Below are 57,671 nucleotides of genomic sequence, written 5' to 3' on the forward strand. Positions count from 1 at the left end.
ACATCCGAACCACTCAGCAATGAGTAACGAGTAGGAAGCAGTCGTCGAGTGCCGGGACCGAGATTTCGGCGCCTGGTCCGCGTCCTCGCCCTGCTGCGGTGCGACCCTGGCCGGACTCCGGTCGGTTCCGGCCCGGGCGGGCCTCTCGTGGCGGCCGCCGGTGTCGCACGGGAACCAGGCTGCCCGGCCACCCTCGAAGCGGGATCGACCGTGGCTCGACGGCGGCGGCCCGGCGGCGGACCTCGGCCCGGCCGCCCGCCCTGTTCGGCCCGGCCGCCCGCGGCCTGACCGGCGGCTCGAGCCGGCTGCTAGCCGTCCCCGACCTCGATCCGAGCCCACCCCGAGCCGGGTGGCCGACCGTGGGCGGCGTTCCCATCCGCCCGCCGCGTGCCTGACGTGAGCCGCCGGGCCTTCATCGAGCCGGACCGGGAGTAGCAGAGATGTTCCAGTGCGGAAGTGATAACCATGAGCCGTGAGGCGCTGCTGGCGCGCCTGGCCATGGTCGGGCGGGCGATGCCCCGCACCCCGGTGGTGCAGCTGCGTCACGACCGGCTGGACCTGTTCGCCAAGCTGGAGTACGTCAATCCGAACGGCAGCTCCAAGGACCGCTCGGCGTACTGGATCCTGCGGCGGGCCGTCGAGCGCGGCGACGTCACCGAGCGGACCACCATCGTGGAGTCCTCGTCGGGCAACTTCGCCATTTCGCTCGCGTCGTTCTGCCGCTGGATCGGGTTGACCTTCGTCCCGGTGATCGATCCGAACGTCAACGCCAGCACGGAGGCGTACCTGCGCCGGCTGTGCGACCGGGTCGAGAAGGTCACCGAGCCGGACGGGACGGGCGGTTACCTGTCCACCCGGCTGCGGCGGGTGGAGGAGCTGCGGGCGGAGCTGCCCTCGGTCTACTGGCCCAACCAGTACGCGAACCTGGACGCCGTCGAGGCGCACGACCGGCTCACCGGCGCGGAACTGTGCGCGGATCTGCCCCGCATCGACTACCTGTTCGTCGGGGTGAGCACCGGCGGCACCATCGGCGGGCTGTCCACCCGGCTCAAGCGGCTGCACCCGGACGCCTGGGTGGTCGCCGTCGACGCCGAGGGGTCGGTCATCTTCGGTGGCCCGCCGGCCAAGCGGCGCCTGCCCGGGCTCGGCTCCAGCATCGTGCCGCCGCTGGTGGGCAAGGCCAGCATCGACGACGTGGTGATCGTGCCCGAGGTGGACGCGGTGCGCGGCTGCCACGAGCTGTTTGAGCGGCACGGGCTGTACACCGGCGGGTCGACCGGCAGCGTCTACAGCGCGATCGAGCGGTACTTCGCCGACCACCGGGGGCCGCGCCCGACCGTCGCCTTCCTGTGTGCCGACCGAGGCACCGGTTACGCCGACACCGTGTACGACCCGGAATGGGTCGACCGGTTCGTCGCCCAACGCGACCGCGGCCAGTCCGTGGCCCTGGTGTGAGAGGACCTGGAAGAGCATGACCGAGACGCACCGACCGACCGTCCGGCCGTTCACGGTGGTGACCGCGGCCGAGGTGGCCGCGGCCGTCGAGGCGGACCGGGCGGCCTGCCTGGACGCGGTACGCCGCTGCTACCTCACCCACGACGAGGCGGCCACCGCGCTGCCGCACAGCAGCTTCCTGCGCTTCCCGCAGCTGCCCCGGGACCGGATCATCGCGCTGCCCGCCTACCTCGGCGGCGAGTTCGAGGTGGCCGGCATCAAGTGGATCGCCAGCTTCCCCGGCAACACTGGGCACGGCATCCCCCGGGCGTCGGCCGTGCTGCTGCTCAACGACCTGGCCACCGGCTACCCGTACGCCTGCCTGGAGTCCTCGCTGATCTCCGCGACCCGGACCGCGGCGTCCGCGGTGCTCGGGGCGGAGGAGCTGGTGGGCGGCCGGCGGGTCGGCAGCGTCGGCTTCATCGGCACCGGCCTGATCGCCGAGCACGTCCGCCGGTTCCTGCGCGACCTGGACTGGGAGATCGGCGAGTACCGGCTGTTCGACCTGGACCCGGCGGCGGCCGAGCGGTTCGCCGCCACCGTGCAGGCCGACGGGGTGGGCGCGGTCAAGGTCGTGCCCGAGGCCGCCGACGCCTGCGCCGCCGACCTCGTGGTGCTCGCCACCGTGGCCGGCGAGCCGCACCTGCACGACCCGGCCCTGTTCGCCCACCGCCCGGTGGTGCTGCACCTGTCCCTGCGCGACCTGTCGCCGGAGATCGTGCTCGCCGCCCAGAACGTCACCGACGACGTCGACCACGCGGTCCGCGAACGGACCTCGCTGCACCTGGCCGAGCAGCGGGTCGGGCACCGCGACTTCGTCGCCGGCACCATCGCCGACGTGCTGCGCGGCCGGGTCCGCCGGGACCCCGACCGGGCCGCGATCTTCGCGCCCTTCGGCCTCGGGGTGCTGGACCTCGCCGTCGGGGCGTGGGCCTTCGACCGGGTACGCGCCGCCGGCGGCGGCCAGCCGATCGCCGACTTCTTCCCGCCGGCGAACTGATCGAGGGGGTGGCAGGTGGACCTGACGATCGAAGCCGAAGGGCTGCGCAAGACCTACGGCAACCACACCGCGCTGGCCGGGGTGGACCTCGCCGTGCCGGCGGGCACCGTGCTCGGCATGCTCGGCCCGAACGGCGCCGGCAAGACCACCATGGTGCGGATCCTGTCGACGCTGCTGACGCCGGACGGGGGCACCGCCCGGGTCTGTGGGCACGACGTGGTCCGACAACCGCGTGAGGTACGCCGGCGGGTCGGCCTCACCGGCCAGTACGCGGCCGTGGACGAGCTGCTGACCGGCCGGGAGAACCTCGTGCTGATCGGCGTGCTGCACCACCTCGGCCGGCGGGCGGCCCGCGCCCGGGCCGAGGAACTGCTCGACCGGTTCCAGCTCACCGACGCCGCCGGCCGGGCCGCCCGGACCTACTCCGGTGGCATGCGGCGCCGGCTCGACCTGGCCGCGAGCCTGGTCGCCGACCCGCCGGTGCTGATGCTCGACGAGCCCACCACCGGGTTGGACCTGACCAACCGGCGCACCCTGTGGACGATGGTCCGGGAGCAGGTGGCCCGCGGCACCACGGTGCTGCTCACCACGCAGTACCTGGAGGAGGCCGACCAGCTCGCCGACCGGATCCTGGTCCTCGACGGCGGGAAGGTGATCGCCGAAGGCACCCCCGACGAGCTGAAGCGCAAGGTCGGCGACGAGCAGCTGCAGATCCGGCTGCGCGACGGCGGGCAGCGGCCCGCCGCGGTCGCCGCCCTCGCCGCCGTCACCGCCCAGCAACCGGTGACCGACGAGGACCCGGCGAGCCTGCGGCTGCCGTCGAGCGACGGGCTGGCCGGCATCGCGGCCGTGGCGGCGGCACTGGACGCCGCCGGGATCGACGTCGAGTCGTTCGCCAGCTGCGCGCCGACCCTGGACGACGTCTTCCTCTCCCTCACCGGGCGGAGCACCGCCGAGAAGCCGGAGGCAGCGGCATGACCACCCTCGCCGTCGAGACCTCGGCCCTGGTGGGCCGCCACCTGCGACACCTGGCCCGGGTGCCGATGCGGCTGCTCGGCGTGACCGTCATGCCGGTCGCGTACGTGGTGATCTTCGGTTACCTCTTCGGCAGCGTCATCGAGGTGCAGGGCGGCGGCTACCGGGAGTTCCTGATGGCCGGCATCTTCGCCCAGATGATGCTCACCAACCTGCAGCACACCGCGCTCGGCGTGGTCGACGACCTGGGCAACGGCATCGACGACCGGTTCCGGTCACTGCCGATCGCCGGGCTCGCCGTACCGCTGGCCCGGACCATGGCCGACCTCACCCGGGTGGTGGTCGCCTGCGTCGCCATGGCCGTGGTGGGCTTCGCGATGGGCTGGCGGACGCACGCCGGGGCGCCGCAGGTGCTCGCCGGCTTCGGCCTGCTGCTCCTGCTCGGCTTCGCCGCCTCCTGGCTCGGGGTCCTCCTCGGGCTGCGGCTGCGCTCCGCCGAGGCGGTCAGCGCGGTGGCCTTCCTCGTCGTCATGCCGATGACGTTCCTGTCCAACGCGTTCATCCCGCTGCACGGGCTGCCCGGCTGGCTGCGCGCGGTGTGCGAGTGGAACCCGCTGTCCGCCGTGGTCGCCGCCTGCCGGGACCTGTTCGGCAACCCGGGCTCGGCCGGCGACGCCCTGCCGATGCGGCACCCGGTCGCCGCCTCCCTGCTGCTGATCGGCGCGCTGCTGGTGGTCAGCGCGGCGCTGGCCACCCACACCTACCGGGCCGCCGCCCGGGGCCGCTGACCCCGGGCCGCCGCCGCCCGGCCGGTCCGCGTACGCCGACCGGCCGGGTGGCCACCCGCTCGCCACCCGCCATCCGTGAACACACCGCGTCCGTAGCTCCGGAGGACAGCTGTGCCCGACCACGAGGATGTTCCCTGCCCGCTGACCACCGCGCAGTTCGGGGTCTGGCTGGCCCAGCGGCTCGACCCGGACAACCCGATCTACCTCCTCGCCGAGTACGCCGACCTGACCGGCCCGCTCGACCACGCGGTGTTCGAGGCGGCGCTGCGCCGGACCGTCGCCGACACCGAGGCGCTGCGGATCCGGGTCGAGGAGCCGGTCGAGGGCCGGCCCGTGCTGGCGGTGGCGCCGGTGGTCGACTGGACGCTGCCGGTGCTCGACCTGCGCGGGGAGGCCGATCCGTTCGGGGCCGCCCTGGACTGGATGCGCGCCGACGCGACCCGGCCGCTCGACCCGGGACAGGCGCCGCTGTTCCGGTACGCGCTGCTGCGCCTGACCGACGACCGGACCCTGTGGTACCAGTGCTACCACCACCTGGCCCTGGACGGGTACGGCATGGTGCTGGTGGCCCGGCGGGCCGCCGAGGTCTACACCGCACTCAGCGGCGGCGCCGAGCCCGAGCCGGCGTCGTTCGGGCCGCTGCGGGCGCTGGCCGAGACGGAGGCCGCCTACCGCGGCGGCGAGCGGTTCGACCGCGACCGCGGCTACTGGACCGGGCGGTTCGCCGACCGGCCCACCCCGGCCAGCCTCGCCGACCGGCAGCCGGCCACCCCGCGCCGACTCACCCGGCGTACCGCCCCGGTGGCACCGGCCACGATGGACCGGCTGCGGGTGGCGGCCCGCGAGCTGGGCGTCGCGGTGCCGGCGGTGGTGGTGGCCGCGGTCACCGCCTACCTGCACGGGCTGATCGGCAACGAGGACGTGGTGCTCGCCCTGCCGTTGACCGCCCGGCAGGACGCCGCGGCGCGGCGTACCCCCGGCATGGTCTCCGCGATCGCGCCCCTGCGCGTCGCGGTACGCGCCGACGCCACCGTCGGGGCGCTCGTCGCCGGCGCCTCGCGGGAACTGCACGACGCGCTGCGCCACCAGCGCTACCGCTTCGAGGACCTGCACCGCGACCTGGGCCTGACCGGCGGCGCCACGCTGCTCGGCCCGCACGTGAACATCCTGCTCGACGCCGGCGGCGCGGCCGGGACCCGGTTCGGCGCCGCCACCGGCACCGACCACAACTTGGCCGGCGGCCCGGTCGACGACCTGGCCGTCGTGCTCGACGCCCGGCGCGGCGACACCGACGCCCGGCTGGACCTGGACGCCAACCCTGACCTCTACTCGGACGAGCAGGTCAGCGGGCACGTCCAGCGCCTCGCCGCCTTCCTGGACACCTTCGCCGGGGCCGCGGCGGACGCCCCGGTCGGCCGGCTCGACCTGGCCGGCGCCGCCGAGCGGCGGCTGGTGCTGCGCGAGTGGAACGACACCGCCCGGCCGGTGCCGGACGTGCGGCTGCCGGCGCTGATCGAGCAGCAGGTGGCGCGCACCCCCGACGCCCCGGCCGTCACCTGCGGCCCGACCACCCTGACCTACGCCCAGCTCAACGCCGCCGCCAACCGGCTGGCCCGGCTGCTGGTCGCCCGCGGCGCCGGCCCGGAGCGGCTGGTCGCGCTGGCACTGCCCCGGTCGGCGGAGATGATGGTCGCCCTGCTCGCCGTCCTCAAGGCCGGCGCCGGCTACCTGCCGGTCGACCTGCGCTACCCGCCGGACCGGGTCGAGTTCATGCTGACCGACGCGGACCCCCGGCTGGTGCTCACCGTCGGCGGCGCCGGCGACGGGCTGCCGGTCGGTGACCCGGACCGGCTGCTGCGGCTCGACGAGCCCGCGGTCCGCGCGCTGCTCGCCGCGCAGGACGACGGCGACCTGACCGACGCCGACCGGCGGCGCCCGCTGCGCGGCGCCCACCCGGCGTACGTCATCTACACCTCCGGCTCCACCGGCCGGCCCAAGGGCGTGGTGGTCAGCCACGACAACGCGGTCGACCTGGCCTGCTGGGCGGTCGCGGAGATCGGCCCGGCCGCCCTGTCCCGGGTGCTCGCCAGCACCTCGCTGAACTTCGACGTCTCGGTCTTCGAGATGTTCGGCCCGCTCGCCTGCGGCGGCGAGATCGAGGTGGTCGACGACCTGCTCGCCCTCGCCGAGCGGGCCGACGGCTGGACCGGCAGCCTGATCAGCGCGGTCCCGTCGGCCTTCGCGCAGCTGCTGGCCGGCGGCACGGTCGACGCCCGGGCCGACCTGGTGGTGCTCGCCGGTGAGGCGCTGTCGGCCCAGGCGGTGCGGGACATCGACGCGGCGCTGCCCGGCGCCCGGGTGGCGAACATCTACGGCCCGACCGAGGCCACCGTCTACTCCACCGCCTGGTACGGCGGGGACCTCGCCGACGGGGCCACCCCGCCGATCGGCCGGCCCACCACCAACACCCGGGTGTACGTGCTGGACAGCGCGCTGCGTCCGGTGCCGCCCGGCACCGTCGGGGAGCTGTACCTGGCCGGCGCCGGGCTGGCCCGCGGCTACCTCAACCGGCCCCGGCTGTCCGCCGAGCGGTTCGTCGCCGACCCGTTCGGCCCGCCCGGCGCGCGCATGTACCGCACCGGCGACCTGGTCCGCTGGCGGGCGGACGGTCACCTCGACTATCTCGGCCGGATCGACCACCAGGTCAAGGTGCGCGGCTACCGGATCGAGCTGGGCGAGATCGAGTCCGTGCTGCTGGCCCACCCGGATGTGGCCCAGACCGCGGTGGTCGCCCGCGCCGACACCGGGGTCACCGCCCAGCTCGTCGGCTACGTGGTGCCGGCCGACCCGGCGGCCGCGCCGGCCCCCGCCCAGCTGCGCGAGCACGTCGCCGCGGCGCTGCCGGAGTACATGGTGCCGGCGGCCTTCGTGCTGCTGGAGGCGCTGCCGCTGAACCCCACCGGCAAGCTGGACCGCCGCGCCCTGCCCGCCCCGGACTTCGCCGCGGCGGCCGGCGCAGGCCGGGCCGCGACCGGCCCGCGCGAGGAGCTGCTGGCCGGGCTCTTCGCCGAGGTGCTGGGCCTGCCCGGGGTCGGTGCCGAGGACAGCTTCTTCGACCTCGGCGGGGACAGCATCGTCTCCATCCAGCTGGTCAGCCGGGCCCGGCAGGCCGGGCTGCGCCTCACCCCGCGCGACGTGTTCACCCACCGGACGGTGGCGGCCCTGGCCCGGGTGGCCGGCGAGCTCAGGTCGGCCGAGGCCGAGGACCCGGACGCGGCGCTCGGGGAGGTGCCGCTGCCGCCGATCGTCGACTGGCTGCGCGGCCGGGCGGGCGAGGCGTACCCGGTCGACGGGGTGGCGCAGAGCGTCGTCGTGCGTACCCCCGCCGGGCTGCGCGCCGCGGACCTGGCGGCCGGGCTGCGGGCGCTGCTCGACCACCACGACGCCCTGCGGATCACCCTGTACCGCGACGGCACGGCGTGGCGGCTGGAGGTGCCGCCCCGGGGCACGGTGTCCGCCGCCGACTGCCTGCGCCGGGTCGCCGCCGATGCCGAGGTCGGCGCCGCCCGGGCGGACGCCGTGGCGGGGCTGCGCCCGGGCGACGGGCAGCTGCTGCGGGCGGTGTGGGGCGACGCCGGGGCGGACCGCCCCGGCTGGCTGGTGCTCGCCGTCCACCACCTCGCCGTGGACGGCGTGTCCTGGCGGATCCTCCTCGACGACCTGGCCACCGCCGTGGCGGCGAGCGCGGCGGGTGAGCCACCCCGGCTGGCGCCGGTCCCCACCTCCTACCGCACCTGGGCGCGGCGGGTGACGGCCGCAACGCCCGCCCCGCCGACGGCGGCCGCGCGGGCCGGCGGATCCGGCGACGCGGCGACCGAGCCCGCCGAGTCCATCGTGGACCCGCCGCTCGGGCGCCGCCCGGTCGGCCCGACCGACACCGAGGCGGCGGCCCGCCGCCGGACCGTCGGGCTGCCGGTGGCCCGCACCGAGGCGCTGCTGCGCACCGCCGCCCCCCGGTGGTACGCCGGCGTCGACGACCTGCTGCTGGCCGCCCTGGCGGTCAGCGTGGCCGACTGGCGGCGCCGGCACCGGCCCGGCACCGGACCGGGCCTGCTGGTGGACGTCGAGGGACACGGCCGGGACGGTGTCGACGGCCTGGACCTGTCCCGCACGGTCGGCTGGTTCACCCGGCTGGCCCCGGCCCGGCTCGACCTCGGCGACCTCGACCCGACCGAGGCGCTGGCCGGCGGTCCGGCCACCGGCCGGGCGGTGAAGCGGATCAAGGAACAGCTGCGGACGCCCGGCCGCGGGGGCGGCGAGCCGCAGATCGGGTTCAACTACCTCGGCCGGCTGACCGTCGACGAGGGCGCCGACTGGTCGCTGCTGGCGGTCGACGGTGAGGTGGCCGCCGGCGGGGCGAGCGGGCTGCCGATGGCCCACCCGCTGGAGATCAACGCGGTGGTGGTCGACGGACCGGACGGGTCCCGGCTCAGCGCCGAGTGGAGCTGGCCCGACGGGGTGCTGACCGACGGCGACGTCCGCGAACTCGCCGACGGCTGGCTCGCCGCGCTCGAGGCGATCACCGAACACGCCGCCCGGCCCGGTGCCGGCGGTCGCAGCCCGTCCGACCTGCCCCTGGTCGAGCTGGACCAGGCCGAGGTGGAACGGCTGGAGCACAGCTACCCGGCGCTGGCCGACGTGCTGCCGCTCGCCCCGTTACAGGAGGGGCTGCTGTTCCTGGCCGCCTACGACGAGCAGGCCCCGGACATCTACACCGTGCAGTTCGTCTTCGACCTCGACGGCCAACTGGACCCGGCGCGGCTGCGCACCGCAGCCCAGGCGCTGCTCGACCGGCACCCCGGACTGCGCGCCGGCTTCACCCACCGGGACCTGCGCCGCCCCGTGCAGGTGGTGCTGGACCGCGTCGAGGTGGACTGGCGCGAGCCGGACCTGACCGGGATCGCGCCGGCCGAGGTGGACGCCCGGCTCGCCGACCTGCTCGCCGCCGACCAGGCCGAACGCTTCGACCTGACCCGGCCGCCGCTGCTGCGCTTCACCCTGGCCCGGCTGCCCGGCGGGCGGCACCGGCTGGTGCTGACCAACCACCACATCCTGCTCGACGGCTGGTCGATGCCGGTGCTCGCCGGGGAACTGTTCGCGCTGTACCGGGCGGCCGGGCGTACCGACGCGCTGCCGCCGGTCACCGACGCGCGGGCGTACCCCGCCTGGCGGGCCCGGCAGGACCGGCCCGCGGCCGAGGCGGCCTGGCGGGCGGCCCTCGCCGGCCTGGCCGAGCCGACCCTGGTGGCGCCGGCCGCCGCCGAGCGGGGCCCGGTGCCGCCGGCCAAGCTGCTGCGCGAGGTGCCGGCCCCGCTCACCGAGGCCCTCACCGCCGCGGCCCGGGCCGCGGGCGTCACCCTCAACACCGTCGTGCAGGGCGCCTGGGCCGTGCTCGTCGGCAGCCTCACCGGCCGCGACGACGTGGTCTTCGGCGCCACCGTGGCCGGCCGGCCGGCCGAACTGCCCGGCGTGGAGACCATGGTCGGTCTCTTTATCAACACCGTGCCGGTGCGGGTACGCCTCGACCCGGCCGAGCCGGTGGCCGCCGCGCTCGCCGGCTTGCAGGAACGGCAGTCGGCGCTGCAACCGCACCAGCACCTTGGGCTGCCCGACATCCAGCGGCTGGCCGGGCACGGCGAACTCTTCGACACCCTCGTGGTGTTCGAGAACTACCCGGTCGACCCGTCCGTGCTCGACCTCGCCGGCACCGGCCTGGCCGTGCGCGGGGTGCACGGGCACGACGCCACGCACTACCCGCTCACCCTGGTGCTGGTGCCCGGTGACCGGCTCGGGCTGCGGCTGGAGTACCGGCCCGACCTGATCGACGCGGACACCGCCGCGGCGCTGCTGGAGCGGATGTGCCGGCTGCTGGCCGGCATCGCCGCCGACCCGTCCGTCCCGGTGGGCCGGCTCGACCCGGTCACCCCGGCGGAACGCCGGCAGGTCCTCATCGAGTGGAACCGCACCCGGCAGCCGGTCGACCCGGCCACCCTGCCGCAGCTGCTGGCCCGGCAGGTGGCCGCCACCCCGGATGCGACCGCGGTGGTCTTCGAGGGGACGAGCCTCACCTTCCGCGAGCTGGACGAGGCGAGCAACCGGCTGGCCCGGCTGCTGACCGGGTACGGCGTCGGGCCGGAGCGGTTCGTCGCCGTGGCGGTGCCCCGCTCGCTGGAGCTGGTGCTGGCGCTCTGGGCCGTGCTGAAGACTGGTGCGGCGTACCTGCCGGTCGACCCGGACTACCCGGCGGACCGGATCGCCTACCTGCTCGACGACGCGCAGCCCGCCCTGCTGCTCACCACCCGGGCGACCGCCGCGCTGGCCGCTGGCAGCCTGGTTCTCGACACCGACGAGGTACGCCAGGCCGTGGCGCAACACTCCCCGGCCGCGCTGACCGACGCCGACCGGGCCGGGCCGCTGCGCCCGACCAACCCGGCGTACCTGATCTACACCTCCGGATCCACCGGCCGGCCGAAGGGCGTGGTGGTGCCGCACCAGGGCATCGTCAACCGGCTGCGCTGGATGCAGCACGAGTACCGGCTCACTCCGGCCGACCGGGTGCTGCAGAAGACCCCGTCCGGGTTCGACGTCTCGGTGTGGGAGTTCTTCTGGGCCACCATCGTCGGCGCGACCCTGGTGGTGGCCCGACCCGAGGGGCACAAGGACCCGGCATACCTGGCCGGGCTGATCCGCGCCGAGCGGGTCACCACCCTCCACTTCGTCCCGTCGATGCTGCAGGCGTTCCTGGCCGAACCGGCCGCCGCCGGCTGCACCGGGCTGCGCCGGGTGATCTGCAGCGGCGAGGCGCTCCCCGCCGACCTGGCCGAGCGGTTCCACACCACCCTCGACCCGGCCGGCGCGCACGGCATCGAGCTGCACAACCTGTACGGACCCACCGAGGCGTCGGTCGACGTGACGTACTGGGCCTGCCGGCCGGGGGAGCGGACCGTGCCGATCGGGGCGCCGGTCTGGAACACCCGGCTGTACGTGCTGGACGCCTTCCTCCGGCCGGTGCCCCCCGGGGTGGCCGGCGAGCTGTACCTGGCCGGCGTGCAACTGGCCCGCGGCTACCAGGGCCGGCCCGGGCTCACCGCGCAGCGGTTCGTCGCCGACCCGTTCGCCGCCGCGCTGGCCGCCACGGACCCGTCCGTCACGCCGGGGGAGCGGATGTACCGGACCGGGGACGTGGTGCGCTGGCGCGCCGACGGGGTGCTGGAGTACGTGGGCCGGACCGACCACCAGGTGAAGATCCGCGGCTTCCGGATCGAACTGGGCGAGATCGAGGCGACCCTCGCCGAGCACCCGTCGGTCGGGCAGTGCGTGGTCCTCGCCCGCGAGGACCAGCCGGGGGTCAAACGGCTCGTCGCGTACGCCGTACCGGCCGCCGGGCAGCAGGTCGACGCGGCCGTCCTGCGCGAACACGTCGCCGGGCGGCTGCCGGAGTACATGGTGCCGGCGGCGGTGGTGGCCCTGGACGGCCTACCGGTGACCGCCAACGGCAAGCTCGACCGGGCGGCCCTGCCGGCCCCCGACTTCGCCGGGGTCAGCGGGGACGGGCGGGCGCCGTCGACGCCGCGCGAGGAACTGCTCGCCGGGCTGGTCGCCGAGGTGCTCGGGCTGCCCCGGGTCAGCGTCGACGACAGCTTCTTCGACCTGGGCGGCGACAGCATCGTCTCCATCCAGCTGGTCAGCCGGGCCCGGCAGGCCGGGCTGGAGCTGACCCCGCGCGAGGTGTTCACCCACAAGACCGTGGCGGCGCTGGCCACGGTGGCCCGGGAAGCGGCCGGCAGCGCCGCGACGGATCCGGACGCCGGCATCGGCGAGCTGCCGCTGACCCCGATCGTGCGCTGGTGGCTGGACCGGGCCGGCCCGCTGGGCGGGTTCCACCAGTCGGTGGTGGTGCCCGCGCCGGCCGGACTGACCGCCGACCGGCTGCGCGGCGCGGTGCAGGCGCTGCTCGACCACCACGACGCGCTGCGGATGCGGCTGACCGGCCCGGCCGGGCAGCGCCGGCTGGTGATCGGCCCGCGCGGCAGCGTGGCCGCCGGCGACCTGATCACGCACGTGCCGGCCACCGGCGATGCCGGGGGCGTGGAGGCGCCGGCCACCGGCGATGCCGGGGGAGCGGAGGTGCCGGCCACCGATGGTGCCGCGGGCGGGCAGGTGCCCGCCACCGGTGACGCCGCGGCCGTTGACCTCGCCGCGCTGGCCGAGGCGGCCCGGGCCGACCTCGACCCGCTGGCCGGCCGGATGCTGCGGGTGGTCTGGTGCGACGCCGGTGCCGGGCGGCCGGGACAGCTGCTCGTCCTGGCCCATCACCTGGTCGTCGACGGCGTCTCGTGGCGGATCCTGCTGCCCGACCTGACCGCCGCCCTCGACGCCGCGCCCGGCACGCAGCCCCGGCTCACCCCGGTCGGCACCTCGCTGCGGGAGTGGGCGGAGCACCTGGTACGGGACGCGCACAGCCGGGCCCGGCTAGCCGAGCTGCCACTGTGGACCAAGCTGCTCGACCAGCCGGAGCCGGCCCTGGCCGGGCGCCCGCTCGACCCGGCCCGGGACACCGTCGCCACCCTCGCGCAGCTGCGCGTGGAGTTGCCCGCCGCGCTGACCGAGCCGCTGCTGATCGCCGTACCGGCGCTGTTCCACGCCCGGGTCGACGACGCGCTGCTGACGGCGCTGGCCCTCGCGGTGGCGCGCTGGCGGCAGCGGCGTGGCCGGGGAGCCGACCCGGCGGTGCTGGTGGACCTGGAGCGACACGGCCGCGCCGACCACGTACCGGGCGTCGACCTGTCCCGCACCGTCGGCTGGTTCACGAGCCTGGCTCCAGTCCGGCTCGATCCCGGGGCGGTGGAGTGGGACCAGGTGCGCGACGGCGGTGCGCCCGTCGGAACCGCACTGAAGCGGGTCAAGGAACAACTGCGGGCCGCGCCCGACGACGGTCTCGGCTACGGCCTGCTTCGACACCTGAACAGCGAGACCGCCGGAGTGCTGGCGGAACTGGCCGAGCCGCAGATCATGTTCAACCACCTCGGCCGGCTGGGCGGCTCCGGCGGCCAGATCGGCGGCGGTGCGGACCCAGAGCAGCCGGTGGCGTACCCGATCGAGGTCACGAGCTGGACCGTCGACACCGCCGACGGGCCGCGGCTGACCGCGGTGTGGCGCTGGCCCGGCGGGCTGGTCGACGAGGCCGACGTCCGCCAGCTCGCCGACGACTGGCGGACCGCCCTGGACGGCATCGTGGCGTACGCGGCGGGCGGCGGGAGCGGCGGGCACACCCCGTCCGACCTGACGCTGGCCTCGCTGTCCCAGGACGAGATCGACGAGTTCGAGGACGAACTGGAAGCGGAGTGGGAGTAGCAATGGCGAAGCAGTCACGCGTCGAGGACATCCTGCCGCTGTCACCGTTGCAGCAGGGACTGCTCTTCCACGCGCTGTACGACGGCTCGGCATCGGACCTCTACACCGTCCAGTTCGCGCTGGACCTGGAAGGTCCGGTCGACGGCGACCGGATGTGCCGCGCCCTCAGCGCGATCCTGGCCCGGCACGCCAACCTGCGGATCGGCATCCGGCAGCGCAAGACCGGGGAGTCGGTCGCGGTGGTGCCGCGCGAGATCGCCCCGGCCTGGCAGGAGCACGACCTGACCGGCCTCGCCGCGGCGGACCGCGACGACGAGGTGGTCCGGCTGCTCGCCGCCGACCGCTCCGCCGGCTTCGACCTGGCCCGCCCGCCGCTGCTGCGGGGCGCGCTCATCCGGACCGGACCGGAGCGGGCGAAGCTGGTGCTCACCAACCACCATGTGCTGCTCGACGGCTGGTCGATGCCGCTGCTGGCGAAGGAGCTGTTCGCCCACTACGTCGCCGGCGGGCACGACCGCGGCCTGCCACCGGTCACCCCCTACCGGGACTACCTGGGCTGGCTCGACCGGCAGGACCGGGCCGGCGCCGAGCGGGCCTGGCGGGACGCGCTGCACGGGCTGGCCGGGCCGACCCTGCTCGCGCCGGCCGACCCGGCGCGGCCGCCGGCCACCCCCGAACAGCTCACCGTGGCGCTGCCCGCCGACCTCACCGCCCGGCTCACCGCCGCGGCCCGCCGGCTCGGCGTCACCCTCAACACCGTGGTCCAGGGCGCCTGGGCGCTGCTGCTCGGCACCCTCACCGGCGACGACGACCTGGTCTTCGGTGCCACCGTCGCCGGGCGGCCGCCGGAGCTGCCCGGTGTCGAGTCGATGCTCGGCCTGTTCATCAACACCGTCCCGGTGCGGATCCGGCTCGACCCGGCCGAGTCCCTGGCCGCCCTGCTGGCCCGGGTGCAGGACGAGCAGTCGGCGCTCATGGCGCACCAGCACCTCGGCCTCGCCGAGATCCGCCGGCTGGCCGGCACCGGCGACGGCGACCTGTTCGACACGCTGACCGTCTTCGAGAACTACCCCCTCGATCCGGCCGCGCTGGACCTGCCCGGCACCGGCCTGCGGGTCACCGACGTCACCGGCCACGACGCCACCCACTACCCGCTGACCCTGGCCGTGCTGCCCGGGGAACGGCTCACCCTGCGCCTGGACCACCGCCCGGACCTGCTGGACGCGGCGGCCGCCCGGCGCGTCGCCGACCGCCTGGTCCGCCTGCTCACCCAGGTCGTCGACGCGCCGCGGACCCCGGTCGCCGCGCTCGACCTGCTCGACGACGCCGAGCGCGCGGCCGTCCTCGGCGCCTGGGCGGCCGGGCCGCCGCCCGTGGCGCCGCGCACCTTCCCCGAGCTGTTCGCCGCCCAGGTCACGGCCCGACCGCAGGCGCCGGCCCTGATCGGCGTCGACAGCACCATGTCGTACGCCGAACTGGACGCCGCCGCCGACCGGCTGGCCCGGCTGCTCATCGACCGGGGCGTCGGCCCCGAGCGGGTGGTCGCGCTCGCCCTGCCACGCAGCCCGGAACTGGTCACCGCCGCGCTCGCGGTGAGCAAGGCCGGCGGCGCCTGGCTGCCGGTCGACCCGGACTACCCGGCGGACCGCATCGCGTTCATGCTCACCGACGCCCGACCGGTGCTGCTGGCCACGCTGACCGGGCTCGACCTGCCCGACACCGACGTGCCCCGGCTGCTGCTCGACGAGCCGGCCACGGTGGCGGACTGGGCGGCCCGCCCCACCGGCCCGGTCACCGATGCCGAGCGGGCCGCCCGGTTGCGGCCCGAGCACCCCGCGTACCTCATCTACACCTCCGGATCCACCGGGCGGCCGAAGGGGGTGGTGGTCACCCACGCCGGCCTGCCCAGCTTCACCGCCGCCATCGTGGCCGGCTTCGACGTCGACCCCACCAGCCGGGTACTGCAGTTCTCCTCACCCAGCTTCGACGCGTCCGTCCTGGAACTCTGCGCCGCCTTCGGCGCCGGGGCGGCGCTGGTCGTACCGCCGCCGGGGCCGCTGGTCGGCGACGACCTGGCCGCCGTGCTCACCGGCCAGCAGGTGACCCACGCGCTCATCCCGCCGGCCGCGCTCGCCGGCCTGCCCGCCGTGACGCCCCCGGTGCTGCGCACCCTGGTGGTCGGCGGCGACGCCTGCGGGGAGGACCTGGTCGCCCGGTTCGCCCCCGGCCGGCGCATGGTCAACGCGTACGGGCCGACCGAGATCACCGTGGCGGCGACGCTCAGCGCGCCGCTGGTCCCCGGCGGCGGCGCCCCACCGATCGGCGCCCCGGTCGCCGGTGCCCGCGCCTACGTCCTCGACCGGTTCCTGCGCCCGGTGCCCCCGGGCGTGCCCGGGGAGCTGTACATCGCCGGGGCCGGGCTGGCCCGCGGCTACCTGGACCGGCCGACGCTGACCGCCGAGCGGTTCGTCGCGGACCCGTTCGCCGCCGAGCCCGGCGGGCGGATGTACCGCACCGGCGACCTGGTGCGCTGGCGCGCCGACGGGACGCTGGAGTTCGTCGGCCGGGCCGACGCCCAGGTGAAGATCCGCGGCTTCCGGGTCGAGCCGGGCGAGATCGAGGCGGTGCTGTCCCGCCACCCGGCCGTCGCGCAGGTCGCGGTCGTCGCCCGCGAGGACCAGCCGGGCGTGAAGCGCCTGGTCGGGTACGTGGTGCCGGCCACCGGCGCGCTGGTCGACCCGGCCGCGCTGCGGGCGCACGTCGGCGCCAGCCTGCCCGACTACATGGTGCCGGCGGCCGTGGTCGGCCTCCCGGCGCTGCCGCTGACCCCGAGCGGGAAGCTGGACCGGCGGGCGCTGCCGGCCCCCGGGTTCACCGGCACCGGTGGCGGCCGGGCCCCGGCCAACGCCCGCGAGACCCTGCTCGCCGGCCTGTTCGCCGAGGTGCTCGGGCTGGACGCGGTGGGCGTCGACGAGAGCTTCTTCGACCTCGGCGGCGACAGCATCGTGTCGATCCAGCTGGTCAGCCGGGCCCGCAAGGCGGGGCTCGCGTTCAGCCCCCGGGACGTCTTCGTGCACCGGACGGTGGCTGGTCTCGCCGCCGCCGCCGCGGACGACGCCGTGCCGGTGCCCACCGACGACGGTACGGGTGAGGTGCCGCTGACCCCGATCGTGCACTGGCTGCGGGAGCGGGGCGGCCCGATCGACGGCTTTTATCAGTCGATGCTGGTGACCAGCCCGGCCGGGCTGCGCCCGGAGCACCTGGTCGGCGCGGTGCAGGCGCTGGTCGACCACCATGACGCGCTGCGGCTGCGGCTGGTCCGCGACGCGGCGGGCGGCTGGCGGCAGGTGATCGGCGAGCGCGGCAGCGTGGCCGCCGCCGGCCTGGTGACCCGGATCGACGCGGCCGGGCTGGACGCCGACGAGCTGCGCGGCCTGGTGGAGGAGCAGGCCAAGGCGGTCCAGGCCCGGCTGGCCCCGGGCGAGGGGCGGGTCCTGCAGGCGCTGTGGTTCGACGCCGGCGCGGACCGGCCCGGCCGGCTGCTGCTGGCCCTGCACCACCTGGTCGTCGACGGGGTGTCGTGGCGGATCCTGCTGCCCGACCTGGCCGCCGCCGCGCAGGCGGTCGCCGCCGGGCGTACCCCCGAGCTGGAACCGGTGCGGACGTCGCTGCGCCGCTTCGCGGAGCACCTGGTCGCCGAGGCCGCGCGTCCGGAGCGGACCGCCGAGCTGGCCGGCTGGCTGGACCGGCTCGGCGCCGCCGAGGCCCCGCTCGCCGGGCGGCCGCTCGACCCGGTCCGGGACATCGTGGACGCCGGCCGGCTGCTGACCGTCACCCTGCCCGCCGAGCGCACCGTGCCGCTGCTGACCCGGGTGCCGGCGGCGTTCCACGGCCGGGTCAACGACGTGCTGCTCACCGCGCTCGCCCTCGCCGTCACCCGGTGGCGGCACCGGCGCGGCGCGGCGGACGCCACCGGCCTGCTGGTCGACCTGGAGGGGCACGGTCGGGAGGAACTGGCCGCGGGCCTGGACCTGTCCCGGACCGTCGGCTGGTTCACCACCATGTACCCGGTCCGGCTCGACCTCGGCCGGCTCGACCTGGGCGAGGCGTTCGCTGGGGGCGCCGCCGCCGGGCGCGCGATCAAGCGGGTGAAGGAACAGCTCCGCGCGGTGCCCGACAACGGCATCGGGTACGGCCTGCTCCGCTACCTCAACCCCGACACCGCCCGCCAGTTGGCCGACCGGCCGGCCGCGCAGATCGGCTTCAACTACCTCGGCCGGTTCGCCACCGCCGACGGCGGCGACGCCGACTGGACGGTCGCCGCCGACACCCGGGCCCTCGGCGGCGGCGCGGACGGCGCCCTGCCGGTGCCGCACGCCATCGAGGTCAACGCGGTCACCCGGGACCACGCCGACGGTCCCCGGTTGTCGGCGACCTTCTCCTGGCCGCAGACCCTGCTCGGCGAGGCGGACGTCCGCGAGCTGGCCGACGACTGGCTGGCCGCGCTGGACGCCCTGGACACGCACGCCGCCACCCCCGGCGCCGGCGGGCACACCCCGTCCGACCTGCTGCTGCCCCTGTCGCAGGAGGAGATCGAGGCGATCGAGGCGGCCCAACCGGCCGCCAGCGACCTGCTGCCGCTGTCCACCCTGCAGGAGGGGCTGCTCTTCCACGCCCTGTACGACGGGCCGGACCGCGACGTCTACACCGTGCAGCTCTGCTTCGACCTGGCCGGTGCGCTGGACCCGGCCGCCCTGCGGGACGCCGCCGACGCCCTGCTGGCCCGGCACGCCAACCTGCGGGCCGCGTTCCGCCAGCGCTCCTCCGGCGAGTCGGTGCAGGTGGTGGTGGACGGGATCCGGGCCGGCTGGCGGGAGCACGACCTGCGGGAGCTGTCCGGCGCGGCGCAGGCCGACCGGGTCCGCGACCTGCTCGCCGCCGACCGGGCCGAGGGCTTCGACCTGACCCGCCCGCCGCTGCTGCGATTCACCCTGCTGCGCCTGGCCGACACCGCACACCGGCTGGTGCTCACCAACCACCACATCCTGCTCGACGGCTGGTCGGTGCCGACGCTGATGCGGGAGCTGCTCGCCCTGTACGCCGCCGGCGGCGACGACCGGCAACTGCCCCGGGTGGCGCCCTACCGCGACTACCTGGCCTGGCTGGGCGCGCAGGACCGGGCGGCCGCGGAGCGGGCCTGGGCCGAGGCGCTGGCCGGTTTGGCCGAGCCGACCCTGCTCGCCCCGGCCGACCCGGGCCGGGCCCCCGAGCTGCCCGACCGGCTTGTCATCGACCTGCCGGCCGAACTGACCGCCGACCTGCAGGCGCAGGCCCGCCGGCACGGCGTCACCCTCAACACCGTCCTCCAGGGCGCGTGGGGGGTGCTGCTCGGCGCACTGACCGGCCGCGGCGACGTGGTGTTCGGCGGCACCGTCTCCGGCCGCCCGCCGGAGATCGCCGGCGTGGAGACCATGGTCGGGCTCTTCATCAACACCCTGCCGGTCCGGCTGCGGCTGGACCCGGCCGAGCCGGTCGCCCGGCTGCTGCTGCGCCTGCAGGACCAGCAGTCCGCGCTGATGGCCCACCAGCACCTGCCGCTGACCGAGGTGCAGCGGCTGGCCGGGCACGGGGAGCTCTTCGACACCCTGGTGGTCTTCGAGAACTACCCGCTCGACCCGAAGCTGCTGACCCTGCCCGGCACCGGGCTGCGGCTGACCGGCGTGTCCGGGCGCGACGCCACCCACTACCCGGTCACCGTCACCGCGATCCCCGGCGAGCGGCTGCGGCTGCAGCTCGACCATCGCACCGACCTGTTCCCGGCCGACGCGGCCCAGCGCCTCGCCGACCGGCTGCTGCGGCTGCTCACCGCCGTCGCCGCCGACCCGGACACCCCGGTCGGGCGGCTGGACGTCCTCGACCCGGCCGAGCGGCGGCTGGTGTTGGCCGACTGGAACGACACCGCCCAGCCCGAGCCGGCGCTGGCCGGCGGGGTGGCCGCCCGGTTCGCCGCGCAGGCCGCCCGCACCCCGGACCAGGTCGCCGTGCGGGCCGCCGACGGCGCCACGCTGACCTACCGGGAACTCGACGCGCGGGCCAACCGGCTGGCCCAGCACCTGGTGGCGCTCGGCGTGGCCGCCGAGGACCGGGTCGCGCTGCTCCAGGAACGCTCGGTCGACCAGGTGGTGTCGGTGCTGGCCATCCTCAAGGCCGGCGCGGCGTACGTGCCGCTGGACCCGCGTTACCCGGCCCACCGGTTGACCCACATCGCCGCCGACACGGCCAGTTCGGTGCTGCTCACCGATGCCATGGCCGGCGTGCGGTTCGACCGCGACCTGACCGTGGTGACGGTCGACGGCGACGCCGCCGCCGAGATCGCCGCCCGGCCCGACGTCGACCCGGGCCGCCCCGCCCATCCCCGGCAGCTCGCGTACGTCATGTACACCTCCGGCTCCACCGGCACCCCCAAGGGCGTCGCGGTCACCCAGTACGACGTGCTCAGCCTCGCCGCCGACCGGTGCTGGCGCACCGACCGGCAGCGCCGGGTGCTGCTGCACTCGCCGCTGGCCTTCGACGCCTCGACGTACGAGCTGTGGGTGCCGCTGCTGAACGGCGGCGAACTGGTCGTGGCACCGCCCGGCGAGCTGAGCATGGACGACCTGCGCGCCGTCCTCACCGGCGGCGCGGTCACCGCGCTCTGGCTGACCGCCGGCCTGTTCCGGCTGCTGGCCGAGGAGACCCCGGACGCGTTCGCCCGGGTCCGGGAGGTCTGGACCGGCGGTGACGTGGTGCCCGCGCCGATGGTGCGCCGAGTGCTGGCCGCCTGCCCCAGCCTCGTGGTCGGCGACGGCTACGGCCCGACCGAGACCACCACCTTCGCCTCGCACCACCTGATGCACGCCGTGGCCGAGGTGCCCGACTCGGTGCCGATCGGCCGGCCGCTGGACAACATGCGGCTGTACGTGCTGGACGACTACCTGCGCCCCACCCCGCCCGGGGCGGCCGGTGAGCTGTACATCGCCGGCGCCGGGCTGGCCCGCGGCTACCTGAACCGGCCGCGGCTGACCGCCGAGCGGTTCGTGGCCGACCCGTTCGGCCCCGCCGGCTCCCGCATGTACCGCACCGGGGACGTGGTCCGCTGGCGACCCGACGGCACCCTGGAGTTCGTCGGCCGCGCCGACGAGCAGGTGAAGATCCGGGGCTTCCGGATCGAACTCGGCGAAATCGAGGCGGTGCTGGCCCGCGACCCCGGCCTGGGCCAGGTGGCCGTGGTGGTCCGCGAGGACCGGCCCGGCGACAAACGGCTCGTCGGCTACGTCGTACCGGCCGCCGACGCGGCGGCGCCGGACCCGGCCGCGCTGCGCGCGTACGCCGCCACGGTGCTGCCGGAGTACATGGTCCCGGCCGCGGTGGTGGTGCTGGACACCCTGCCGCTGACCGGCAACGGCAAGGTGGACCGGCGGGCCCTGCCCGCGCCCGACTACGCGGCCGGCTCCACCCGCCGCGCGCCGCGCACCCCGCAGGAGGAGGTGCTCTGCGACCTCTTCGCCGACGTGCTCGGCCTGCCCGAGATCGGCATCGAGGACAGCTTCTTCGCCCTCGGCGGGCACTCCCTGCTGGCCACCCGCCTGGTCAGCCGGATCCGCACCGCACTCGGCGCGGAACTGGCCATCCGGGACCTGTTCGAGTCGCCCACCGTGGCGGGTCTGGCCGCCCGGCTCGGCGGGGCGAGGCAGGCCCGCCGGGCGCTGGAGCCGATGCCCCGCCCCGAGCGGATCCCGCTGTCGTACGCGCAGAACCGGCTCTGGTTCATCAACCGGCTCTCCGGCGCCGACTCGCCGTACAAGATCCCGATCCTGCTGCGGCTGACCGGCGACCTGGACGTGGCCGCGCTGCGCGCCGCGCTGCGCGACGTGCTCGCGCGCCACGAGAGCCTGCGCACGATCTACCCGGACGCCGACGGCGACCCGTACCAGGTGATCCTGGACGCCGACGCGGCCTGCCCGTCGATCACCGTGGAGGCTGTCGACCCGGCCGAGGTGCGCGAGCTGATGCTCGCCGAGACCCGGCGCGGCTTCGACCTGGCCGTCGACCCGCCGCTGCGGGCCCGGCTGTTCGCCCTCGGCGACGACGAGTACTTCCTGCTGCTCGTGCTGCACCACATCGCCGGTGACGGCTGGTCGATGGCCCCGCTGGGCCGGGACTTCTCCGCCGCGTACGCCGCCCGGGTCGCCGGGCGGGCGCCGGAGTTCACCCCGCTGCCCGTCCAGTACGCCGACTACGCCCTCTGGCAGCGCGCGGTGCTCGGCGACGAGTCCGACCCGGACAGCGCGATCGCGCAGCAGGTGCGCTTCTGGCGGGACGCGCTGGCCGGCGCGCCGGACGAGCTGACCCTGCCGGCCGACCGGCCCCGCCCGCCGGTCGCCAGCCACCAGGGCGGGATGCTCGCCTTCGCCATCGAACCGGCACTGCACGAGCGGCTCACCGCGCTGGTGCACGCCACCGGGGCCAGCCTGTTCATGGTGTTCCAGGCGGCCCTGGCCGCGCTGCTCACCCGGCTGGGCGCCGGCACCGACGTGCCGATCGGCAGCCCGATCGCCGGCCGCACCGACGACGCCGTCGACGACCTGGTCGGCATGTTCGTCAACACGCTGGTGCTGCGCACCGACACCGCCGGCAACCCGACGTTCCGGCAGCTGCTGGACCGGGTCCGGGAGGCCGACCTGGCCGCGTACTCCCACCAGGACACCCCGTTCGAGCGGCTGGTCGAGGTGCTCAACCCGCCCCGGTCGATGGCCCGCAACCCGCTGTTCCAGGTCATGCTGGTGCTGCAGAACAACGCCACGGTGGACCTGGACCTGCCCGGCCTGCGGGCCGTGGTCGACAACGTCGGGGCGCACGCGGCCCAGTTCGACCTGTCCATCGACCTCACCGAACGGCCGGCGGCCGCCGGCGGGATCGACGGCCGGCTGGACTACAGCCGGGACCTGTTCGACGAGGACACCGCCGAGCGGATCCTCGCCGGGTTCCTCCGGATGCTGGAGGCCGTCGTCGCCACCCCGGACGCGCCGATCGGCGCCGTCGACGTGGTCGGCCCCGCCGAACGGCAGCGGACGCTGGTGGACTGGAACGCCACCGGCCGGCCGCTGCCCGCCGACGACCCGGTGACCCTGATCCGGGCGGTGGCCGCCGAACGGCCCGACGCGGTCGCGGTGACCGACCCGCGGCAGACCCTCACCTACGCCGCGCTGATCGCCCGCGCCGACGAACTGGCCGCCCGGCTGCGGGCCGCCGGCGCCGGGCGGGGCTCCCTGGTCGCGCTGCTGACCGACCGGGGCGCCGACGCGATCACCGGGGTGCTGGCCGCGCTCACCGCCGACGGCGCCTACCTGCCACTGGACCCGCGCTCGCCGGTGGCCCGCAACGCCGACCTGCTGGTCGACAGCGGCACCCGCTGGCTGCTGGTCGACGCGGCCCACGAGGCGGCGGCCGCCGAGGTGGTCGCCGCCGCCGGGGTCCCGATCACCGTGCTGCCGCTGGCCCAGGCCGGCCCGCCGGTCGGGTCCGCGCCGCTGGCCGCCGGCCTGGCCGACCTCGCGTACGTCATCTTCACCTCCGGCTCCACCGGCCGGCCCAAGGGCGCCATGGTGCACCGGCGGGGGATGCTCAACCACCTGCTGGCCAAGGTAGAGGACCTGGACCTCACCGACGCCGACGTGGTGGTGCAGAACGCGGCGCTCACCTTCGACGTCTCGGTCTGGCAGATGCTCTCCTCGCTGCTCACCGGCGGCAGCGTCGACGTGGTCGACGACGACACCGCGCTGGACCCGGGCGCCCTGTTCGGCCGGGTGGAGCGGCACGGGGTGACCATCCTCGAGGTGGTGCCGTCGCTGCTGCGTACCGCGCTGGACGCCTGGGACGCCGGCGCCCCGGTGCCCGACCTGCCGAAGCTGCGCTGGCTGCTGGTCACCGGCGAGGCGCTGCCGCCGCAGCTGTGCCACCGCTGGCTGGCCCGGTTCCCGCAGATCCCGCTGCTCAACGCGTACGGCCCGACCGAGTGCTCCGACGACGTCACCCACGCGGTCGTCGCCACCCCGGCCGATGCCGACGCGGACCGGGTGCCGATCGGCCGGGCCATCCGCAACACCCAGCTGTACGTGCTCGACGCCAACCTGCAGCCGGTGCCGCCCGGCGTGCCAGGTGAGCTCTGCGTCGGCGGCGTCGGGGTGGGCTTCGGCTACCTGGGCGACCCGCGCCGCACCGCCACCGTCTTCGTCGCCGACCCGTTCGCCGACCGGCCCGGCGCCCGCCTCTACCGCACCGGCGACCGGGTCCGCTATCGCCCCGACGGGCAGCTGGAGTTCCTCGGCCGCAACGACGACCAGGTCAAGATCCGTGGCCAGCGGATCGAGCTGGGCGAGGTCGAGGCGGCGCTGCGCGCGGCGGCCGGGGTGACCGCCGCCGCCGTGGCGGTGAACACCGACCCGGCCGGCACCAACCGGCTCGTCGGGTACGTCGTCGGGGACACCGACCCGGAGGCGGTACGCGACCACGTCGCCGCCCGGCTGCCGGACGCCATGGTGCCGTCGGTGGTGGTCCGGCTGGACGCGCTGCCGCTGAGCGCCAACGGCAAGGTGGACCGCAAGGCGCTGCCCGCGGTGGACTTCGGCTCCGCCGGCGGCCGGGCCGCCCGCACCCCCCAGGAGGAGCTGCTCTGCGGCGTCTTCGCCGACGTGCTCGGGGTGGCCCGGGTCGGCGTGGACGACGACTTCTTCGCCCTCGGCGGCCACTCGCTGCTGGCCACCCGGATCGTCAACCGGGTCCGCGCGGTCTTCGACGTGGAGCTGCCGATCCGGGCGGTCTTCGAGACCCCGACCGTGGCCGGCCTCGCCGCGCGGCTGCTGGCCGGTGAGGAGAGCCGCCCGCCGCTGCGCCCCGGGCCGCGCCCCGAGCTGGTGCCGGTGTCGTACGCCCAGCGCCGGCTGTGGTTCCTCAACCGGTTCGACGACTCCGACGTCAGCTACAACGTGCCGCTGGCCCTGCGGCTGCACGGCGAGCTGGACCAGGCCGCCCTGCACGCCGCGCTGGCCGACGTGACGGCCCGGCACGAGACCCTGCGGACCGTCTTCGTCGAGGTCGACGGCGAGCCGTACCAGCGGGTCCTCGAACCGGCGACGGCGGTGCCCGGGATGGCCGAGCACGACGTCACCGAGGCGGAGCTGCCCGCCGCGCTGGCCGCCGCGATCGGGCACCGGTTCGACCTGGCCGGCGAGCCGCCGCTGCGCGCCGACCTGTTCCGGCTCGCCGACGACGAGCACGTCCTGCTGCTGCTGATGCACCACATCGCCAGCGACGGGCAGTCGGCCGGGCCGCTCTCGGCCGACCTGGCCGCCGCGTACACCGCCCGGCGCGCCGGCCGGGCGCCGGACCTGCCCACCCTGCCGGTCCAGTACGCGGACTTCGCGCTCTGGCAGCGCGCCGTGCTGGGGGCGGAGACCGACCCGCAGAGCCTGGTCAGCCGGCAGACCGGCTACTGGGCGCGGACCCTCGCCGGGCTGCCCGAGCAGCTGGAGCTGCCGGTGGACCGGCCCCGCCCGGCGGTGTCCAGCCGGCGCGGCGGCAGCGTCACCTTCGACGTGCCGGCCGACCTGCACGCCCGGCTGACCGGTCTGGCCCGGGAACGGCAGGCGAGCCTGTTCATGGTGGCCCAGGCCGCCCTGGCGGCGCTGCTCACCCGGCTCGGCGCCGGGGAGGACGTGCCGCTGGGCACCCCGATCGCCGGCCGGGTCGACGAGGCCGTCGACGGGCTGATCGGCTTCTTCGTCAACACCCTGGTGCTGCGCACCGACACCTCCGGTGACCCGACCTTCGGTGAGCTGCTGGACCGCGTCCGGGCCACCGACCTGGCCGCGTACGCCCACGCGGACGTGCCGTTCGAGCGGCTGGTCGAGGTGCTGAACCCGGCCCGGTCGGTGGCCCGCCACCCGCTGTTCCAGGTCGTGCTGGCGGTGCACAACCACGCCCGGCTCGACGTCGAGCTGCCCGGCCTGCGGGTGTCCGGGCTGCCGGCGGGCACCGGCGGGGCCAAGTTCGACCTGAACGTCAGCCTCGCCGAGCAGGTGGACGACGCGGGCGCCCCGGCCGGGCTGGCCGGCCGGATCGAGTACAGCGCCGACCTGTTCGACCACGGCACCGTCGAGCGGATCGCCGACCGGCTGCTCACGATGCTCGCCGCGCTGGCGGCCGACCCGGACCAGCCGATCGGCGCGGTGGACCTGCTCACCGGGGCGGAACGCGAGCAGGTGCTGGTGACCTGGAACGACACCGCCGCGCCGGTGCCGGCGGCGACCCTGCCCGAGCTGTTCGCCGCGCAGGTCGCCCGCACCCCGGACGCGCCGGCCCTGGTCGACGCGGAGACCGAGCTGACCTACGCCCAGCTGGACGCGTACAGCAGCCGGCTCGCCCGGCTGCTCATCGCGCGGGGCGTCGGTCCGGAGCGGTTCGTCGCGGTGGCGCTGCCCCGCTCCGCCCGGCTGGTGTGCTGGCTGCTCGCGGTGCTCAAGGCCGGCGGCGCCTACGTGCCGGTCGACCCGGGCTACCCGGCGGACCGGATCGCCTTCATGCTCGCCGACACCACGCCGGCGCTGCTGCTCACCGACGCGGCCACAGCCGCCGACCTGCCGGCGGACGGGGTGCCGCGCCTGCTGGTGGACGAGTGCAACCCGGACGACTTCGCCACCGACCCGCTCACCGACGCCGACCGGGCCGCCCCGCTGCGGCTGACCAACCCGGCGTACGTCATCTACACCTCCGGCTCCACCGGCCGGCCCAAGGGGGTGGTGATCGAGCACCGCTCGCTCACCGACTACCTCACCTTCGCCGGCGGCGACTACCAGGGGGTACGCGGCAGCGCGCTGCTGCACTCGTCGGTCTCGTTCGACCTGAGCGTCACCGGCATGTGGGTGCCGCTGACCGTCGGCGGCACCGTGCACGTCGCCGGCCTGGACGACGACCCCGCCACCCGGGAGCGGCTGCGCCGGCACGCCTGCACCTTCCTGAAGGCGACCCCCAGCCACCTGCCGCTGCTGGCCGCGCTGCCGGACGACTACGCACCGACCGCCGAGCTGCTGCTCGGCGGGGAGCTGCTGCTCGGCGAGGTGGTCGACGAGTGGCGGCGCGAGCACCCGGGCGTGGCCGTGTACAACATGTACGGCCCGACCGAGACCACGGTCAACTGCACCGAGTACCGGATCGCACCGGGCGCGGTGATCCCGCCCGGCCCGCTGCCGATCGGCGGCCCGCTGGCCAACACCCGGCTGTACGTGCTCGACGCTCGGCTGCGGCCGGTGCCGCCCGGCGTGCCCGGTGAGCTGTACGTCGCCGGTGGTGGCCTGGCCCGCGGCTACCTGGCCCGGCCGGGCCAGACCGCCGGGAAGTTCGTGGCCGACCCGTTCGGCGCGCCCGGCACCCGGATGTACCGCACCGGCGACATCGTGCGGTGGACCGACACCGGCGAGCTGATGTTCCTGCGCCGGGTCGACGACCAGGTCAAGCTGCGCGGGTTCCGGATCGAGCTGGGCGAGATCGAGGCGGTGCTGGCCGGGCACGACGATGTGGCCCGCGGCGCGGTGATCGTCCGCGAGGACCGCCCCGGCGACCAACGCCTGGTCGGGTACGTCGTGCCGGCGCCCGGCCGCAGCCCGCAGCCGGCCGAGCTGCGCGCCGCGGTGGCCGCGGCGATGCCGGAGTACATGGTGCCGGCGGCCGTGGTGGTGCTGGACGAGCTGCCGCTGACCCCGAACGGCAAGCTGAACCGGGGCGCCCTGCCGGTGCCGGACGCCGCCGACACCGGGGCCGGCGCCGAGCGGCGCGCCCCCCGCAGCCACCGGGAGCGGGTGCTGTGCGGCCTGTTCGCCGAGGTGCTCGGCGTACCCGAGGTGGGCATCGACGACGGCTTCTTCGACCTGGGCGGGCACTCGCTGCTGGCCACCCGGCTGATCAGCCGGGTCCGTGCCACCTTCGCGGTGGACCTGGCCCTGCGGACGCTGTTCGAGGCGCCGACGGTGGCCGAGCTGGCCGACCGGCTGGACACCTCAGACGACGGCCGCAGCGCGTTCGACGTGCTGCTGCCGCTGCGTCGGCACGGCGCCCGGCCGCCGCTGTTCTGCGTCCACCCGGCCAGCGGCTTCAGCTGGTCCTACTCCGGCCTGATGGGGCACCTCACCGACCGGCCCATCTACGGCCTGCAGTCGCGGGGCCTGGCCGAGCGCGACGAGTTGCCGGGCAACGTGGGGCAGATCGCCGATGACTACCTGGCCCGGATCCGCGAGGTCCAGCCGGCCGGCCCGTACCACCTGCTGGGCTGGTCGTTCGGCGGGCTGATCGCGCACGAGATCGCCGCCCGGCTGCGGGCCGACGGCGAGCAGGTGGCGCTGCTGGCGCTGCTGGACTCGTTCCCGAAGACCGAGGCGGAGCGGGCCGAGCCGGCGATCCTCAACCGGGCCGAGTTCCTCGGCGGGATGCTGCAGCTGGCCGGCTACCCGGCCGACGCCGCCGCCGGGTCGGTCGACGAGGAGCAGGTCGCCGAGCTGCTCAGCCGCAACGAGGGCGTGCTCGGCCGGCTGGAGGCGCGGCACATCACCGCCCTGTACGAGGTGTTCGCCAACAACTCCCGGCTGGCCCGGGAGCACCGCCCGGGGCACGTCGACCTCGACGCGCTGCTGTTCGTCGCCACCCGCGACCGGGCACCCGGGGTGGACCCGCGGGCCGCCTGGCGGCCGCACCTGTCCGGCGGCGTGCAGACGCACGACGTCGACTGCCAGCACAACGACATGACCCAGCCGGAACCCCTGGCCGCCATCGGCCGGGTGCTGGCCGAGCGGCTGAACGCGATCGACACCGATTCCGAGCGAGAGGGAGAACCGCGATGAGCAGCAACCCGTTCGAGAACGAGGAGGGCCGGTACGTGGTGCTGGTCAACGACGAGGGGCAGCACTCGCTGTGGCCGTCGTTCGTGCCGGCGCCCGACGGTTGGCACACCGCCTTCGGCGAGGACAGCCGGCAGGCCTGCCTCGACTACGTCGAGCGCGAGTGGACCGACATGCGCCCGAAGAGCCTGATCGCCGCGATGGCCGCCGACGGCGCGGCCGCGGCCCGCTAGGGGGACGGGATGGAGCAGCGCACCGCGCTGGTCACCGGCGGCTCGCGCGGCATCGGCCGCGCGGTGGCGTTGCGGCTGGCCGAGGACGGGTACGACGTGGCGTTCTGCTACCGCAGCGGCGGCGAGGCGGCGGCGGAGACGGCCGACGCCATCAAGCAGCGCGGGGTGCGCTGCTTCCACGCCCCCTGCGACGTGGCCGACCCGGACGCGGTGACCGAGTTCGTCGCCGCCGCCGAGGCGGAGCTCGGGCCGGTGGAGGTGCTGGTCAACAGCGCCGGCATCGTCCGGGACAAGCCGCTGGTGCTGATGCCGTTCGCCGACTGGGAGGCGGTGCTGGACACCAACCTCACCGGCACCTTCAACTTCTGCCGGACCGTGGTGTTCGGCTTCATGAAGCGCAAGCGCGGCACCGTGATCAACATGTCCTCCGTCGCCGGGGTGTACGGCAACGCCACCCAGGCCAACTACTCGGCCAGCAAGGGCGGGATCAACTCGATGAGCCGTGCCCTGGCCAAGGAGCTGGGCCCGTACGGGGTCCGGGTGAACGTGGTGGCGCCCGGGTTCATCGAGACGGACATGACCGCCGCGCTGTCCGAGAAGGCCCGGGCGAAGGCGGTCGGCATGATCCCGCTGCGCCGGCTCGGCCAGCCGGCCGACGTCGCGGAGCTGGTGTCCTTCCTCGCCTCCGACCGGGCCGCGTACGTCACCGGCCAGGTGCTCCAGGTCGACGGCGGGATCGTGCTCTGACGGCGCGAGCCGACCTTAAGCCGGCCTCGAGCCGGCGCCGGTGCAATACGGACAGAGATCGGAGAGGAGGGCCCATGAGCCGCAGTTTCGCCGCGCCACTGGACGCGGTCGACCAGGTGGAACCGAGCGCCGACGGCATCACGGCGACCAAGCGGATCGTGGCCACCGACCCGTACCTGGCGGGCCACTACCCGGGCTTCCCCATCTACCCGGGAGTGTTCACCGTGGAGACGGTCCACCAGGCGGCCCGGCGGGCCGTCGAGGCCGACCGCGGCCCGGACGTCCGGGTGGAGCTGGCCGCCGTGCGGTCGGTCCGGTTCAAGGCGCCGCTGCTGCCCGGTGACGTGCTCACCGCGAGCTGCCAGCTGCGCGACGACCCGGACGACCCGCACCGGGTCCGGGTGGTCGCCGACTGCCGTCGCGGCGACGGCGCGGCCACCGCGAAGGTCACCCTGGAGCTGCGGGTGCGGCCGGGGGCGACCGATGCTTGAGTACGCCGACCTCACCGCGATCCTGCCGCACCGGCACCCGATCCTGCAGGTGGACCGGGTCCTCGAGGTGGAGCCCGGCCGGCGCATCGTCGCGGTCAAGGCGGTCACCGGCACCGAGCCGTGCTTCGCCGGTCTCGCCGAGGGCCTGCCGCAGTCCGCGTACGCCTATCCGCCGGCGCTGATCGTGGAGTCGCTCGGGCAGGCCGGGGCGGCGCTCTGGCTGCTCTCCGCCCGGGCCACCGGCGAGACGCCGGAGGGCACCCTCGTGTTCGGCGCGGCCCGGGACTTCGAGTTCCTCGGCGCCGCGTACCCGGGCGACGTCCTGCGCCACGAGGTGGTGGTGGAGTCGCTCAAACCCAACAGCGCGGTCATGCGCGGCGAGACCTGGGTCGGCGAGCGGCGGATCGCCGTCGTCGGCTCGATGCTCGCGGTCGCCCGGCCGGACACCGAACTGGCCGCCGGGCCGACCGGCTGAACCAACCAGTCACACCAGAGAAGGGAAGGCAGCACGATGACCCAGGTCATGAGCAACCGGATGAACGAGTTGCGCGAGGTCGTCGCCGAGGTGCTCGAGGTGGAGCCCGAGGAGATCACCGAGACCAGCCACTTCGTCGACGACCACGAGGCGGACTCGCTGCGGGCGATCGAGATCCTGGCCCGGCTGGAGAAGATGTACAAGATCGAGATCCCGCAGACCGAGCTGCCCAGGATGGAGAACCTGCGCGCCGTCTACGACGTCGTCAAGCAGTACGCCGGCTGGCAGGACTGACCCAGATGACCGCCCCGGTCCCGCCGCGGGGAGCCACCACCTGGCCACCCCGCGGCGGGCGAGGCTCGGAGGTACGCCGTGACCTGGTATCCCGTCGTCGAGGCCGAGTGCGACGGCGAACGCCTCGCCGTGCACCGCGGTCCGGGCGACGGCCCGGCGCTGGTGCTCGCCCACGGCCTGGAGGATTCCTGGCACACCTGGCGGCCGTTCGTCGACGAGCTGGGCACTGACCTCCCCTTCACCCCCTATGCCCTCGACCTGCCCTGGCGGGCTGGCGCCCGGTACGGCTGGGTGTACCGCACGCACCCGGCCACCCTGCTGCGGCACGCCCTGGCACTGCTCCCCGAGCCGCCCGCGCTGCTGGTGGGCCACTCGTTCGGGGCGAACGCGGTGCTGGAACTCCTCGCCGCGGCGGACCGGCCCGCTCCGACCACGCCAGCTCGGCGCGTCTGCCACCGCGCCGCGACCTGGAGCCGTCGTCTGGACGGCGTCGTGCTGCTCGCCCCGTACTTCCGACCCCCCGACGACCCGGTCGACTGGCGGCTCCACGACCGGGAACTGGCCCGGTTCCGCGCCGTGATCGGGGAGGGGCTCCGGCTCCGGCTGGGCGAGCGGCGGCACACCCTGGACCCGGACCTGGTCGACACCATGGTGGCGAAGGCCCTCGACCGGGTCAGCCCACTCGCTTTCGTCGCCCTGCTCCGCCAGTTCCTCACCACCGCCGACCTCGGGCTCGACGCCGTCACGGTGCCCACCCTGGTGGTCACCGGCGCGCTCGACCCGGCCCTGGCCGGCGCCCGCACCGAAGCGCTCCGCCGGGCCATGCCGGTGGCGTCCGTGCACACCCGGCCCGACGGCGGTCACTTCTGCCACCTGGAGCAGGCCGCCGCGGTGACCGCGGAGATCCGGCGGTTCCTCGCGGCGCTGCCCACCCCGACCCTCGCCTGATCCCGAGGAGAAACCCCGACATGCGTAAGCCTCCCCGGCTCTACTTCTCGTTCCGCAGCCCGCGCAGCTGGCTCGCCGTACGCCAGCTCACGGAGCGCTGGCCGGAAGCGCCGGACGTCATCACCTTCGTGCCGCACTGGGTGCCGGCGGACGGGTTGCGCGCCGCGCTGGCCGAGGCGGACTCCGGCTTCCTGGACACCCCGATCAGCCGCGCGAAACACGAGTACCTGCTGGTCGACACCAACCGGCTGGTGCACCGGCTCGGGTACCGGATGGTCTGGCCGGCGGACATGGACGTCGACTGGGCGGTGCCGCACCTGGCCTGGCTGTACGCCCGCCAGCAGGGCCGCGGCTGGGAGTTCTACCAGGCGGCGGTCCGCGCCCGGTGGGAGGAGGGCGAGAACATCAGCGACCCGGCGGTGCTGGCCGGCCTGGCCACCGAGGCGGGGATCGACCCGGCCGGGGCGGTCGGCGCGGCCGCCGACCCCGGGCTGCGCGAGGCGGCGGTGCAGGCCCTGGCCAGCGCGTACGACGACGACATCTTCGCGGTGCCGTACTTCATCGTCGGCCGGCACCGGTTCTGGGGCCTGGAGCGGCTGGACGGTTTCCTCGACGCCCTGCACACCGCGGGGGTACGCCCGTGACCGTGCTGGCCCCGGTCCACCCGACGCCGACCGGCGGTGGCCGCACCGTGCTGCTCGGCACGGTCTCCTCCGACGCGCACACCTGGAACCTGGTCTACCTGCAACTGCTGCTGGAGGAGGCCGGGCACCGGGTGATCAACCTGGGCGCCTGCGTACCGGAGGAACTGTTCGCCGCCGAGTGCCGCCGGAACAACCCCGACCTGGTGGTGGTCTCCAGCGTCAACGGGCACGGCGGCACGGACGGCAAGCGGCTGGCCGCCGTGCTGCGCGCCGACCCGGCGCTGGCCGACGTGCCGATCGTCATCGGCGGCAAGCTGGGCGTCGACGGCAGCCTGACCGGGGCGCAGGTCGCCGAACTCTTCGCCGCCGGCTACACGGCCGTCTTCGACGACGGCGCCGACCGGGACCGGTTCCTGGAGTACCTCGGCCGGCTCGAACTCGTCGCGGCGGACCGGTCGGGATGAGCGAGCGGAGCGGAGCGACAGCGTGAGCGAGCGAACCATCGGGCGCAGCAGCATGGCGCCTCGCGCCGCCGCTGCGCGACGCGGAGCGGCGCCGTGAGCGAGCGGAGCGGCGGCGTGAGGCTGCCGCGCGGTCCGTTCGCCGCGGCCGTCGCCACCGCGCAGGCGCGGGGCGAGCTGGTCGTGCAGCCCCGGATGGGCTTCGGCGACCCGGCCACCATGCGCGCCGGCCTGGACGCGGTGGCCCGCGCCCGGGCGGTCACCGTGGCCACCGTGACGCTGGACAGCTACACCCGGGTCGGCGATCACGCGGCCGCCCGGCGCGCCCTGGCCGACGGGTCACCCCTGAACGGGTACCCGATCGTGGCGCACCCCCCGGAGGTGACCCGCTGGGTGCTCGCCGCCGCCGAGCGGCACGACGTGCCGGTGCAGGTGCGGCACGGCTCGGCGCGACCCGAGCAGATCTTCGCCGCGCTGCTGCGGACCGGGGTGGACGCGACCGAGGGCGGGCCGGTCTCGTACTGCCTGCCCTACAGCCGAGTGCCGCTGCGGGACGCGGTCGACAGCTGGGCGCGGTGCTGCGCCGGCTACACCCGGCTGCGGGACCTCGGCGTCGAACCGCACCTGGAGAGCTTCGGCGGCTGCCTGCTGGGCCAGCTCTGCCCGCCGAGCCTGCTGCTCGCCGTGACCGTGCTGGAGGGCATGTTCTTCCGGCAGCACGGGCTGCGCAGCGTCTCGCTCAGTTACGCCCAGCAGACCTCGCCGGAGCAGGACGAGGAGGCGCTGGCCGCGCTGCGCCGGCTGATCGACGAATGGCTGCCCGACCTGGACAGCCACGTGGTGCTCTACACCTACATGGGCGTGTATCCCCGGACCACCGAGGGGGCGCTGCGGCTGCTCGGCACCGCCGCCCGGCTGGCGGTACGCGGGGGAGCGGCCCGCCTGATCGTGAAGACCCCGGCGGAGGCGCACCGCATCCCGACCATCGAGGAGAACGTGGCCGCGCTGGAGCACGCCGCCCGGGTCGCCGCCGCCGAGCGACCGGCCCCGGCCGAGGCCCCGGACACCGGCATCTACGCCGAGGCGCGGACGCTGATCGAGGCGGTGCTGGAGCTCAGCGAGGACGTCGGGGTCGCCCTCCGCCGGGCCTTCCAGCGCGGCTACCTGGACATCCCGTACTGCCTGCACCCGGACAACGCCGGGCAGGCGCGCGGATACATCACCGACCGGGGGCGGCTGGCGTGGTCCCGGGCCGGCCGGATGCCGGTGACCGTCGACCGGTCGGCCGGCGGACGGCCGGTGGAGATGACCAGCGACGGGCTGCTCGCCGCGCTGTCGTACGTGGCCAGCCGGTACGACACGGCCGCGCCGGAGGTCGGGACCCGTCCCGTCGTGGAGCTGCCCGCCACGGAGTTCGCCCACCGGCCCGCCCAGGGATCACCCGTACCATGACCGTCCATGACCCGTTCCGCGCCGATCGAACCGCCGGCCACGCCGCTGACTGACGGCACGGTCGCGCTGCGGCCGCGCCGGGAGTCCGACGTCGAGTCGATCGCCGCGGCCAGCCACGACCCGGAGATCCGCCGCTGGCTGGACGACGAGCCGATGGACGCGCAGGCGCGCCGCGACTTTCTGGCGCGGGGCGAGGACATGTGGCGCAGTGGGAAGGCCGCCCCGCTGGTGATCGCGGACGCGTCGACCGACGAACCGGTCGGGAGCATCAACCTCCAGTTCCGCAGCGACACGGTGGCCACCGTCGCGTACGGGGTGTTCCCGCAGCGCCGGGGGCAGGGCGTCGCGCCCCGGGCGGTCCGGCTGCTGGCCCGCTGGGCCCTGGCCGACCTGGGTCTGGCGCGGCTGATCCTGGAGGCGGACGAGGCGAACCTGGCCTCGATCCGGGTGGCGGAGAAGTCCGGGTTCCACCGGACCGGCACCCGCACCGAGCTGGCGGGCGACGGCTGGCGGAGCATCGTCGTGTTCGCGCTCGGCGACCCCGACGCGACGGGTTGACCGGGTCAGGCGGGGGTGAGCCGGGCGTCGGTCAGCATCACGACGCCGCTCGGGTCGTCGCACTCCACGCGGAGAGTGAGCTGGTCCGCCCTTTCCACGATCGCGGTGAGAGTGCGGGGCTTGCCCGGTTGTGCCTGCTGCTGCGTGCCGACCGTGGTGGTGGTGAGGCTGTCCGACTGCTGATCGCCGCGGATGGCGGTCACCACGGTGACCGACTGTTGGTCCGAGCCGGGCGGGTAGTAGGGGTGCACGGTCGCGTCGAACTGCTGGTAGTGCCGGGAGAGCTGGTAGGTGACCACCGTGGCCGGATCGCTGCCGTTGCGCGGGCAGCGGATCGCGATGGCGTGGCTGGTGTAGTCGGGGCGCTTCCGAACCGCGAGCGGGATGTCGACCAGCTTGTCCTCGCCGTTACGCGGGGTGAGGTCGGCCAGGTAGACCCCCGGCCCGGACGAGGCGGTGCTGGACGGCGACTGCGAGCCGGTCGTCGGGCCGCCCGGCGAGCTGGTCGTCGGCCCGGCCGGTTGGCCCCCGCCGGCGGTCGTCGGCGGGGGCGTGGCGTCGGCCGCGGGGTCCTTGGGCCACTGCCAGGCCAGGACCGACACCAGCAGCCCCAGCGCGCCGATGACCGTGCCGATCGCGGTGGCGCGGTCGCGCGGGCGCCGACCGTCGGACAGCCGGCCGGGACCGGCCGGATCGTGCTGGGGGGATGTGCTCACCGCTCGCCACCTGAGGAAACCAAACGCCGTTGCGCGGCGTCATTCTGCCGGATCATGACAAGGTACAAGGGACGCTCGATCGAGGGATCGCCGACAACCTAGCGGATGCTCCGGTGCGATACGGTGTCGGTCGACCACAGTGGATGATCTAGTTCGAGGATACGGGTAGGCGATGAGCATTCCGGATTCCTTCGTTCCGCCGCCCGCCGCGGCGAACGACGGCGCCACGGACCCGTCGAGCACCGGCCGCCCGGCTCGCTCCGGTGCCGGTCTCCTGGCCGTGGCGGTCGCCGGGGTGGCGCTGGTGCTCGCCCTCGTCTCGGCGCTGCTGTCCTGGCGGGCGGCGGACCGGGCGAACGAGGCGCTCGACAAGCTCTCCGCCGTGGCGTCGCCAGCCGGCGAGGGGGCCGTGCCGAGCCAGCCGCCGACGTCGGGTCCGCCCGCCGCGGAGCAGACGACCGACGCGCCGGCACCCACCGAGTCCGGCGCCGTGCCCGAGCTGAACAAGCAGACCCGGTACGAGGTCAAGTACACCGCCGAGACCCTGCGGGTGCCGGCCGGCTCCGGCTGCAGCGACACCGTCTACATCGACCTGGACGAGCCGCGTGTGCAGACCGAGAGCGGCGTCGCCGAGCTGGAGTTCCGCCGGCCGTGCGGCACGGGTTCCCCCTACATCAACCTCACCAACGACGTCGATGCCGGCGAGGTGAGCTCGGACAAGGTGACCCCGTACGAGTGCGCGGACCAGATCCGGACCAGCCCCATCGCGGGCGAGGAGCAGGCGCTGCGGAGCGGCCAGGTCTACTGCATCACCACCTCGATCGACGCCGCACGCTCCTCGGCCAACACCTGGAAGCTGGTGCTCCTCTCGGTGACCGCGACCCCCAAGGACGGCTCGGTCACCTTCACGGCGTCCGCCTGGAACATCCCCGCCTGACGGTCACCCACACCCGGGGCCTGGCGAGAACGACCCGACGTCGGACCTCAGCGCCGGGCCAGCGCCAGCACACTCAGACCGAACATCAGGACACCCAGGGGGAGATGGACCGACGGGACGTGCGCGATGCCCAGCACGACCTGGACCGAGGCGAGTACGAGGAATCCTGACGCGTGCCAGACAGCGCGGGGCGAACTGCCGCCCGGCTTCCACGCCAGCACCGCCGCGAGCACGTACAGCATCGACGCCCCGTACATCACCCGGGCTCCGACACTGTGCAGCGTCTCGCCGTAGGACGAGGTCAGCAGCAGTCCGGCGGAGACCGCCTGAAGGAAGATGGTCAGGGTCTGCAGGGCGATCGCTAGCTGCAGGAACGAGGAGCCGCGCGGTGCGTCCGCCGTCACCTGGGTGGCCATGTCACAGTCCCCTTTCCGCCCGCGGGCAGTAGGTCGATAAGGTCTCACCAGCCCGACGACGCGGGCCTGCGAAAGGTAAGGCGAGGGGGCGGCCGGAAGCGTGGGGACTGTCGCGACCAGCGCGGACGAGATAATCGGCGAGCGGCGCCAACTGATCAATGTCGCCTACCGGTTGCTCGGTTCGGTGACCGAGGCCGAGGACGCCGTACAGGATGCCTACGCACGCTGGTACGGGCTGCCGCGAAGCCGGCAGGAGGAGATCATCTCCCCCGGCGCCTGGCTGACGACGGTGACCAGCCGCATCTGCCTGGACCTGCTCGGCTCGGCGCGGGCCCGCCGTGAACGCTATGTCGGCGCGTGGCTGCCCGAGCCGCTGCCCGACCGCACCGAGTGGGACCACGCGGGCGGCGTCGACCCCACCGGCCGCGCAGACCCCGCCGACCAGATCGTTCTGGACGAGTCGGTGGCCATGGCCTTCCTCATCGTCCTGGAGTCGATGACGCCCGCCGAGCGGGTGGCGTTCGTCCTGCACGAGGTCTTCCGGTATCCGTTCGCCGAGATCGCCGACGTTCTCGGCCGGACCCCGGCGGCCTGCAAGCAGCTGGCGGCCTCCGCCCGACGGCGGGTGAGCGTCGCGCGCGCTCCGGTGCCGGCGACCGGCCAGGCCGACGTGGTGCGGCAGGTCAAGGAGGCATGGGAGGCCAAGGACATCGCAGCCCTCGTCGGTCTCCTCAACCCGGCAGCCGTAATGACCGCCGACGGCGGCGGCATGGTCGGCACCGTCCTGCGCCCGGTCGAGGGCGGCGCGCGCATCGCCCAGTACCTGGTCGCCATCGCCGACAAGGCGCCGGGGCTCGAACTCCTGGAGCGGTCGGTCAACGGTGTGCCGGGCCTGGTGGCCCAGCGTGCCGGCGTCGTCGTGACCGTAGCCTCGTTCGACGTCGCCGACGGGCGCGTCACCCGGATCTGGGCGGTCCGCAACCCGGAGAAGCTGCGGCCGTGGGCGCAGGAGGGCTAGGCACTCAGCGGGACCGGTCCCGGGGAAGCGAGCTGACCTGGCCCAACCAGTCGACCACCTCGTCCTGGAGCGGCGACACCACCGCGTACGCCGCGTTGTACCGGCGGGGCGCCATGTCGTCGGGTTGGAGGTCGGCCTGTTCGCGCCAGGTCACTGCCACGTCGGCCAGTTGGTCGGCCACGTCCTGCACCCGTTGGGCGAGGCGGGGGTTCTGTTCCGCGACCAGCGCCGCGGCGAGCCGCAGCCGGAAGTTGAGCACGGCCACCGCCTCGTAGTCCTCCCGCCAGGGCCGGCTGTCGGGCACACCGACGAAGGTGTGGATGCTCGCCTCGATCGCCTCGATGAGCTTCTGCCGGGCCTCCTGCCGGCGTGAGAGCCGGCGGGCGCCGGCGTTGGTGCGGTTGACCACGGCGAAGCTGACCACGGCCGCGACCGCGCCGGTGATCGCGCCGCTGAGCAGCCCTTGGAGCAGGTTCGGCCAGCCGCCGGCGACGGTGTCGAACCACGTTGGAGGGAGGGCGCTGGACATGGCGCGACCCTACCGGTCGTGCGCGAATTTGATCACGCCGCCGGGTGGGGAGCGGACCGGCCCTGCTCAGTCGGTGGCGGGCGGGGTCGGCGGCACGGCCAGGGCCAGGGTGAGGTCGAGGACCGTGGCGGGGTCGTGCAGCCGGTCGCCGTACAGTTCGCGCAGCTTGCCCATCCGGTAGCGGACGGTCTGCGGGTGCACGAACAGGTCGGCCGCCACGTCGTCGCGGCGGCCCTGGTGCAGCAGCCAGGCGCGCAGCGTCTCGGCGAGCCGGTACGCGGTGGCCGGGGGCAGCGCCGCCAGCGGGCGCAGCGCCTGGGCGCGCAGGTCGGCCAGCCCCTCGGGATCCATGCTGAGCAGCAGCTCGGCGAGGTGCTGCTCGGTGTCGACCGGGCCGGCGTCCGGCTCGCCGAGGCCGAGGGCGAGGGCCCGGGTGGCCCGCTGGTAGGAGGCGGCGACCCGGTGCCACGGCCGGGCCGGCCCGAGCATCGCCCGGTGGCCGGGCAGCAGCCGGGCGAGCTGGCGGCGCCGGCCGCCGTGCATGTCCGGCACCAGCAGCACGGCCAGCTCCTCGGCCGGGTCCATGCCGGGCAGGTCCTCGCCGCTCTCCAGGGTGTGCGGGCTGAGCAGGGCGAGCACCGCCCGCAGGTTGCGGCGGGGCAGCAGGACGACGGTGAGGGTCTGCGGCAGCGGCCAGTCCGCCCGCTCGGCGCTGCGGCGCAGGATCTCCTCCGGCTCCCCGGCGAGCAGCTGCTGGGTGAGGCGTTCCAGGTTGCGGCGGCGGGCCCGGCCGGCGCTGGCCAGCTCGTCGGCGTGCCCGGCCACGCTGGCCGCCGACAGCTCGTCGATGTACGCGAACATCAGCTCGGCGAACTCGGCCACCGTCTCGGCGGCCAGCCCGCTGCGCACCGTGGTGGCGGAGACCTCCCGCCAGGCCACCCGGGCGCCCACCCGGTACGCGGCCAGCAGCGCGTCCATGCTCCGCCCGGAGCGGGCCTCCCCGCTGCCGAGCGCGTACGCGGCCTCCAGGGCGGGGGCCAACGGGGTGCTCGGGTCGATGGCCTGTGCCCCCTCGATGAGCTGCAGGAACGTGCCGAGCGCGATGCGTACCGCGTTTTCGATCTTCTCGCGCATCGCGCCGGTGAGGGCGCCGGAGTAGGCGGGCACCTCGGCGGTGATCGCGCTGACCGTCCGCTCGGCCACCACGGGCAGGCGGTCGCGGAGTCGGGAGGCTACCCGTTCGTCCAGTTCGAGATGCGTGGCGCCCCGTGCCGCCCCGGACTCCTCCGTCATCTTGTTCACTCCGCACAAAAAGCCGTGGTCAATTCACCTTTGTCGGACAAGATGTTATGCGATCACGTAGCCACCCTGGTCACATGACCACAACCGCCCGCCCGAAGGCCAGCTTCCGGCACCGGCTGCTGCGGATGGCCGAGACGGTCACCACCCCGCTGCTGCCGGCGGACTACCTCGACCTGGTCGCGCCGCTGCGGGCCGGTGCACCCCTGCGTGGCCGGATCGTGGCGGTACGCCCGGAGACCCGGGACGCGGCGACCGTGGTCATCCAGCCGGGGCGCGGCTGGCGTGGCCACCTGCCCGGACAGTACGTGCGCCTCGGGGTGGACGTCGACGGGGTTCGCCAGTGGCGGGCGTACTCGGTCACCTCGGTGCCGGGCGGCGCGGACCGCCTGATCACCGTCACGGTGAAGGCGATCCCGGACGGCAAGGTCAGCAATCACCTCGTCCGCCGGATCCGGCCGGGCACGATCGTCCAGCTCGACCAGGCGCAGGGCGACTTCGTGCTGCCCGCGGCGACCCCCGAGCGGGTCCTCTTCGTCACCGCCGGCAGCGGCATCACCCCGGTCATGGCGATGCTCCGGGCCGGCCTGACGGCCCGGGCCGACGTGGTGCTGGTGCACTCGGCGCCCAGCCGGGACGACGTCATCTTCGGCGCCGAGTTGCGGGCGCTCGCCGCGACCGGCGCGCTGCGGCTGGTCGAGCGGCACACCGACACCGAGGGGCTGCTCGGCGTCCACGAGCTGGCCGACCTGGTGCCCGACCACGCCGAGCGGCAGACCTGGGCGTGCGGCCCGATCGGCCTGCTCGACGCGGTCGAGCGGCACTGGGCCGACCGGGGCGTGGCCGAGCGGCTGCACACCGAGCGGTTCCGGCCGACCGTGATCTCGCCGGGGGAGGGCGGCACGGTCACCTTCACGGGCGCGGGTGTGACGGTCGAGGCCGACGGGGGTACGCCGCTGCTGGACGCGGGGGAGGAGGCCGGGGTGCTCATGCCGTCGGGCTGCCGGATGGGGATCTGCTTCGGCTGTGTGGTGCCGTTGCGCCAGGGCGCGGTCCGGGATCTGCGCAACGGGGACCTGACCACCGCCGTGCCCGGCGACGGCGTGCTCATCCAGACGTGCGTGTCGGCGGCCGCCGGTACCTGCGACATCGAAATCTGACAGGAGGCCCCCGACGTGACCGCGATCCAGAAGAAGGCCGTGAACCCGATCGCCCACCTCTCCGCCGAGGACATCGAGATCCTCGGCAAGGAGCTGGACGCCATCCGGGACCGGGTGATCGCCGACAGGGGGGAGCGGGACGCCCGCTACATCCGGCGGTTGATCAAGACCCAGCGGACGCTGGAGTTGAGCAGCCGCGCGGTGCTGCTCTTCTCGCTGTTCCCGCCGGCCTGGATCGTCGGCACCGCCGGCCTCACGGTCGCCAAGATCCTGGACAACATGGAGATCGGCCACAACGTCCTGCACGGCCAGTGGGACTGGATGCGCGATCCCAAGATCCACTCGACCACCTGGGAGTGGGACCACGTCTCCCCGGCCGACCAGTGGAAGCAGTCGCACAACGAGCTGCACCACCGCTACACCAACGTGCTCGGCAAGGACAACGACCTCGGATACGGCATCATGCGGGTCGACGAGGACCAGCCGTGGAGCCCGGGCCACCTGGGCCAGCCGTTCTACAACCTCCTCAACGCCTGCTTCTTCGAGTACGGCATCGCCGCGTACGACCTGGAGCTGGGCCAGAACCTGCGCGACGGCGGGCACAAGAAGCCCGAGTTCCGGGCCCGGGCCAGGGCGGTCGGCCGCAAGATCCGCCGCCAGGTGCTCAAGGACTACGTGGTGCACCCGCTGCTGTCCGGCCCGTCGTTCCTGTCCACCCTGGCCGCCACCTTCACCGCGAACCTGATCCGCAACGTGTGGAGCCACTCGGTGATCATGTGCGGCCACTTCCCCAGCGGGGTGGAGACCTTCGAGAAGACCTCGATCGAGGGTGAGACCCGGGGCGAGTGGTACCTGCGGCAGATGCTCGGCTCGGCCAACATCAGCGGCAGCCGGCTGCTGCACATCATGACCGGCAACCTGTCGTACCAGATCGAGCACCACCTCTTCCCCGACCTGCCGAGCAACCGCTATCAGGAGATCGCCCCGCAGGTCCGGGCGCTCTTCGACCGGTACGGGCTGAAGTACACCACCGGACCGCTGCCCAAGCAGGTGGCCTCCGCGTGGTGGAAGGTCATCCGCCTGTCCCTGCCGAACCGCAAGAGCAAGGCGCCGAAGCCGATGGCCCCGGCGCCGCTGGTCTCCGCGGGCGCCTGACCGGCGTCACGCCCGCGTCGCCTGGCCGGCCGGTCGGCCGGAGCGCGCCTCGTCGTACAGCTCCTCCAGCAGGCGGGTCTGCCGGTGCAGGTCGAAGTGCGCCTCGACGTGCGCGCGGGCGGCCGCGCCCAGGCGGGTCCGCAGCGCCTCGTCGCCGAGCAGCGTGTCCAGGTGCTCGGCGAGGGCGGCCCGGTCCCGTTCGGCGCAGAGCAGGCCGGTCTCGCCGTGCCGCACCGCCTCCGGGATGCCGCTGTGCCAGGTCGCCACCGCCGGCAGGCCGGCGCTGCCCGCCTCCAGGATGGTGGTGGGCAGGCCTTCGCAGTCGCCGTCCGGGGCGGTCCGCGACGGCGCCGCCAGGATCCGCGACTCGGCCAGGTGCCGCCGGACCGCCGCCGGGCTCTGCGCGCCGAGGAACGCGGCGTCCAGGCCGAGCTCGGCGGCCCGGCGCCGGACCGGCGCCTCGAGCGGCCCGTTGCCCACCAGCAGCAGCCGGGGCCGGCGCGCGGCGGGCAGCATCCCCACCGCCTCCACCAGGTCGTCGACGCCCTTCTTGGCCACGAACCGGCCGACGAAGATGACGTCCCACCGCTTTGGCGTCGCCGCCGGCAGCGGCGGGACCGGCACGCCGATGTGGTGCACCCGTACCTTCGCCGGGTCGGCGCCGAGGGCGACCGCCCGGTCGCGGATGAACCCCGACACGGCGATGACCAGCGCCGCCCGGTCGAACGCCTGGCGCAGGTGCCGCCGGTTGCGGGCCCCGCGCGCCCCGGGCAGCGCGGGTTGCCGGGTCACGTCCTGCCCGTGCAGGGTCACCACCAGGGGTACGCCGAGCCGCCGCGCGCTGCCGCTGACCAGCCAGCCGTCGCCGCCGAAGTGGGCGTGCACCAGGTCCGGCGCCAGCCGCGCCAGCGCCGCGTCGAGTCGGGCCGACCGGCCGGTGAGCTTGAGCCCGAGCAGTTCGGCTCGGCCGCGCGGGTCGTCGGAGAAGGCGATGGTGTCGCCGTCCCGGGCCAGCGGGGAGGCCACCTTGACCGCGCCCAGGTAGTGGGGCGCCCAGCGGGTCAGCGCGTCACCCTGGTTGCGGACGAAGGTCTCCGACCCGGGCAGCAGGTGGCTGCGCCAGATCACCGCCCTGGAGTGGGACATGACCGCGACCCTACGGCCGTCCGCCGCCGCCGGACCCGGCCACCGGCTCCGGGTCCCCGACCGCCGACGGCGTCGGCTCGGCGTGGCCGGCCCGGGGGCCGGGCATCGCGGTGTCCGTGGCGGGCTGCTCCGGCGCCGGCTGCCCGCCGCGGCGGCGGTTGAGCACCCGGTCACGCAGCCGGTGCCGCAGGTCCGGCGGGATCAGCCAGATCTGCAGGTAGGTCACGTAGTCGATGAGGCTCGGGCGGCCGTGCCGGCGGGCCTCGGCGAGCAGCAGCCGGAACACGCGGAAGCTGCGCGTGGTCGCCGCCATCGAGCTGATCACGCTCATCGCCAGCGCCGCGTACGCCCGTGGGGTGAGCAGCGGGCGGATCTCCCGCAGCCACTCGAACTGGGCCGCCCAGGGCGACTCCAGGCTGATCCGCGGCCGGTCCTCGTCCTGGTGCCAGACGACCAGCGCCTCCTCGGTCATGACGAGCTCGACGTCCGGGTGGCTGACCGCCCGCAGCGTCCAGTCCAGCTCCTGCTGCCGGCGCAGCCCGACGGTGAACGGGACCCGGCGCAGCAGGTCGGTCGGCGCCATGATGGTCGAGGTCTGGATGAACCCGTCGCCGTGGAACAGCCCGCGGCGCACGGTGAGGTACTCGCTGATCGGCTCGCCCGGTTCGGGCAGCCGGCGGGGCAGTACGAACTCGGCCCGCGGGGTCCGGTTGACCAGCCGGCTGGCCACGATCGGCAGCGGCGCCTGGGCGCTTCCGGCCGCCGCCAGCTGCACCGCCAGCTTCTCCGGCAGCCACTCGTCGTCGTCGTCCAGGAAGGCGGTCCACGCCGCCCGGGCCTCCCGGGCCCCGACGTTGCGGGCGTTCGGGGCGCCGCCGCGCTCGGGCAGCGACACCACCCGCAGCCGGTCGTCCGGCACCCCGGCCAGGGCGATCCGGGTCGCCTCGTCCCCGCCGTCGACCACGACGATGACCTCGATGGTGTCGACGGTCTGGGCCAGTGCACTGCGGACGGCGCGGAGCACCAGCTCCGGCCGGTCGCAGGTCGGGATGACCACGCTGACGTCAGGTGTACGGGTCATGAATACCTGCCCACTCATACGTGACTTCGAGTTGTATTTGCCGCCGTCGAACCAGGCGAGGTCGGTGAATTTGCCGGGCGGGGGCCGCTCCGAATGGTCCTGAGAACGTAATCGGCGCTACGTGTGCATCGGGTTAACAACGAATGCCGATCGCCTTCCGAAACGGACTATCCTTGGTGTCTTCCCAGGTGAGAGCCCTACGGATCGGCCGGTTCGGCAGCGGTTGCGGCGCAATTCGACCGGCCCCGGCCCGTCGCCTTGCCGGCCGGTGAATCTGCCGTACACTTCGCCCGGCACCGGCCGGACGGAGAATGGAGAGATCGTTCATGCAGCTCGACGCCGCGGCGCCGCCCGCCCCCCGGGGCCGGGTGGTGATGCTCGTCGACAACGCCGTCGAGGGGGACTCCCGGGTGCAGAAGGCGGCCCGGTCGGCGGCCGACGCGGGCTGGGACGTGACCCTGCTCGGCTGCGCCCCGACCGGCGGCGAGCGGGACTGGCGGCTCGGCCGGGCCAAGGTGCGGGTGCTGCCGATGGGCGGGCCGACCGGCGCGCAGGCCGGGACCCGGGGGCTCCGCCACCGGCTGGTCCGTCGTGGCGGGCTGCCGCTGCGGGCCGCCCGGCTGGCCCGGCGACCGGTCGAGTACGCCCAGGTCCTCCTCTGGCGGGCGGTGCACGGCGACCGGGCCTGGCGGCGGCTGGAGCCGGGGCTCTGGGGCTACGAGCGGCTCTTCGGCCCGGTCATCGACGAGCTGCGGCCGGACCTGGTCCACGCCCACGACTTCCGCATGCTCGGGGTGGCCGCCCGCGCCGTGCTGCGCGCCCGGGCCGCCGGCCGCCCAGCGAAGCTGGTCTGGGACGCGCACGAGTGGCTCCCCGGCGCCAGGCCCCGGCGGGACAACGCCCGCTGGCTCCCCGCCCACCTGGCCTACGTTCGGGAGTACGTCGGGTACGCCGACGCCGTGGTCACCGTCTCGGACACCCTCGCCGAGCTGCTGCAGCGCGACCACGACCTGGCCGAACGCCCGACCGTGCTGCTCAACGCGCCGGCGACCGCCGACGCCGGCGACCCCGAGCCCGCCCCGGATCTGCGGCGGCTCTGCGGCGTCGACCGGGACACCCCGCTGCTCGTCTACAGCGGCGCGATGGCCCCACAGCGCGGCCTGGACACGGTGGTCGACGCGCTGCCCCGGCTGCCCGGGGTGCACCTGGCGCTGGTGGTGGGCGACCCCACCGCGGCGTACGTGCGGCAGCTCGCCGCCCGGGCCGCCCGGCTCAGCGTGGCCGACCGGGTGCACCCGGTGCCGTACGTGCCGCACCGGCAGGTGGTGTCGTTCCTGAGCGGCGCCGACGCGGGCCTCATCCCGCTGCACCACTGGCCGAACCACGAGATCGCCCTGATCACCAAGTTCTTCGAGTACTCGCACGCCCGGCTGCCGATCGTGGTCAGCGACGTGCGGACCATGGCGGAGACGGTCCGGGCCACCGGCCAGGGCGAGGTGTTCCGTGCCCGGGACATCGCCGACCTGGTCCGCGCCGTCCGCACCGTGCTCGCCGACCCGGACCGCTACCGGGCCGCGTACGCGGGGCCGGATTCGCCGTTGCCCGGCTGGACCTGGGAGGCGCAGGCGCAGCGGCTGGACGCGCTCTACCGGCGGCTGCTGACCTCGGAGGAGTCGACCGTGGAGGCGCAGGCGCGGTGAACGCCCCCGACGTGAGCGTGGTGGTGGCGGTCTACAACACCATGCCGTACCTGATCCAATGCCTGGACTCGCTGGTGGCGCAGACGATCGGCCTGGACCGGCTCCAGGTCGTCGCGGTGGACGACGGGTCGACCGACGGCAGCGGCGCCGAGCTGGACCGGTACGCCGCCCGCCACCCCGGGGTGTTCACCGTCATCCACCAGGCCAACTCCGGCGGCCCCGCGGCCCCATTCAACCGGGGTCTGGACGCGGCCACCGGCCGGTACGTCTTCTTCGTCGGCGCCGACGACCATCTAAGCCCCGACGCCCTGCGCCGGCTCGTCGAGGCGGCCGACGCGTGGGAGTCCGACGTCATGCTGGGCCGGGTGGTGGGGGTCAACAGCCGCCACATCTACCAGGACATCTTCGCCCGCAACCAGGTCGACGTGGACCTGTTCGACTCGCCGCTGCCGCGCTCGCTGGCCAACACCAAGCTGTTCCGGCGCGAGCTGCTGGAGAAGTACGGCATCCGCTATCGGGAGGACCTGCCGCTCGGCAGCGACCTGCCGTTCACGCTGGAGGCCTGCTACCGGGCCAGGCGCATCTCGGTGCTGGCCGACTACGACTGCTACTACGCGGTCCGCCGGCACCGTGCCACCAACATCACCTACCTGAGCCGGCACGCCGACCGGCTGCGGACCGTCGAGGCGACCACCGCGTTCGTCGCCGAGCTGATCCCGGCGGGCCGGCAGCGCGACGCCATCCTCGCCCGCCGCTTCGACCACGAGATCGCCAAGCTGCTGGAGGACGACCTCCTGCGCCTTGACCGGGAGACCCAGCAGCTTGTGCACGACGGCATCGGACGGCTGGTCCGCGCCCACCTCACCGAGGGGATCGCCGCCCAGCTCAACGCCGAGACCCGGATCCGGCTGGCGCTGACCCGCGACGGCGCGCTCGACGACCTGCTCGCCGTGATCCGGCAGGACGCACGGGGCGGCGTGCCGCCGACGGTCGTCGAGGGCGGCCGCCGGTACGCCGCCTACCCCGGCTTCCGCGACCCGGCCCGCGGCCTGCCGGACGCCTGCTTCGAGGTGCCCCCGGACTGGTACGCCAAGCTCGATGCCACGGCGCTGGCCTGGGAGACCGACGAGCGCGGCGAGAAGGTGCTCACCATCACCGCGGCCAGCCCGCTGCCGGACCTGGCCGCCGTGGGCGCGGAACCCCTGGCCGTCAGCGCCGAGGAGATTCCGGGCGAGGTCACCACCGTCGACACTGGCTCCGGGGGCACCACCCTGCGGATCCGGTTCCGCGCCAGCGACCTGCTCGCCGGCACCGGCCCCACCGGGCAGCGGCGGGCGGTCTCCGCCCAGGTCGGCGACTTCGACCCGGCCCGGGCGGCCGGTGCGCAGACGGCCACCGGCGCGGCCGGCTCGGCCGCCGTGCGTGCTCCCCGGGTACGCGTGACCGCCCCGCTGCTGCGGCGGCGCGGCGCCCGGCTGTACGTGGTCACTCCGGTGCTCGACGAGTCCGGCCGGCTGATGATCTCCGTGGTGCCGGTGACCGCCGCCCGGGTGGCCGCCCAGCTGCGCCGGATCCTGCGCCGGATCAGGTAGCGCGTACGTCAGCGGTGCTGCCGGGGGACCGCCTCGCGGCTCGCCTTGACGGATGGCGAGGGGGTCACGCCCGGCGGGCAGTCGTCGCATTTCTCGTACGCGGTCCAGCTGTTCCCGCCGGGGCCGACGTAGAAGAAGAGGAGCCGGACCCGTCCGCCCTGGCGCAGGGCGGAGAGCTCGAACGATCCCTTGCCAGTGCTCGCGCCGGCCAGCTCATCGACCGTCAACGCCACCCTGGAGCTGGGCCCGTCCGGATTCGCGAATGGTGCCTCCACCGCCCAGGTGCCCGACCCGGTGATGTTCGCGTCCCGGCCGACGTCGACGGGCAGAAACTCGTCGAACACGTCGTGGGGAAGCCACTCCGCGGTGAAGCCGCCGTGGTCGTCGAAGGTGATGACGCGCTTCGAGCCGCTGCGCCAGGTGCCCACCACGTCCGCCGCGCGCAGGTCCACCGGGTCGCCGTAGTCGGCCAGCACCTCGCCGAGGGAACAGCCGGCGGCGACGACCGCGGCCACGAGCAGTGCGAGCACCCGTCGCATCGATACCCTCGTTCCCGTCCGGGGATCGGAATCGACCGATCATCGCAGAGCTGCCCGGCTCCGGCTGCCCGGCGACGCGTCAGGCGCTGTTCACGTCCATGTTGCCAGGGGTGGGCTTCCGCAAGATCGATTGAATCGGTAATGATAGACAAACCCCTATGCGGTTCGGGTTCGTCCCGGGCCGGCTCACCCCGTCCGGGCGGACACCCCCTTCGCCCGGGCGTCCTGCCTGGAGGCACCATGCGTCGACATGTGCTGGCCGGTCTCGCGACCGGCGTCCTCGCGGCGACCCTGCTCGCCGCGCCGGCCGCGGCGGCGTCCCCCGACGTCGTCCTCAGCGAGATCTACGGTGGCGGTGGCAACACCGGCGCCACGTACCAGAACGACTTTGTCGAGCTCTACAACCGATCCTCCGCCAGCGTCAGCCTCACCGGCTGGAGCGTCCAGTACGCCTCGGCGTCCGGCAGCAGCTGGTCGGTGACTGCACTGTCCGGCTCGATCGCCGCGGGCGGCCGCTACCTGGTCAAGCTCGCCTCCGGCGGCACCACCGGCGCGGCCCTGCCCACCGCCGACGCCACCGGCACCACCAACCTCTCCGCCGCCACGGGCAAGGTCGCGCTGCGGACCACCACCACCGCCCTGACCTGCTCCACCGGCTGCGCGTTCGCGGCCGGCAACCGGGACTTCGTCGGCTACGGTTCGTCGGCCAGCAGCGCCGAGGGCACCCCTGCGCCGGGCGGCTCGAACACCGCCTCCGTCGCCCGCACCAACCCCGCCACCGACACCGACAACAACGCGGCCGACTTCGCCGCCGGGACGCCCACCCCGACGAACGCCGCCAGTGGCGGCGGGGGCGGCGGGTCCTGCCCGACCGGCACCCGGATCCGGGACATCCAGGGCGCCGGTCACCTCGCCGCGCTCACCGGCACCCGTACCACCAGGGGCATCGTCACCGCGAAGTCCAGCAGCGGTTTCTGGATCCAGGACCCCTGCCCGGACACGTCCGACGCCACCTCCGAGGGGCTCTACGTCGCCACCTCGGGCGCGCCCACCGTCACCGTCGGCGACGACGTCTCGGTCACCGGCAGCGTCAGCGAGGTACGCCCCGGCGGGGCGACCAACAACCTGACCATGACCACCCTGGCGTACTCCAGCAAGAGCACCCTCGGCACCGGCAAGCCGCTGCCCGCGGCGACCGTGGTCGGCACCGGCGGCCGGGTGCCGCCGGGCGCGGTCATCGAGGACGACGCCACCGGCAACGTGGAGACCTCCGGCACCTTCGACCCGGCCAGCGACGGCCTCGACTTTTGGGAGTCGCTGGAGGGCATGCGGGTGCAGATCGCCGCAGCGGCCGTGGTCGGCCCGACCAACAAGTACGGCGAGTTCCCGGTCGTGCCCGGCGGCTCCGGCGTACGCAGCGCCCGCGGCGGCATCGTCACCCAGGCCGGCGACTTCAACCCGGAGCGGGTGATGGTCGGCGACACCCTGGCCGCCGCCCCGACCGTGACCGTCGGCGACACCTTCGGCGCCGCCCTGACCGGTGTGCTCAGCTACGACTTCGGCAACTACTTCCTACTGCCGTCGTCATTCCCGGCCCGGGTGTCCGGCGGGCTCACCGCCGAGACCACCACCGCCGCGGGCGCCGGCCAGCTCGCGGTCGCGACGTTCAACGTGGAGAACCTCGACCCGGCCGACCCGCAGAGCAAGTTCGACGCCCTAGCCGGCCAGATCGTCACCAACCTCCGCTCGCCCGACCTGTTGGCTCTGGAGGAGGTCCAGGACAACAACGGGCCCACCGACAACGGCGCGGTCGCCTGCGACCAGACCATGAGCAAGCTGATCGCGGCGATCAGCGCCAAGGGCGGCCCGTCGTACGCGTACCGGCAGATCAACCCGACCAACGATGCGGACGGCGGTGAGCCGGGCGGCAACATCCGCCAGGTTTTCCTGTTCCGGACCGACCGCGGGCTCTCCTTCACCGACCGGCCGGGCGGCACCGCGACCGCCGCCACCACGGTCAACAACGCCGGCGGGGTGCCGCAGCTGTCGTACTCGCCGGGGCGGGTGAAGCCGGCCGACACGGCGTTCAACGCCAGCCGCAAGCCGCTCGCCGGCGAGTTCCGCTGGAACGGACGGCCGCTGTTCGTGATCGCCAACCACTTCAACTCCAAGGGCGGCGACCAGCCGCTGATGGGCCGCTACCAGCCCCCGGCCGCGTCGTCGGAGACCCAGCGCCACCAGCAGGCGACCATCGTGAACGGGTTCGTCGACTCGATCCGCGCCGTCGACCCGAACGCGGCGATCGTCGTCCTCGGCGACATCAACGACTACGAGTTCAGCCGGACCGCCGACCTGCTGGTCGGCTCCGGGGAGCTGGTCGACCTGCCGCGCACGCTGCCGGTGGCCGAGCGCTACACCTACGTGTACGAAGGCAACTCGCAGGTCCTCGACCACATCCTGCTCTCCTCCTGGCTGGCCACCCAGCCGTACGCCTACGACGTGGTGCACGTCAACAGCGAGTTCCCGACCCAGGTCTCCGACCACGAACCCCAGGTGGTCCGGCTGACCTTCTGACCGGCCGCGGCGCCGCCTGGTGCGAAAAGCACTGGGCGGCGCCAGCGGGCCGAGCTACGGTCGGGGCATGCAGATCAGGCGCACCACCGTCGCGGCCGCGCGAGCTTCCCGCTCGCCGGTTGCCGCCGCCTGACCGACCCACTTTCTCGCCGGCGACCGGAAACGGTCCGCCGGCGTTGTCGTGTCGTCACGCCCACCGCCCGCGCGGCGGACCCTTCCGGTCGCACCGACCCGGAAGGCCCATGCCATGACACCCGATGAGATCGTCCGCACCTTCCTCGACCACTACCATCGCCGAGATCACCGGGACGCGCCGGAGAGTTCCCTGATCCCGCCGCCCGGCGACCCGGTGCTCTTCACCACCTCCGGCATGCACCCGCTCAGCCCGTACCTGCTGGGCCGGCCCCACCCCGGCGGCCGGCGGCTGGTCGACGTGCAGCGCTGCCTGCGCACCACCGACCTGGACGAGGTCGGCGACCGCACCCACCTGACCGTCTTCGACATGCTCGGCTCCTGGTCGCTCGGCGACTACGACATCGCGACCAGCCTTCGCTGGGGGCATGAGCTGCTCACCGGCGGCTTCGGCATCGATCCCGGACGGCTGCACGCGACCGTCTTCGGCGGCGACGAGCAGGTCGGCCCGGACGAGACGGCCTGGGCGACCTGGACGGAGTTGGGCGTGCCGGTCGAGGCGACCGGCGCGGACAACTGGTGGGACAACGGCCCGACCGGCCCGTGCGGGCCCGACTCGGAGATCTTCGTGTGGACCGGGGACGGGCCACCCACTGGCACGCCGAGCACCGACGAGCGGTGGCTGGAGGTCTGGAACCACGTCCAGATGCGCTACCACCGGCACGACGACGGCCGGCTGACGCCGCTGCCGATGTCCAGCATCGACACCGGGATGGGGCTGGAACGCCTGGAGATGGTGCTGCGCGGCGGCCGGTCGGTCTTCGAGGGCGACGGCCTGCGGCCGTGGGTGGACGCCGTCCGCGAACGGTGGCCGCTGGACGGCCCGGACCTGCGGATCGTCGCGGACCACCTGCGCTCCGCCGTGGTGGTGCTGGGCGACGGCGTACGACCGGGCAACACCGGGCGCGGGTACGTGCTGCGCCGGCTGATCCGGCGGGCGCTCACCGTGCTGTGGCGGGACGACCCGGCGCGCGTCCTGACCGAGCTGCCCGAAGAGGCGTACGTGGACACGCTGCGCCGGTTCCGGCAGCGGGCGGAGGTGGCGCCGCTGCGCGCGGTGCTCCTCGACGAGGAGCGGCGCTTCCGCGGGCTGCTGCGCCGGGGCCGCCCGCTGGTCGACCGGCTCCGCGGGCGCGGGCCGCTCAGCGAGCGCGACTACCACTGGCTGCACGACACCCACGGGCTGCCCCGCGACCTGGTCGACGGCCTGCTCACCGAGACCGGCTGACCCGGGCAAAGGACACAGGAAGATAACTCAGGGTTCATGGCCAGCGAAGATCGTTAGCCTCGATGGCTAACCGGACGACGTCGTCTGGAGTTAGGTGGAGGATGGATGAACCTTCGGCGGAAGGTGGTGTCGCCGGTCGCGGCGGCCGGCGCACTTGCCATCATCACGAGCCTCACCGCGGGCGCCCTGCCCGCGGCGGCACAGGCCGCTCCGGCGGCTGCGGCAGCTGGCGCCCCGATCACCCATGAGGAGAATCCACGGGTTCCCGTGGGGGCGGCGTGGACGGAGGCGTACTTCCCGTCCTCGGACGGGAGTGACGTCGAGCTGCACGCCGACGTGCTGCGCCCGGCAAACCTGCCGGCGGACGCGAAGACACCGGTGATCCTGTCGGTGGGTCCGTACTTCTCGCACGCGGGGCAGACCAGCCCCGAGGGATGGGACCGGGTCGGGCCGTCGGCGCGTTTCCAGGACTTCATCGACGGCGCGCGGCTCATGGAGCGTGGATACACCGTCGTGATGGTCGACCTGCGCGGCTTCGGTGGCAGCACCGGGTGCCTGGACTTCCTCGGCCCGGGGGAGCAGGCCGACATCAAGGCGGCCGTCGAGTGGGCGGCGAGCCAGCCGTGGTCGACTGGCAAGGTGGGCATGTACGGCAAGTCGTACGACGCCAACACCGGGCTGGCGGCCAACACCCTCAAGCTCAAGCCGCTGCAGGCGATCGTCTCCCAGGAGCCGACGTGGAACAGGTACAACTACCTGTTCAGCAACGGGGTGCCGCGTTCCAACGCGACCAGCACGCCGCGGAGCTACTACTCGATCGCGACGATGGCCCCGCTGGCCGATGACAGCGACCACTACAAGGCGAACGCGGCGTACGAGAAGAGCCACCCCGAGTGCGAGAGTGACAACCTCACCAACACCCAGAACCCCGACCCGAAGTCGTCGTTCTGGCGGGCCCGTGACTTCGCCTCCCGCGCCGCCGGGTCCCAGACGCCGCTGTTCGTCACGTCGGGCTTCATCGAGGACAACACCAAGCCCGAGGAGATGCAGAAGTACCTGGCCAACCATCAGGGTCCGGAACGCGGTTGGCTCGGCCCGTGGGAGCATGTGCGCGGTAACGAGACCAACGCCAAGGGCCAGCTCAAGATGGGACGGGCGGGCTGGTTCGACGAGGTGATGCGGTTCTACGACCAGTACCTGCGCGGCATCGAGCCGTCGGTGACCGACCCGGCGTTCTCCATCGAGGACAGCCTCGGCCACTGGCGCGCCCAGCCGACCTGGCCGGTGACCAACGACGCGTACAAGGTGCGGCTGTCGCCTGGGGAGTATGTCGACAGCGGCAGCAACGCGCAGGTAGCCGCCCTGTCGACGACGGCGCCGCAGGCCGACGGCTTGGACATCGAGTACGCGCCGGAGGCCGGCTCGCCGACGACTGACCAGGCGACTGTGCTCAGTGCCGACGCACCCGGCAGCAGCTACTGGAGCTGGTCCACGCCCGCCGCTGAGCAGGTGCGGATCACGGGCTCGCCGGAGATCACGCTGAAGACCAGGGGTCAGGGCAATGTCTGGGTACGGCTGTGGGACGTCGCTCCGGACGGCAAGGCGACCATGTTCAACGAGAACGTCGCGGTGCTGGACCACAGCGGATCGAGCTCGTTCGAGCTGAAGGCGACGGACTGGACGTTCGAGCCAGGGCACCAGCTGGGGGTCCAGATCGGGACCATCGCCTCGAGGGGCTGGCGGCCCGTCCCCTCGGGTGAGACGATCGCCGTCACCGACGCGCGGCTCGCCCTCGAGGTGCAGGACCCGCGGTTCGACTCGCCGACCCAGGGTGACCGCTCGCCGTACCTGGACACGTACGTGAGGGCGAACAGCACCACGCTCAACGACGTCGGCACCGGCACCTTCCCGCTGGGCGTCGCAAAGCAGGGATGACCAGATGGCTGCCCGGCACCGGCCTGTGCGGGTGCCGGGCAGCCGCCCGTTACCGCCGTGCGACTCGCCGAGGCGACGCGGGAGGCAGCGGAAAGTGCGTCCGGCGCCGCGATCCGTCACGATGACCTCCGAGAGACCGTCGCCGGGCCGCGCCGCGCCGGCCCGACGACGGTACGGCCGGAAGGAGATTTGTGTCGTCCTCGTCCACCCTGCTGTCCCGCCGCGACCTGGCGTTCCTGCTCTACGACTGGCTGGACGTGGCTCGGCTGACCGAGCGGCCCCGCTACGCCGAGCACTCCCGGGAGACCTTCGACGCGGTGCTGGACCTCTCCGCCCGGGTCGCCGCCGAGCAGTTCGCCACCCACAACAAGGCCGCCGACGCGGCCGAGCCCACCTTCGACGGGCGCCGGGTGCACACCATCCCGCAGGTCAAGGCCGCGCTGGACGTCTTCGCCCAGACCGGGCTGCTGGCCGCCACCATGGACACCTCGATCGGTGGCATGCAGTTGCCGCACGCGGTCGCCGCCGCCTGCTTCGCCTGGTTCCAGGCCGCCAACGTCAGCACCGCCGCGTACCCGTTCCTCACCCTCGGCAACGCCAACCTGCTGCTCACCCATGCCAGTGCCGAGCAGATCGACACCTGGGTGCGGCCGATGGTCGAGGGTCGGTTCTTCGGCACCATGTGCCTGTCTGAGCCGCAGGCCGGCAGCTCCCTCGCGGACATCACCACCCGCGCCGAGCCGCAGGACGACGGGACGTACCGGCTGGTCGGGACCAAGATGTGGATCTCCGGCGGAGACCATGAGTTGGCCGAGAACATCGTGCACCTGGTCCTCGCGCGGATCCCCGGCGGCCCGCCCGGGGTGAAGGGCCTCTCGCTGTTCATCGTCCCGAAGGTGCTCCTCGACCCCGACGGCACGCTCGGCCCGCGCAACGACGTGGTGCTGATCGGGCTCAACCACAAGCTGGGCTACCGGGGCACCACCAACACCCTGCTCAACTTCGGCGAGGGAGTGCACCGCCCGTACGGGCGGCCAGGGGCGGTCGGCTACCTCGTCGGCGAGCCGCACCAGGGGCTCGCGCAGATGTTCCACATGATGAACGAGGCGCGGATCGGCGTCGGCGCCGGCGCCACCGCCCTCGGCTACACCGGCTACCTCAAGTCGGTGGCGTACGCCCGCCAGCGCCCCCAGGGCCGGCCGGTCGCCGACAAGGACCCGACCAACCCGCAGGTGCCGATCGTGGCGCACGCCGACGTCCGCCGGATGCTGCTGGCGCAGAAGAGCTACGTGGAGGGGGCGCTCGCGCTGATCCTCTACTGCGGCCGGCTGCTCGACGAGGAGAAGACCGCCCCCGCCGAAGCCGACCGGAACCGGGCCCATCTGTTGCTGGAGCTGCTCACCCCGATCGCCAAGAGCTGGCCGTCGCAGTGGTGCCTGGCCGCCAACGACCTGGCCATCCAGGTGCACGGCGGCTACGGCTACACCCGCGACTACGACGTCGAGCAGCACTGGCGGGACAACCGGCTCAACGCGATCCACGAGGGCACTCACGGCATCCAGGCGCTGGACCTGCTCGGCCGGAAGGTCACCATGCGCGACGGGGCTGGGCTGGAGTTGTTGCTGGAGACCATCCGGGCCACGGTGACCCGGGCGTGGAAGGCGGAGGGGGAGGCGGCCGGACTGGCCGGGCAGCTTGGGACGGCGACCGACCGCATCGCGGTGGCCACGCGGCGGCTGTGGGGGACCGGTGATCCGGAGCTGGCGCTGGCCAATGCCTCGCTCTATCTGGAGGCGGTCGGGCATGTGGTGATCGGGTGGATGTGGTTGGAGCAGTTGCTCGCCGTGGAGGCTCTGGGTTCGCCGGACGGGGCGGAGGGGGAGTTCCTGGCGGGGAAGCGGCAGGCGGCGCGGTACTTCTTCCGGTACGAGCTGCCGCGGACCGGGGCGCAGTTCGACCTGCTGGACAGCCTCGACCGGACCACCTTGGACGCCCGAGAGAGCTGGTTCTGACCATCGGCGAAGAGAGCCGGCGTTACTGACAAGGGCGGCTACTGCCCGGTGCTTTGCCTCGGCCCCACTGCACCTGGAACACTACCGGGGTGTCGAAGTCGTCGCTGGTGGCATCGGCGGTCGGGAACAGCCGCCGCAGCAGCACGAAACGGATCCACACGCCGTCGCGTTGCGGTACCACGATCGACTCCCCGATCTCGGAACCTTCCACGCTGCAGCTGGTCTCCGGGGTTACCACATAGAAATAGATGCCACGGTCGCTGACCGCTGTCAGCCCGATCTGGATCGACTCGTCGGTCGTCGAGACTTCGTGACGCCAGCTTGCAGTCACCTTCTGCGTACGCGGAAGCGTGGTGCTCGTCATCGTCGGTGCCGCTGCGGTGCGACTGCTCGTGGCAGGGCCGGCCGAGACGCCGGGAGGGGTGGAGCCGGTGACCTGCGGCCTCCTCGGGTCGCGGTCGAGCGCGAGGATGCTTGCGAGCCCGGCGGCGGCGACCACCAGACCTGCGGCTACCGACCACGGGAGAAAGCGGTGCCGTCGAGGCTGCTCGTACGTCCCTGCCGGAGTCTCGCCCGGGGTGCCCGCGGCACGGTTGCGGACCAGTGCGATCCGATTGCCGCCGTTGCGGCTGCGGCGCTGCGGAATCGGCTGGCCCCGGCCGCGCAGCTCGGATTCCACCTGGTGAAACAGGGTGTCCATGTCGAGCGGATCCGGGCCGCCGGGTACGCCGTTCTCCAGGGCACTCAGCAGCGCCGCGGTGAAGGCGGTATACCTGTTTCCCGGTGGGGCCAGGGCCAGCGTCGTCTCAGCGGTGGCAGTCATCAGGTACGTGCCGTCGATGACTGCGTGGTCGGCCAGCGGCCCCGGTGCGGCCATGAAGCCCGACATCGCCCGCCCGCTGAAACAGCAGTCCAGAATCACCACCTTCGCCCGGCAGCGCCGCGCGGTCGTGACCACCTCCCGGCGTACCTGGGCGAAGTGCACCGCATGATGCAGCGCGTTCGCAGCACCGCCGACCAGCGCGAGCTCCAGCTCGCCGTTGTCCAGCAACCCGTGGCCCGCGAAGTACACCACCAACGCATCGGTGGCCGACGCGGCCGCTTCGTGGATCGGGTCGAGGATGTCCTGAGCAGTGACCGGATCCACGACCACGTGGCAATTCCCCGCGGGCAAACCCCACCGCTCGGCGTCGGTGAGCACGGCGGACAGGGCGGCTACGTTGGCCGCGGCGGCAGGGATGCCCGGCATCCGGGTGTACGCCGAGACACCGACCAGCACGGCCCGCGACTTCGCCGGATCGGGCAGGTAGGCGGCCGTGGTCACTGCGTGGCCTGATCCGATCCGCCGTTCTCCCCAGCCAGGAACTGCCGGATCACGTCGGCGTTTCCGGCGTCGCCGCTCGGCAGGGTCAGGGTGGCGCCGTCCGCCCGTGTGATCGTGACGGTCTCGCGACGTGAGCGGGAACGGTGCCATGCCTCAAGGGCCAGCGCAAGACTCGAGATCGCCGTCGCCTGCCCGAGCACCACATCGATGATCTCCAGTG

34 protein-coding genes and 3 pseudogenes (1 of these 37 running past the window's edge) are annotated in these 57,671 nt (G+C 74.3%); 28 read left to right on the forward strand and 9 right to left on the reverse strand.

From position 1 onward, the window contains the following. Positions 1–465 precede the first annotated feature (465 nt). From sbnA to ACY34I_RS18620, 18 genes and pseudogenes are all read left to right on the forward strand, one after another. On the forward strand, positions 466–1,455 hold the full coding sequence (gene sbnA, locus ACY34I_RS18535) for a 2,3-diaminopropionate biosynthesis protein SbnA (protein WP_148802313.1): 990 nt from the start codon (positions 466–468) through the stop codon (positions 1,453–1,455). A 16-nt stretch (positions 1,456–1,471) separates the two neighbouring features. Further along, on the forward strand, positions 1,472–2,494 hold the full coding sequence (gene sbnB, locus ACY34I_RS18540; RefSeq protein WP_462756239.1) for a 2,3-diaminopropionate biosynthesis protein SbnB: 1,023 nt from the start codon (positions 1,472–1,474) through the stop codon (positions 2,492–2,494). A 15-nt stretch (positions 2,495–2,509) separates the two neighbouring features. Then, positions 2,510–3,472 carry an ATP-binding cassette domain-containing protein gene (locus ACY34I_RS18545; RefSeq protein ID WP_462756240.1) on the forward strand — a complete coding sequence of 321 codons (963 nt, stop codon included), beginning with the start codon at positions 2,510–2,512 and terminating at the stop codon, positions 3,470–3,472. Continuing rightward, a complete protein-coding gene (locus tag ACY34I_RS18550) occupies positions 3,469–4,257 on the forward strand; it encodes an ABC transporter permease (protein WP_462756241.1) in 789 nt (262 codons plus the stop codon). The genes ACY34I_RS18545 and ACY34I_RS18550 overlap by 4 nt, the downstream gene beginning before the upstream one ends. 111 nt (positions 4,258–4,368) lie before the next feature. Next, positions 4,369–10,251 (forward strand): annotated as a pseudogene (locus ACY34I_RS18555) (amino acid adenylation domain-containing protein); the annotation flags it as partial. Between the two features lie 9 nt (positions 10,252–10,260). After that, positions 10,261–12,120: pseudogene (locus ACY34I_RS18560) on the forward strand (amino acid adenylation domain-containing protein); the annotation flags it as partial. 504 nt (positions 12,121–12,624) lie between these two features. Further along, positions 12,625–13,671: pseudogene (locus tag ACY34I_RS18565) on the forward strand (condensation domain-containing protein); the annotation flags it as partial. A gap of 2 nt (positions 13,672–13,673) precedes the next feature. Beyond that, on the forward strand, positions 13,674–28,598 hold the full coding sequence (locus ACY34I_RS18570) for a non-ribosomal peptide synthetase (RefSeq protein WP_462756242.1): 14,925 nt from the start codon (positions 13,674–13,676) through the stop codon (positions 28,596–28,598). Then, a complete protein-coding gene (locus ACY34I_RS18575) occupies positions 28,595–28,828 on the forward strand; it encodes an MbtH family protein (protein ID WP_148802805.1) in 234 nt (77 codons plus the stop codon). Before ACY34I_RS18570 ends, ACY34I_RS18575 begins: the two co-directional genes overlap by 4 nt. Before the next feature lie 9 nt (positions 28,829–28,837). Then, positions 28,838–29,575, forward strand: a complete 738-nt coding sequence (gene fabG, locus ACY34I_RS18580; RefSeq protein WP_462756243.1) for a 3-oxoacyl-[acyl-carrier-protein] reductase — start codon at positions 28,838–28,840, stop codon at positions 29,573–29,575. Between the two features lie 74 nt (positions 29,576–29,649). Beyond that, a complete protein-coding gene (locus ACY34I_RS18585; protein WP_462756244.1) occupies positions 29,650–30,066 on the forward strand; it encodes a 3-hydroxyacyl-ACP dehydratase FabZ family protein in 417 nt (138 codons plus the stop codon). Next, positions 30,059–30,541, forward strand: coding sequence for a 3-hydroxyacyl-ACP dehydratase FabZ family protein (locus ACY34I_RS18590; protein WP_462756245.1), 483 nt, complete (start codon positions 30,059–30,061; stop codon positions 30,539–30,541). The genes ACY34I_RS18585 and ACY34I_RS18590 overlap by 8 nt, the downstream gene beginning before the upstream one ends. Positions 30,542–30,577: 36 nt before the next feature. Then, on the forward strand, positions 30,578–30,835 hold the full coding sequence (locus ACY34I_RS18595; RefSeq protein ID WP_255472567.1) for an acyl carrier protein: 258 nt from the start codon (positions 30,578–30,580) through the stop codon (positions 30,833–30,835). A 78-nt stretch (positions 30,836–30,913) separates the two neighbouring features. Further along, positions 30,914–31,783 carry an alpha/beta fold hydrolase gene (locus ACY34I_RS18600; RefSeq protein ID WP_462756246.1) on the forward strand — a complete coding sequence of 290 codons (870 nt, stop codon included), beginning with the start codon at positions 30,914–30,916 and terminating at the stop codon, positions 31,781–31,783. Positions 31,784–31,803: 20 nt separating this feature from the next. Next, positions 31,804–32,427 carry a DsbA family protein gene (locus tag ACY34I_RS18605; RefSeq protein ID WP_462756247.1) on the forward strand — a complete coding sequence of 208 codons (624 nt, stop codon included), beginning with the start codon at positions 31,804–31,806 and terminating at the stop codon, positions 32,425–32,427. Beyond that, positions 32,424–32,891: a cobalamin B12-binding domain-containing protein gene (locus ACY34I_RS18610; protein ID WP_462756248.1), complete on the forward strand. Its 468-nt coding sequence runs from the start codon at positions 32,424–32,426 to the stop codon at positions 32,889–32,891. Before ACY34I_RS18605 ends, ACY34I_RS18610 begins: the two co-directional genes overlap by 4 nt. Positions 32,892–32,984: 93 nt before the next feature. Next, the gene (locus tag ACY34I_RS18615; RefSeq protein WP_462756249.1) at positions 32,985–34,340 is read left to right on the forward strand and encodes a methylaspartate mutase; all 1,356 of its coding nucleotides are present in this window, start codon (positions 32,985–32,987) and stop codon (positions 34,338–34,340) included. 6 nt (positions 34,341–34,346) lie between these two features. Continuing rightward, complete coding sequence (locus tag ACY34I_RS18620; RefSeq protein ID WP_462756250.1) at positions 34,347–34,898, forward strand: GNAT family N-acetyltransferase; 552 nt, start codon at positions 34,347–34,349, stop codon at positions 34,896–34,898. 5 nt (positions 34,899–34,903) lie between these two features. Here the strand turns inward: ACY34I_RS18620 and ACY34I_RS18625 are convergent, their stop codons facing one another. Beyond that, positions 34,904–35,614, reverse strand: coding sequence for a hypothetical protein (locus tag ACY34I_RS18625; RefSeq protein WP_462756251.1), 711 nt, complete (start codon positions 35,612–35,614; stop codon positions 34,904–34,906). A gap of 172 nt (positions 35,615–35,786) precedes the next feature. Here ACY34I_RS18625 and ACY34I_RS18630 point away from each other — a divergent pair, with 172 nt between their 5' ends. Next, on the forward strand, positions 35,787–36,551 hold the full coding sequence (locus ACY34I_RS18630) for a hypothetical protein (RefSeq protein ID WP_462756252.1): 765 nt from the start codon (positions 35,787–35,789) through the stop codon (positions 36,549–36,551). 47 nt (positions 36,552–36,598) lie between these two features. Here the strand turns inward: ACY34I_RS18630 and ACY34I_RS18635 are convergent, their stop codons facing one another. After that, entirely contained in the window at positions 36,599–36,967 is a 369-nt protein-coding gene (locus ACY34I_RS18635) for a hypothetical protein (protein WP_462756253.1), read from the reverse strand. A gap of 100 nt (positions 36,968–37,067) precedes the next feature. Between ACY34I_RS18635 and sigJ the strand changes: the two genes are divergently transcribed. Continuing rightward, complete coding sequence (gene sigJ, locus ACY34I_RS18640) at positions 37,068–37,985, forward strand: RNA polymerase sigma factor SigJ (RefSeq protein ID WP_462756254.1); 918 nt, start codon at positions 37,068–37,070, stop codon at positions 37,983–37,985. A 4-nt stretch (positions 37,986–37,989) separates the two neighbouring features. Here the strand turns inward: sigJ and ACY34I_RS18645 are convergent, their stop codons facing one another. Next, positions 37,990–38,514, reverse strand: a complete 525-nt coding sequence (locus tag ACY34I_RS18645; RefSeq protein WP_462756255.1) for a hypothetical protein — start codon at positions 38,512–38,514, stop codon at positions 37,990–37,992. Between the two features lie 66 nt (positions 38,515–38,580). Continuing rightward, a complete protein-coding gene (locus tag ACY34I_RS18650) occupies positions 38,581–39,807 on the reverse strand; it encodes a PucR family transcriptional regulator (RefSeq protein WP_462756256.1) in 1,227 nt (408 codons plus the stop codon). An 83-nt stretch (positions 39,808–39,890) separates the two neighbouring features. On the opposite strand from ACY34I_RS18650, the gene ACY34I_RS18655 reads away from it, so the two are divergent. Continuing rightward, positions 39,891–40,973: a ferredoxin reductase gene (locus ACY34I_RS18655; protein WP_462756257.1), complete on the forward strand. Its 1,083-nt coding sequence runs from the start codon at positions 39,891–39,893 to the stop codon at positions 40,971–40,973. A gap of 15 nt (positions 40,974–40,988) precedes the next feature. Further along, complete coding sequence (locus tag ACY34I_RS18660; RefSeq protein WP_462756258.1) at positions 40,989–42,128, forward strand: fatty acid desaturase family protein; 1,140 nt, start codon at positions 40,989–40,991, stop codon at positions 42,126–42,128. 6 nt (positions 42,129–42,134) lie between these two features. On the opposite strand, the gene ACY34I_RS18665 is transcribed toward ACY34I_RS18660, so the two are convergent. Continuing rightward, positions 42,135–43,274 (reverse strand): glycosyltransferase, encoded by a 1,140-nt coding sequence (locus tag ACY34I_RS18665; RefSeq protein ID WP_462756259.1) that lies wholly within the window; start codon positions 43,272–43,274, stop codon positions 42,135–42,137. A 10-nt stretch (positions 43,275–43,284) separates the two neighbouring features. Further along, positions 43,285–44,355, reverse strand: coding sequence for a glycosyltransferase family 2 protein (locus tag ACY34I_RS18670; protein ID WP_462756260.1), 1,071 nt, complete (start codon positions 44,353–44,355; stop codon positions 43,285–43,287). A gap of 326 nt (positions 44,356–44,681) precedes the next feature. On the opposite strand from ACY34I_RS18670, the gene ACY34I_RS18675 reads away from it, so the two are divergent. Then, positions 44,682–46,055 carry a glycosyltransferase family 4 protein gene (locus tag ACY34I_RS18675; protein ID WP_462756261.1) on the forward strand — a complete coding sequence of 458 codons (1,374 nt, stop codon included), beginning with the start codon at positions 44,682–44,684 and terminating at the stop codon, positions 46,053–46,055. Then, positions 46,052–47,647: a glycosyltransferase family 2 protein gene (locus tag ACY34I_RS18680; protein WP_462756262.1), complete on the forward strand. Its 1,596-nt coding sequence runs from the start codon at positions 46,052–46,054 to the stop codon at positions 47,645–47,647. The genes ACY34I_RS18675 and ACY34I_RS18680 overlap by 4 nt, the downstream gene beginning before the upstream one ends. Before the next feature lie 8 nt (positions 47,648–47,655). On the opposite strand, the gene ACY34I_RS18685 is transcribed toward ACY34I_RS18680, so the two are convergent. After that, on the reverse strand, positions 47,656–48,186 hold the full coding sequence (locus tag ACY34I_RS18685) for a hypothetical protein (protein WP_462756263.1): 531 nt from the start codon (positions 48,184–48,186) through the stop codon (positions 47,656–47,658). A 240-nt stretch (positions 48,187–48,426) separates the two neighbouring features. Here ACY34I_RS18685 and ACY34I_RS18690 point away from each other — a divergent pair, with 240 nt between their 5' ends. The 4 genes from ACY34I_RS18690 (at position 48,427) to ACY34I_RS18705 (ending at position 56,127) form a co-directional block, all read left to right on the forward strand. Next, positions 48,427–50,760 (forward strand): lamin tail domain-containing protein, encoded by a 2,334-nt coding sequence (locus ACY34I_RS18690; RefSeq protein WP_462756264.1) that lies wholly within the window; start codon positions 48,427–48,429, stop codon positions 50,758–50,760. A 247-nt stretch (positions 50,761–51,007) separates the two neighbouring features. Continuing rightward, complete coding sequence (locus ACY34I_RS18695; RefSeq protein WP_462756265.1) at positions 51,008–52,180, forward strand: alanine--tRNA ligase-related protein; 1,173 nt, start codon at positions 51,008–51,010, stop codon at positions 52,178–52,180. Positions 52,181–52,285: 105 nt separating this feature from the next. After that, positions 52,286–54,115, forward strand: a complete 1,830-nt coding sequence (locus ACY34I_RS18700) for a CocE/NonD family hydrolase (protein ID WP_462756266.1) — start codon at positions 52,286–52,288, stop codon at positions 54,113–54,115. A 191-nt stretch (positions 54,116–54,306) separates the two neighbouring features. Beyond that, positions 54,307–56,127, forward strand: coding sequence for an acyl-CoA dehydrogenase (locus ACY34I_RS18705; RefSeq protein ID WP_462756267.1), 1,821 nt, complete (start codon positions 54,307–54,309; stop codon positions 56,125–56,127). A gap of 22 nt (positions 56,128–56,149) precedes the next feature. On the opposite strand, the gene ACY34I_RS18710 is transcribed toward ACY34I_RS18705, so the two are convergent. Continuing rightward, positions 56,150–57,451 (reverse strand): caspase family protein, encoded by a 1,302-nt coding sequence (locus ACY34I_RS18710; protein ID WP_462756268.1) that lies wholly within the window; start codon positions 57,449–57,451, stop codon positions 56,150–56,152. Continuing rightward, on the reverse strand, positions 57,448–57,671 hold the 3' portion of the coding sequence (locus tag ACY34I_RS18715) for an effector-associated constant component EACC1 (RefSeq protein WP_462756269.1). The gene runs 130 nt beyond the window's last position; 224 of the gene's 354 nt are visible here — the last part of the coding sequence; its start codon lies off the right edge, out of view; its stop codon occupies positions 57,448–57,450. The genes ACY34I_RS18710 and ACY34I_RS18715 overlap by 4 nt, the downstream gene beginning before the upstream one ends.

It is taken from the genome of Micromonospora sp. RTBAU3-60, assembly GCF_054963695.1.

Bases quoted from the DNA above. Each gene is read 5' to 3' on its own strand.
- sbnA (WP_148802313.1), top strand. From the start codon at position 466: ATGAGCCGTGAGGCGCTGCTGGCGCGCCTGGCCATGGTCGGGCGGGCG.
- sbnB (WP_462756239.1), top strand. From the start codon at position 1,472: ATGACCGAGACGCACCGACCGACCGTCCGGCCGTTCACGGTGGTGACC.
- ACY34I_RS18550 (WP_462756241.1), top strand. From the start codon at position 3,469: ATGACCACCCTCGCCGTCGAGACCTCGGCCCTGGTGGGCCGCCACCTG.
- ACY34I_RS18570 (WP_462756242.1), top strand. From the start codon at position 13,674: ATGGCGAAGCAGTCACGCGTCGAGGACATCCTGCCGCTGTCACCGTTG.
- ACY34I_RS18575 (WP_148802805.1), top strand. From the start codon at position 28,595: ATGAGCAGCAACCCGTTCGAGAACGAGGAGGGCCGGTACGTGGTGCTG.
- fabG (WP_462756243.1), top strand. From the start codon at position 28,838: ATGGAGCAGCGCACCGCGCTGGTCACCGGCGGCTCGCGCGGCATCGGC.
- ACY34I_RS18585 (WP_462756244.1), top strand. From the start codon at position 29,650: ATGAGCCGCAGTTTCGCCGCGCCACTGGACGCGGTCGACCAGGTGGAA.
- ACY34I_RS18590 (WP_462756245.1), top strand. From the start codon at position 30,059: ATGCTTGAGTACGCCGACCTCACCGCGATCCTGCCGCACCGGCACCCG.
- ACY34I_RS18595 (WP_255472567.1), top strand. From the start codon at position 30,578: ATGACCCAGGTCATGAGCAACCGGATGAACGAGTTGCGCGAGGTCGTC.
- ACY34I_RS18605 (WP_462756247.1), top strand. From the start codon at position 31,804: ATGCGTAAGCCTCCCCGGCTCTACTTCTCGTTCCGCAGCCCGCGCAGC.
- ACY34I_RS18620 (WP_462756250.1), top strand. From the start codon at position 34,347: ATGACCCGTTCCGCGCCGATCGAACCGCCGGCCACGCCGCTGACTGAC.
- ACY34I_RS18630 (WP_462756252.1), top strand. From the start codon at position 35,787: ATGAGCATTCCGGATTCCTTCGTTCCGCCGCCCGCCGCGGCGAACGAC.
- ACY34I_RS18635 (WP_462756253.1), bottom strand. From the start codon at position 36,967: ATGGCCACCCAGGTGACGGCGGACGCACCGCGCGGCTCCTCGTTCCTG.
- ACY34I_RS18645 (WP_462756255.1), bottom strand. From the start codon at position 38,514: ATGTCCAGCGCCCTCCCTCCAACGTGGTTCGACACCGTCGCCGGCGGC.
- ACY34I_RS18650 (WP_462756256.1), bottom strand. From the start codon at position 39,807: ATGACGGAGGAGTCCGGGGCGGCACGGGGCGCCACGCATCTCGAACTG.
- ACY34I_RS18655 (WP_462756257.1), top strand. From the start codon at position 39,891: ATGACCACAACCGCCCGCCCGAAGGCCAGCTTCCGGCACCGGCTGCTG.
- ACY34I_RS18665 (WP_462756259.1), bottom strand. From the start codon at position 43,274: ATGTCCCACTCCAGGGCGGTGATCTGGCGCAGCCACCTGCTGCCCGGG.
- ACY34I_RS18670 (WP_462756260.1), bottom strand. From the start codon at position 44,355: ATGACCCGTACACCTGACGTCAGCGTGGTCATCCCGACCTGCGACCGG.
- ACY34I_RS18675 (WP_462756261.1), top strand. From the start codon at position 44,682: ATGCAGCTCGACGCCGCGGCGCCGCCCGCCCCCCGGGGCCGGGTGGTG.
- ACY34I_RS18685 (WP_462756263.1), bottom strand. From the start codon at position 48,186: ATGCGACGGGTGCTCGCACTGCTCGTGGCCGCGGTCGTCGCCGCCGGC.
- ACY34I_RS18690 (WP_462756264.1), top strand. From the start codon at position 48,427: ATGCGTCGACATGTGCTGGCCGGTCTCGCGACCGGCGTCCTCGCGGCG.
- ACY34I_RS18695 (WP_462756265.1), top strand. From the start codon at position 51,008: ATGACACCCGATGAGATCGTCCGCACCTTCCTCGACCACTACCATCGC.
- ACY34I_RS18700 (WP_462756266.1), top strand. From the start codon at position 52,286: ATGAACCTTCGGCGGAAGGTGGTGTCGCCGGTCGCGGCGGCCGGCGCA.